The sequence below is a fragment of the Arsenicibacter sp. R0_47 genome (assembly GCF_057652235.1).
In genome coordinates this window covers 1-50,785 of sequence record NZ_JBYFCJ010000010.1, presented here as the reverse complement: position 1 = coordinate 50,785, position 50,785 = coordinate 1, and the positions used below count along the sequence as shown (strand labels likewise).

Here is a 50,785-nt window from a genome sequence, read left to right as displayed (position 1 = left end):
CTATGTACCGAAGAAGCACTAAGTTTTTACCCTTCGTGCCGCTTAGATTCTTACTGCCTTCGTGGTTCCCCCCTGCAAATCATAGTAATCCTGTCTGGAATAAAGGCAACCGGTTGACCACACCCGCCACGCGTTTGCCGAGCGGTATGACCGGTACACCCAGCATATCGGCATAGGTGTCGCCCAGGAAGAAACGCATTTCGCCCGCGGCGAGGTTCCAGCTCTCGGGAGTATTTACCTGTCTGGCAATGGCCTGCAACAATGCCTGCGTCAGGCCCTTACCGGCTTCCGACGCCTTGAACTGCCGCCGCGCAATAGCCCGGCCCAGCTGAAACGCCTCCCGCAGGTTTCGTGGCAGCAATTCATCCGATACGCCGTTGAGGTACCCCACCACGTTAACATGGTGCTGATAGGCCTCCTCCTCGTCGCGGCTCAGGCGAATCCCCATTTCCCGCAGACCGAGCAACACAACGTACGAAAATGCCAGATTCGTGCCCGCCATATCTTCCTGATTGATCGGCAGTCCCCAGGCCATGTCCCACTCCGGATGCTGCCGCGCATACCACCGCGAAGCAGCATGAATCAGGCGGACACGCAAGGTCCGGTCAACGGCTTCGGTGGTGCGCCAGTGTTTGGGGTCCATCACCGCAAAGAGCCATTCGCCGGTTTCCTGCAGGCGGCGAGCCGTATCGTGCCGGATGCGTTCGGTCAGCCACAGCACCTGCGCTCCATCGGCACCAAGGTAGCAATACGGCAGCGAAAAACAACCCAGAATCAGGGAAATAGCGCGGCTGTGCTGCGCAAAAACGGCCATTCCCTGCTTCATTTGCGCAGAGTCAGCCCAGTCGGGCAGCGGGCGATATTGGTCAAAAAAGGGCGTCAGTAAATCCCGAAAGGGCATTTCGCCGGTTTGCTTGCCCGTCGTCAGCCACGGCATCAGGGTCCTCAGGGCGGTTGGGCCTTGTTGCTGAATCAGCGCATCGATAATGGCATCAGCCGGCGGGTCGCCTTGCTGTCGGCAGGTGTGCAGCAACAGGTCGGGAAACGGTCGGGTAGTTTGTATCGGGTAAGCAGCCATAGCCGGTCAGGTCAGTATATACTCCCATAACGGTCTGTTCAGCCGATTGGTTTACAACTGAATCTGTAGCCCGTCGTAGCCAAGCCGGATAGAAGGCGGCAGTTCGTTTTCCACATCGCGGTGTGTACCCAGCTTGTGGCTGATGTGGGTAAAATACGTCCGTTCGGCGCGGATGCGTTCGGCCAGCGCCACGGCTTCGTCGAGGGTGAAATGCGAAATATGCGGCTGACGCTGCAAGGCGTCGAGCACCAGCACACGGGTACCGTATACTTTTTCCAGCTCTTCGTCCGAAATGTAGTTGAGGTCGGTCAGGTAGGTAAAGTCGCGCACGCGGAACCCGTAGACCGGCAGTTTGTGGTGCATGACATTGATGGGCGTAAACCGGACGCCGCGAATCTCAAACGGCTCATCATCAATCTCATGCGACTGAATATGGGGAACGCCGGGGTATTTGTGTTCGGCAAAAATATAGGCGAACTCGTTTTTGAGCTGCGCCAGTACCCGGTCACGGGCATAGATGGGAATTTCCTGATTCTGGCGGAAATTAAACGCCCGTACCTCGTCAAGGCCGGCGGTGTGGTCTTTATGCTCGTGGGTAAACACCACTGCATCGAGCCGTTTCAGCCCCATCCGCAGCATCTGCTGGCGGAAATCCGGTCCGGTATCCACCACGACACTCACATCATCGACCGCCAGATGGATCGAGGTGCGCAGTCGTTTATCACGGAAATCGGTCGAGCGACATACTTCACACTCGCAAGCGATTAACGGAACCCCCGAAGAAGTACCGGTGCCAAGGAGGGTAACAAGCATAGTTTTGAATGACTGAATGATTGAATGATCGAATAAGGCGTTTATTCAATCATTCAATCATTCGGGAATTCACTCATTATTTATCTGTGAGTTGGTTCACTACTTCGACCAGACGGTCAAAGTTCAGAGGCTTCACCAGCACATCGTTGAAGCCGGCCGTTTTGAATTCTTCTTCTGTGTAATTTTTAGCATTACCGGTAATGGCAACCACCGGAATAGCCGCTTTTTTCTCGTCGGCCAACGCTCTTACCCGGCGTACACACTCCATACCATCCATAATCGGCATGTTGATGTCTAACAACAGGATATTGAAATCTTCTTTTTCCAGAATCTGAAGCACTTGTTCTCCGTTTTTCACGGCAGTGATATCGTAGTTCTGGAACTCAAGAATTTTGCGGGCCAGGTTTTGGATAACGGAACTGTCTTCGGCTATCAGGACGCGCTTAGCTGACATAGTTGGAATTTGAATGTTTTTGGGCAGGTGAAATTAGCGATAAATCCGCAAATGCAAAAGAAACGCTGATTTTGGCGTTTTTGAACCAGTAAACGGTTCGATCAACAAACACCGGATCATCGTTCGGGCATCAGAAATTCATCCCGTTTTTTACCCTGTTTCACTCTTCATTTACCATCATTCATCGGAAAAGGTTCCGGCCTGCCCGCACGAGCCGCTAGTTTTGATCCGGCAACTATCGGCTGCATCACCATGAAATTACCTCTGCTGATCGGAACAACACTACTCATGACACTCCCGGCCATCGGGCAAACTATCCTCAAAGGACGGGTTACCGATGCCAAAGGACGGGCATTGCCGGGCGCCAACGTGTTCATCAAAGGCACCTACGACGGCGCCAATACTGACAGTACGGGCAACTTCCGCTTCCGGACCAGCCGCAAGGATACTGCCACGCTGGTAGTCTCGTTTATCGGTTACGAGCCGTTTACCGGAAAAATGACGCTCTCGGCGAATCAGCCCGATGTAGCAGTCCGGTTGCAGGAAGCCGCCAGTGAACTCAACACCGTCGTCATCACGGCCGGTGCGTTCGAGGCGTCCGACGAACGAAAAATGACCATGCTCAAACCCATGGATATCGTGACCACTGCCGGCGCCCAGGCCGATATTACGGCGACCATGAACCTGCTGCCGGGGGCTCAGCGCGTCGGCGAACAGGAAGGAATGTTTGTCCGTGGCGGGTCTAACCTCGAATCAAAGGTGGTTATCGACGGCATGATTGTGCAGAATCCGTATTTCAGCTCCCTGCCCGATGTCCAGTCGCGGGGGCGGTTTCAGCCGTTTATGTTTAAAGGAACCTCGTTCAGCACGGGCGGTTATTCGGCGCAGTATGGGCAGGCCCTGTCGTCGGTGCTGTTGCTGAATACCAACGACAAAAACACAAACAACGGCCTGAGCATCGGCCTCAACCTTATCAGTGCCAACGTCGGCATTGACCATGAAACAAAAAACGCATCCATTTCCGGGTCGTTGTATTACGGCAACCTGAAACCGCTGTTTGCGCTTATCCGCCAGAATATTGACTGGGTACGCGACCCCGAATTTGCCGGTTCGTCGCTGACCTACCGCCTGCGCCCCACTAAAAACGGGCTGCTGAAGGTGTATGGCATGTATTCGGCCAGCCGGCTGGCCATGAACTTCCGCGATCCATCGGTGGAAACCGGCCCCGCAGGCCCAGGCAAAACGGCCATCGACCAGACCAACCGCAACGCCTTTCTGACCAGCACCTATACCGACAGCTGGGACGAAGGCCGCTGGCTGCTCAACACCGGCCTTTCGTATAGCCGCAACAACGACCTTATGACCTTCAACGGCCTTGACTTCGGCCGGTCCGACAGCCGGACGCAGGGGCGTCTGGTGCTAACCCGGCTGCTGGCCCGCAATAGTTCCGTGCTGTTCGGCACTGAGGTACACCATATTGCGCTGACAAACGGGGTGATGGGAACCCGTTACCAGCTCAGCGACACCTACATGGCAGCCTTCGTTGAGTCTGAACTGTACCTGAGCCGCAAGCTGGCCGGCCGCATCGGGGTTCGCGGCGAGTATTCCTCGCTGCTCCGGGATGTTAATCTGGCCCCGCGCCTGTCGTTTGCCTATAAAACCGGGACATTCAGCCAGATTTCGCTGGCCGCGGGTCAGTTCTACCAGACACCCGACTACCGCTACCTGTACCTCAACAAGGACCTGACCTACGAGCGGGCCGATCACCTGATCCTGAACTATCAGCTGATCAGAAACCAGCGCACGTTCCGGATTGAAACGTTTTACAAAAACTACGCGGCGCTGGTCCGCGAGTTTACCGGTCAGGCATTCGATACCAACCCCTACCGGTTTCCGTGGGGACGTACCGACAACACCGGTAACGGCTACGCAAAGGGTTTCGACGTATTCTGGCGCGATCAGAAAACGGTGAAAGGACTCGATTACTGGGTGACGTACAGCTATGTCGATACCAAACGGCTGTTCAGTCAGTACAGCATGGCGACCACGCCGTCGTTTGTCTCAAACCACAACGCCAGTCTGGTAACCAAGCGGTATTTCAACAAATTACGGACAAACATGGGGCTGACCTACACCTTTACCAGCGGCCGGCCCTACTACAACCCGAACCGGAACAACGAACGCCCCGGCGACTATTTCAGCGACCGCACACCGGCCGTGCATAACCTCAGTTATTCGGCAAGTTATATCACGGCGGTCAAAGGCAACTTTCTGGTTCTTTATGCCACGGTCGATAACATCCTGAATACCAGAAACGTCTTTACATACCGCTATACACCTGACAACAAAACGCGCTATGCCGTCGGTCCGCAATCATACCGGAGCTTTTTCATCGGCGGCGTCATGATGCTGTCGAAAAAGGCAAAAGTTGACATTAACCAGCTGTAGTAAGCAATTGAGCGAATTAGTGAATGTGCGATTGAGCGAATAAACCACTGAAATACAGCAGTTTGTTCGCTGGCAAACTCTAATGCTGTTTGCTTACTTAGTACGATTTCTTTTAAACCAACTCAATCACCAGTAAAAGACAAACCAGATACATGAAAACGATCATCATTACCCTCACAGCCTTGTTATTAGGCGCTTCTTCACCGGTTTGGGCACAGTCTGAACAGTACACACAGGCGATGAAAGACGCGCTCAGCACCATGAAAGGCTATTCCGAAAAAACGTCGCCAGCCGACATGCTTGCGATGGCCAATCAGTTTGAACGCATTGCCGGTGTGGAGCAGAAAGAATGGCTCCCGCGCTATTACGCCGGTCTGATGTATGTATACCTGGGCTTTATGGGCAAGGATGCTGCCGAAAAGGACAAGTACCTCGATCAGGCCGATAAATACCTGAAAGAAGCGCAGGCGCTAGCCCCTAAAAACGATGAACTGGCCGTGCTGAAAGCGTATATTGCCCAGTCGCGGATGGTAGTTGATCCGATGAACCGCTGGCAGACCTACGGAGCAACCTTCCAGGAAGCCGTTGCCGAAGCCAAAGCACTGAATGCCGGTAACCCGCGCCCGTATGTGCTCGAAGGCCAGTCGCTGTTCTATACACCGGAGCAGTATGGCGGCGGGGCCAAAGTCGCCTGCCCGCTGCTTCAGAAAGCCGCCGAAAAATTTACTACCTTTAAACCTGCCAGCGAGCTGCACCCGAACTGGGGCAAAAACGAAATCAGCCCGATGCTGGCTAAATGCCAGTAAGCCGATAATGACTATGACCCGCGAACAACTGGAACAATCCATCCGGAACGCCGCCACCGACCGATCACGTCCGGTCCGGATGCGTGGTTCGAATCTGGCCAACTTTGATTTCAGCGGCCTGAATCTGACCGGGGCCGATTTCAGCTTCTCCAACCTGCAGAACGCTAATTTCAACGGGGCGATCCTGCATGAGGTAAACCTGAGTTTTGCCAACCTGCAAAATGCGTCCTTTGTCGATGCCGACCTGACGGGGGCTAACCTGAACTTTTCGGGTCTCGACGGGGCGGATCTCAGCGGGGCCAACCTGGAGGGTGTGTCCATGTCGTTCAGCGCGGCCAGTCCGCCGAAAATGCACAATCCGTTTGCGGGCGACGAACCCATTACGCTGACGACCCTGCTCCGGCAGCGCAGTGTTTTAGGCATTTTCATTACCATGATGCTGGGGGCCTTTATTCTGTACGGGATCAGCGCCATCGTTTATTTCACGGGCCTGATGACCAATCAGGCAGACCCCAATCTGGCCAGAATGAACCAGTGGGTGTTTACCCAGAACATGGTGTCGGGTATAACCATCTCCCTGCTGGCCAGTGGCCTGTCTCCGTGGCTCGACAGTCTGCATATGAAAGTATGGCAACGGCACCTGCTGCTTTCCGGCCTGGCAATTGGCTTCTGGATGATCGAGCAAATGTTTATGTTCCAGTTTGCCGGAGGACGTGAAGCCGTCAGCGCGCTGATTCCGCATATGGATAAATACCGGTCTACGATGGTTGAGCTGCCCTGGTATTTATATGCAACGGGGCCGCTGACGGTGGCCAACCTGCTGTACTACCTTCAGCGGCAGGGCCGGCAACTGACCCGCAAACTGTCGGAGCAGGAATACCGGCTGCTAAACATGGAAAAGCTGAAAACGCGGGCCGAACTGGATGCGCTCCAGGCCAAAATAAACCCGCATTTTCTGTACAATGCCCTTAACAGCATCGCCAGCCTGGTCCACGAAGACCCCGACAAAGCCGAGGAAATGACCCTGCTGCTGTCGAAACTATTCCGCTATACCACCGGCCGCGATGGTTCTCATTTCAATACGCTGTTCAATGAACTGGAAATGGTCAGGACCTACCTGAAGGTCGAACAGGTACGGTTCGGCGAACGGCTCCAGTTCAGCGTCGATTTGCAGGAAGCGAACCTCGGCGATGTACAGATTCCGCAGTTTCTGCTGCAGCCGCTGGTCGAAAATGCGGTCAAACATGGTATTTCGAAGCGGGCTGACTCGGGCCGGATCGACATCAAAATTTACGAACAACAGGGCTGGCTCCACCTCAGTGTCCACGACAACGGGCCGGACTTTTCCGAAGATATGAGCGGCGGCTACGGACTCCGCAGCATTCAGGACAAGCTCAAATTACTCTATGCCGACGATGCGAAGGTCGAGCTCCATAATCAGCCGTATAAACAGGTATTGCTTTCGATGCGGATGACGACCCTGAAACAGGTCGTGAGTAGTGATAGATTTAATTTTAAAGGTTCAACAGACGCACGCGCCTAACGTATGAATTTTCCGTTAACCACCCTCTTGATTGACGATGAAGCACTGGCCATCAGCCGCTTAAAACGTTTACTGAGTAAGTTTGATAATTGTTTCGACATCATCGGCGAGGCCGGCAATGGTGCCGAGGGCCTGTCGCTGGTCGAAGCTAAACGCCCTGATTTAATTTTTCTGGATATTGAGATGCCGCTGCTCAACGGCTTCGAGATGCTGTCCCGGCTAACGTACATGCCCATGGTCGTTTTCGCCACGGCCTACGACCAGTATGCCATCCGTGCGTTTGAGGAACACTCTGTGGATTACCTGTTAAAGCCTGTCGAAACCGAACGCCTCGAACGGACGGTCCAGAAAATCCGCTCCTTCATTGACCTTTCCCGCTCCTCAGCCGCCGACGATGACGTGCCACCCGCTCTGCATCCGGCCGATAACCTGATGCGGATGCTGGAGCAGATGCGGCCGAAAAAAGAAATTTATTCGATTTCGGTAAAAACGGGCGATAAAATCAAGCTCGTGCCGCTTTCGGAAATTGCCTTTTTCGAAGCCGAGGACAAATACGTATTTCTGTCTACGCTCGACGGCCAGAAATTCCTGACGAGCTATACCGTAACGACGCTGGCCGACAAGCTGCCGGAAACATTTGTTCGGGTCAGCCGCTCGACGCTGGTCAACAGCCACAAAATCAACGAAATCCACCGTCATTTCGACGGTAAGTTCCTGCTGGTTATGGCCGACAAAAAAGCGACCAAAGTCCAGACCGGCTCTACTTACGGTGATGCCATCCGGCGGTTGATGGAGATTTAACAGGCCGGATGCTGCCCAGCGTTTTGTGCCATGGCAAACTATGGTATTGTTGGTCCCTTTAGTCTTTCTACGGCAAAAAACAATATTAAGAATCAGTCTAAATAAATTGGAGAATTACGAATCGTGCCCTACTTTTGCACTGTTTATAATTATTCCAAATAAATGAAATCACTATACAACCTCGTTACACTTATCACGTTATGCCTGTTAACTGTTGTATCTGAGGCAGTTGCTCAACATCATGGAACGATCACTGGTATCGTCAAAACCAGCGATGGTAATCCGGCAGCTTTCGTAAACGTCGGGTTGAACGATACCCGCAAAGGCACCATCTCGGCCGAAGACGGCTCATTTACGCTCCGGACGATCACGCCCGGTACTTATACGCTACGTACGACATTTGTTGGCCTGAAGGAACAGGAAAAGACCGTGACTGTTAAAGCCGGTCAGACCGTAACCGTCGATTTCTTGCTGGACGAAAACACCGCTCAGCTCAGCGAGGTGGTCGTCAAAGGAACCAACCGCGCCGTTACGGCCGGTAAAGCAAACATCGCTACGCTCGACATGCCCCAGACAACGGGCGTCGTCAGTAGTGTCGTTATCGAAAACCAGCAGATTTCCCGCCTGGGCGATGCCCTCAAAAACGTCAGCGGTGTATCGTTGACGCAACAGCGGCAGGGCGTTGCGGAAACCTTCTCGGCCCGTGGCTACAGCATCAGCATTGCTGGTGCGGCAGGCAGCATCTTTAAAAACGGGGTGATTTCAAATACTGCGGGATTCCCGGAAGCCAGTACCCTCGAATCCGTAGAAGTGTTAAAAGGCAGTTCAGCGCTGTTGTATGGCAACGTATCCGGCGGTCTGGTGGTAAATATGGTGACCAAAAAACCAAAGTTCAACTGGGGCGGCGAGGTGTCGATGCGGGCCGGCAGCTTCGGCTTATACAAACCAATTTTTGATGTCTACGGACCGCTGAGCAAGAATCTGGCGTTTCGTGTGGTAGGCACCTATGAAAATGCGAGAAGCTACCGTGATGTGGTGAAGTCAGACCGTGTTTACGTCAACCCTTCCCTGCTTTATAAATTAGGTAAGAAAACAAGCATTCTGCTCGAAGGTGATTACCTGAAAGCCAACATCACACCTGACAATGGTGTCGGCTCGCTGAACGCTAACATGGATGCCATCATTCCGGATGTGCCCCGATCGCGGTTTATCAATACCAGCTGGGCCTATAACCGCATGGAGCAGGCCAGCGGTTCGATGAATATCCAGCACGATTTCAACAACCAGTGGAAGGTCAACGCCATTGTGTCGGCGCAGCAAACCGATATTACCATGTTCGGCGCCGGCGTACCCAACAACAACGTGGCAGCCAACGGCGACTGGAGCCGTGCGCTAAGCCGTACGCTGACATCGGAAAAAAACAAAACGGCGCAGATAAACATCAACGGCCGGTTCTCAACGGGCAGCATCGGTCACCAGTTGCTTATCGGGTCTGATCTGGTTGCGATCACGAGTGTCAGCAATGCGTTTACCATCACCAGCAATGGCGTCGGCGTAACGACCTACGACAAGATCAACATTCTCGATCCGGCCAAATATGAGCAGCGTACCGACATTCCGGACAGCCGCGCCATTACCCGCACGACCTCACCATCGTACCGTGCCGGTGTATACGTACAGGACCTGATTACGCTGACCGACCACATCAAAGTCTTTGCCGGTATCCGCTGGTCGTATCAGAAGACGCTGCAAACCAGCATCCTTGACCTGCGTACCGATGCCGCCACCCGCGGCGCAGCCCAGACTAAATATGACCGTGCGTTCTCGCCCAAGCTGGCGCTGATTTATCAGCCGACAAAAAACACGTCATTCTTCGGCAGCTACTCCAACAACTTTACCATCAACACCGGTGTCGATATTTACGGCCAGATCCTGAGCCCGTCGATTATCGACCAGTTTGAAGCAGGGGTTAAAAATGAATTTCTGGACGGACGCCTGCGGGCAAACTTCAGCATCTACAAAATTGTCAACAGCAACTTTGCGCAGATGGCGCTGACCAAAGCCGACGGTACGCCCAACACCGACACCAACGTGAAGGAACTGACCGGCCAGACAACCAGCGACGGCCTTGAAGTTGACATCAACGGCAATCTGTCGAAAAACTGGTTTTTTATCGCCGGCTATGGCTATAACTACATGCGTTATACCAACACATCGACCGCCAAAGGAGCACCGATCCTGGGTGAGCGCCTGACCAACAACCCCGCCCATACCGGTAATGCCACGATTTTCTATACGTTTGATCTGCCACAGCTGCGCGGCCTGAAACTGGGAGCATCAGCGTTTTACACGGGAGCCCGTTACGGAGGGAATAACAACACCGTTGGCCAGACACCGGAGTTCAGCCGGCTGATTCCGCTGACCGGCTTTGCCACCTTCGATCTGTCGGCCGGCTACAGCTACAAACACGTGTCGATTCTGGCGAAGGTATCCAATATTACCAATGAGCTGAACTACCTGATTCACGACCGGTACAGCATTATGCCGATTCCGCCGCGTCAGTTCACGACTACATTGACCTATAAATTCTGATTGCACATACCTTCCCTTGTCAACGCCCGCCGGTGAATCACCGGCGGGCGTTTTTTATGTGATCAGGAAACCACCTTCACCGTTACCACACCCGGTACAGAGCGCATCAGTTGCATCAGACCGGTTGGTTTTTCCTTGCCGGGCACAGCAACAGCCACGTGCCCTTTAACGCGCACGCCGTCGCCTTCCAGCTGCATCCCCATAATGCGGTAATCTTCGTCCGCCGGGATAGCATTGGTCAGGTCGCCGACAAAGCCGATGCGGTCAAACCCCAGAATCTGGTAAACATGATGTTGGTAACTCGTGTGGTGTTCCATAATTGTTGTTGTTTTGTTCGTGTAAAAAGTGAGATATACCTAACTAACACCTATACGACCGGACTTAATTCCAGTACGGCGTCAATAATTCGCGCCGGATCGGGTAACCGGTCAAAATATTCCGCTATGCTGTGGCAGGTAATGATCCGGTCCGGATTTACCACGTATATAGCCGGCAGAAAAACATCGTCTGAAATGCCGGAAATCCGGTCCCAGACGGGATCATCTTCCGAATGAAGGCCAAACCGCCGCGCGACCGAAAGCCGCGTATCCTGCGCAATCAGCAAATCCACAGGACCAGCCTGCCGGGCTACGATCTTTGCCCGCTCATCGGAAAAGACCAGCAGGTTAGCCCCGACCGCTTTCAGGCCATACGACAACCGGACCAGTGTTTCCAGGTATGGCCGGGCATAATGGCCCCAGTTCGGGCTGTAAAATGCAATGACCAGCGGCTGGTTATCGAGCAGATCGTCAATTGACGTAAAAAAGCCCGGCACTCCGGACGTGTCCCTGTCGTCGGTCCGGTTTACAAGGTTGAGATACGGTAGTTTATCACCGGTTACCAATGGCTTTAGCTTATGGGTTGCAGTGCGGTCTTTCAGCATGATTGTGCGAATTTCTTCCCCTTCGTTTTCAATTTCGTACAGCATGGTTCGGTCTGTTTGATACAGGTTATTGTTCGGTTAAAGACTTCCGTAGAGCGTTTGCAGGTAATAGCGCCGTAGTTCCCGGAAGTAAAAAATGTAGATAAATGCCACAATGCCGCCCGTAACGATCAGGGCCGTGTGTGGCCAGTAGAGGTACAACCCGATGGCAACCAGACTAAACCGGACCCATTCCAGGTAAAATACCCACCGGCGCTGTTCCAGAATACAACCGATATTTACCAGCGTCAGGGCCAGAAAGATGCCGGTAATAACCTTAGGCAGGGCCGGAACCTGATGCTCGAAGAGGCTCAGGCAGAACAGCACCACAATCGAAACAATGAGCTGGATAAGCACATAGCCCCGAAACCGTTGTGTACTGGCCCGCTGCTTGTGTTTCGACAAAAACCGGCGCTCGGCCAGCCCCCGGAGCGATTCATCGAAATCGGCCGGCCGGCCAAACACAACCTTTAGTTTGTTGAGCAAGCCATGCTGCCGCTGTACGGCATACCAGATTTCGATCAGAAAATGAAAATGCTGCCACAGAAAACTATGGCTGTTCAGGGGTTTCGTGAGGCCGAATACCGGTTGCTCGTCTTCTTCCTGAAACGTCCCGAAGAGCTTATCCCAAATGATAAACATATCGCCGTAATTCTTGTCCAGGTAGCGCGGGTTGATAGCGTGGTGGACGCGGTGGTGCGATGGAGTCACCAGAAAATATTCCAGAACCCCCAGTTTGCCGATCAGCTGCGTATGGGTAAAAAACGGATAAGCCCCGTGGACCAGCAGAATGGTAATGATCATGCCCGGCGGAAAACCGATTACCGGCAAAACCGCCCATATCGTTGTCCGGACAGCCGCCTGAAATACCGTGATGCGGGTTGCCGCCGTATAATTAAAATCCTCACTCTGGTGATGCACCACGTGTACGCCCCAGAACAGGTTAATTTCGTGGCCCAGCCGGTGATACCAGTACCACAGAAAGTCGGTAGCCAGCAGCAGCAGTATCCACAGCCAGACCGTCGGCTTAATGTCAAACAGGGCAAAATGATCGTGCAGGTACGCATAAACGCCGAAAAACAACGACGTTGTAAACAGATCGGTCAGCCGTTCGGCTACCCCGATGCTCAGATTCGCGATTGACCGGTCAAACTGAAACAGGTTTCTTCCCTGCCGCCGTGCGACCCAATATTCCACACCGATAAAAAACAAAAACAACGGTATGGCAAACGCTATGATATTGATCCCGTGCATAAGCAATAACAGCAATAGTCGATGCTGTAGATAGAGTTTTAGTATTTATAGTCTATTGATTTAATGGATTTATTGCAAATAAACGAAGTCCTCCGTATTAAAGTCAAGTATTAGGCCCGAAAATGATTCCTTAAAAAAATAAAAAAGCACCAGCGTAACGCCGGTGCCTGGGAAGCCGTAGGGTAAACAGTTATGCCGCCCGGTGCTGAACCGTCCGGCTGGTTGTCCGCAGTTTGCGCGTATTGCCTGCTTCATCAAAGACTTCAGCCGAGACCGCGCCGAGATGATAGGCCCGTTTGAGAATAAAATCAAACGGCAGGTTAAAGTAGCCGGATACTTCGGAGCGGAAGCTGTCAGGAAATTTGGTCAGCCGGAGTCCGAAGAAATTACGGATATCGGCTTCCGGCAGCAGGGTGGCCAGCGCCACGCGTTCGGCTTCGGCCAGCAGTTCCTGCCGCGACGCATACAGCTTTTCGAGGCCGATGGAAGCCGTCAGGATGGCCAGAAACAGGTTTTTATACATCCCTGTGAGTTCGGCCGGCAGCATAATCCAGCCCTGATCCCGAAAGAGACCCGAGAAGCCGGTAAGGCCCTCAACGCCGCGCAGTTCTCCTGCCATCATCGTATCTGGAAACTGCAACCGGTCGTCGGTTTTCTGCATGCGGTATACGACCGCCTCAACGGGAAGTTTCTGGAACAGCACATCAACCGGCAACACATGCGATTGATCCCACTGATCGGTCAGGCGGGCAAACATCGACTCATTATACACGAGTTTATCGGGCGTTCCGAGGCTTATCAGCATCCGGCGATAAGCGGCCAGAAAGTCGATAGCAAGTTGGTTTGGATGTTGTTTTGATCTAGCCATTAAGCAGTGCTGCACGTGCTCCGGCAGCCATTAGTTGTTGTTGATACTTAGGAATAAAGATACAAAAATTCCCTGAAACTACCAATCCACACTTTATACACAAAACCCTAATTTATAATTACTTATGTTCTCTTTTTGTGCGTACTATATTAAACATATTCATGATTTCCTTCTGGCTCCCGGCAGGTATCGGAAATGACCCGGCAAATTCTGATAAAAATAAGTGCCCATTCTCGATCCGATCCAGGTAAAACAGATTTATCAGATAAGACCGGGAAAGCCGGTAAAATTCATTTTCCGGAAAATACTGCGTCAGGTGACCCAGACTTGCGCTAATATGAAGATAAGATACCTGTGTAGTAACATACACTTTCGTATAGGAGCCATCCGCCTGCAAATAGACAATATCCGCCAGGTTAACCTTCTTATATCCTCCTTTATTTACAGGCAAAAACAGACTGCCAGATAAAAATATCGCTGTATCCTGCAAACCTGACTGCCAGTTTTGATATGCCATTTCTACCCGTCCCGTAAGCTCATTATGTAGAAAAGGCTTTAGTAAATAGGCAACAGGCTTTGTATCTCTAACCGCTTTAAACGTTTGAGGTTCAGAATGTGCAGTCAGATAGACTAAGGCCATTTTATGTTTAGCCAGCAGTTCTCTAGCCGTTGTAATCCCATCAGCCAGCGAATTTGCCAGACTAATATCAACCAAGGCTATATCGAAATGGTATTTACTAAGTGCAGACAGTGCCTCCTGATAATTACGGGCAGTTACAACTATATGGGCGGCCTCTTCTAATGTCTCCCGAATATCCATAGCAGTAACCAGATCATCTTCAATAAGCAAAATAGTTAGTGGTTTCAGTGACATATTAGAGTGGAAATTTCATAGTAAACATCAAACCTTTTGCAGCATTAGTATTATTTTCAGGCAGTATCGTAGCTGCTTTGTAAGAGACGAAGGTATACGCACCATATAATTGTTCAACCTGTGTCTTTATTAGTGTCATCCCAAAAGATCCAGATCTATCAGGCGGTTCATTTTCCTGCCATCCTTTACCATTATCTTTAACATCCAGGAATAAATAACCTTCGTTCACCGTAAAACGTATCTCAAAAACCGGATGGTCAACTTCAGGAAACGCATATTTACAAGCATTCGTGGTAAGCTCATTCAGAATAAGACCAACTGAAACGGCTTTATCGCCCTGCAAAAACATTGGTTCAATGCTATAGTGAACTACTATGTCATTGTAACCATACACTTTAAGTACACCATCCACAACTTCAGGTACAAACGTGCGGACATCAACCTCAACCAATTCTTCTTTATCATAAAGCTTTCGGTGTACGATTGCCATTGCCTGAATACGTAGCCGGCTCTCCTCTATAGCCTTCCGAACAGCTTCGTTTTTTAATCGTTTAGCTTGAAGGCTCAATAAACTGGAAATAAGCTGTAAATTATTTTTTACACGGTGATTTTGCTCTTTCAGCAGTGTTTCATTTCGTAAGCTCATACGGCGATTTCGGCGCCACATCCAAAAAAATATACTACTCATACCGGCAGCCATTATCAATAAAATCAATACAGCAGCCATAAACCGGCTTTGCACATGAAGCGTTTGTGCTTGTAGTTTTATTTCCCGTTGTTGTGTATTTAGTCTTGCCTCTTTTTTTCTGGTTTCATATTCAAGATGTAAACGAGATATAGCTCCTTCACGATCAGCAAGTAGTAATTTTCGTTCCAGGCCCTTCAGGCGCCGGAGCCTTACATTCGCTTTCTTCCATTCACCAATCTGCTCATAAAAAAGTATAAACTGGTTTTCGAGATGTATTTGGATAGCATATTCATTTAACTGATAAAATATGTATTGCTTTTCTGCCTTTGCTAAGGTTTGGTGTGCTTTACTGTACTTACCTGCATTGCGATAAGCAGCTGCCAGAAAAAGCATACACTCAACCTCATCCCCATAAAGTTCCTCAGAAGGAAAAATAGCGATGGCACTTTTCAGATAAGGAATAGCGCGAGGATCTTTAGCCTTACTGAAAAGTGTACCTAATAGTTGATTTGTTGCCGCAATACCCTTGCGGTCCTTAAGTTTATAACTAATACGCTCAAGTCTTTGGTAATACCCTAACGCTTTTAGATAATAGCCTTCTTGTTTATTCCCACTTTTCTCCCAAATGTACTCACTGATCTTACCAAGCATCGCGAAGGAACGTAGATACCCCTGTTCAGAACGTATTTTCTGATAAATTGACAGGGACTTTTCAGCAAATAAGGTAGCCTGTCGGATATCACCTTTCTGCAGTTCATTCTCGCTTAATCTGACATAAAGCCGGCCAAGCTCGAAGGAGAGACCGCGTCGCTCCTGAATTGCCAGCGACTTCATGAAATAGCGTTGAGACGTTTCCAGATCACCGGAGAAGGCATACGTTTTTCCATACAGGTAGTATGCTTCTGCTAATTGTAAGCTATCATGCTGTGCAACAGCCTTACGCTCTGCTTCCTGTGCACGCAATAGCCGGTTTTTCCGGAGAGGAAGATAGGTTGTGGATTGAGCAAGGCTAAACCACGGTGAAATTACCAGCAACAAGGCGATGAATCTGATACGATTCGTAATAAGTCGCATAGCATCCGTAGGTGTGAATAATTGATAAGATATAGAGAAGTATTCAATTCTACTCACAATGTTATTTGACTCGTAAGAAATAAGCAAGGGTTTGCAAGAAAAAAGGTTACCTCCAAAAGATCACCGTTGACGGATAATTAACCATTCACCACATTTGGTCACAGTTTCGCCATAAATAGCTATCGGGCAGTTTTGCTAAACTATATCCCGCTGCACGTCCACACCATTCCCAAACTTATACACAGAATGAACGTAAGCTCGCTAACTAACAAACATCATTCATGACTGATCGACTATTTTCACTGCCTCCGCAATCCAACCAACTAATAGCCGGAATGCGGAAAAGCGCTTTAATACTATTCGGCTAAGACATTTTAATCAAACTTTCACACTTATGCAAAACATTACTCAGATCAACAATATACTTTATTTCATTCTTCTGCTTGGTATGGTAAACTGTAGAGGCCCTCAAGGCGATACCGGTCCTCAGGGTGCGGTTGGCACGAAAGGTATACCAGGGGACGCTGGTAATCCCAACGTGGTATATACAGATTGGAAAACATATACATGGCAAGTAAAAAAAAATACCAATGATTCTTATGAGCTTTCTGTAAGCTCTACTGATAACCCTGTCTTTACAAGAAATGCAATTAGTTCTGCTGCTATTTTCACATACGTTAAATATCAGACATTTGCAGACTCAATACCTACCACCTACAAACTAGTCGAGCGTATAAGTAATAGCAAAGATATAAGTCATTATTTTAAAATTCCTGGAAGAAAAAATGCATCTTTTTTCGATTATGGCTTTTCATATATCGCTACAGGTGGAATTGATGAAAATTATTTTTCACCAACGATTCAAGTTAATACTTATACTCTTGGGCAAGCGATACCTGAATTACAGAATCAATCAGCAGATTACATTAGAAATCTAGTCAAAAATTTACCTCAATTCAGGCATGTCATCGTATATGGTGGAGTAAAAAATGGAAGATTAGCATCAATTAACTGGAGTAACTATGACGAAGTAAAACAGATACTTAGTCTAAAAAATTAACAATTAATCTCCTCATACCTCTTCTATCCTTTAGAGTATTTCACCTAATAATCACCACATATCATGACAAATTCATCATTTTATAAATTTGCTGTTTCGGCTCTTATTATTACCAGCATAATACTCGTTAATTCATGCAAAGGACCGGCAGGACCACAAGGTCCTGCCGGTATACAGGGTACAACTGGAGCTAAAGGTGATACGGGTCCCAGAGGCAATGCAAATGTTACCTATAGCGACTGGAAAACGCCGAACTGGGACGGTACGGTTTCAGGAATTGGGCTTAATAACAGCAACGTTTATCTTAGCACGGCTTCTACTACAAATTCATTACTTACCAAAGAAGCGATAAACTCAGCAGCAATTTATACCTATATAAAATATTACGAATTAGTAGCAGATCCCGGCAATTCACAGCAATACACACTTATAGAAAGGATAAGTCTTGTAAATTCAGTATCCAGTTATTTTAAAATCCCTGGCAGATCAACCAATAAGCGGGAAGACTTTGCTGTTGCTGTATTTAGTTATGATAATTACGCAGAAAATTATTTTTCACCACAATTAACAATTATTACCTCACCTTACGATTATACTAAAAACGCGTACGTACCCATTCCTGAAATTACAAATAAAGCAGTAACATTTTATAAAGATATTGTAAAATCTATTCCCCAATATCGTCAGGTAGTGGTTTTCGGAAATGTAAAAGGTGGACGTTATGCGACTATAGACTGGTCAGACTACCACACTATCAAAGAGCTATTTCAACTAAAAGATTAGCCCAACTTTCGTTTTAAATTATTTTTCTCTGACTACTAAAATCAGCCGTCATGCGAACTTTCTACCGATTTTATAAAGCATATTTTATGATCCTTTTTTGTGCGGTAACGGCTACCACCGGTATGGCACAGACCTGTCCGGCTCCCAATGGTCTTAGTATAGACTACATCGGTTCAACTTCAGTCAATGTATTTTTTTTTGGTGGAGAACTCGGAGCCAGTTATGAGATTCAGTATAAACCCATCAGCAGTACGGCTCCATACACATCCTATACGCTAGTAACAGCGACGGGCACCGGCGGGAAATCTTATTACATCACTGATCTTATCCCTAATACTATATATTCTTGGCAGGTTAGAACAATATGCCCCAACGGAACTACGTCTGCTTTCGTAAACTCTGGAAATAACTTCCAGACTAGCTGTGTTTTACCAAGTGGCCTTGGTGTAGATAATATTGGCTCAACCTCAGCGAATTTATATTTTTTTGGTGGTGAATCAGGCGCCAGCTATGAAATTCAGTATAAACCCATCAGCAGTACAGCTCCATACACATCTTATACCTTGGTAACAGCGACGGGCACCGGTGGGAAATCATACTATCTTACTGATTTAACGCCAAACACGATCTACACGTGGCGGGTCAGAACCATATGCACATCCGGAAGTCCATCAGCGTTTGTTAATCCAGGCAATAACTTCCAGACAACCTGTGCAACACCGGGAAGCCTCGGCACAGACAATGTCGGTTCTACGTCTGCCCGTTTATATTTCTATGGCGGAGAGCAGAATGCTACCTACGAGATTCAGTATAAACCCATAAGTAGTACCGCCCCGTTTACTTCCTACACGTTAGTTACCGCCGCCGGAACAGGCCAGAAAGTATACACCCCTACTGACCTCATCCCAAACACGATCTACACCTGGAAAGTACGTACCATCTGTGCTCCGGGGATTACGTCTGCATTCGTGACCGCAGGCAGTAATTTTCAGACGTTGTGCCGCATTCCAAGCTCCCCCGGTGTTGATCAGATCACCAACAATTCAGCACGGGTTTTCTGGTACAATGGTGAGACCGGCGCTGATTATGAGGTTCAATGGCGGATAAGAAACACAACAAGCTGGACATCCGCAACACTGGTCACCCCGCTTGGTGTTGCGGCACAAAAATCGTTCGTCATTAATGACATCCGGCCCGGTACCATTTATGAATGGCGCGTAAGGTCTATCTGCGCCCCTGGTATCACTTCTGACTTCATGGTCGACCCCAATAGTTTCCAGACACTTTGTGGTACACCAAACTCCCTCACGGCTGATCAGCTTACATCCACATCAGCCAGGCTTAATTGGTTTGGTGGTGAAGCAGGTGCAAGCTACGAAATAGATTACAGAGTATCCGGAGCAACCGCATGGACTACGATCCCGGTATCTGCCACACAAGGACCAGGCGAATTCAAGCGGCGTATTGTAACGGGCCTCAATGCCGGTACAGTCTACGAGTGGCGAGTCCGGACGGTTTGTACCGCAGGCATCTTTTCTGTTTATGCCGTACCAGGTTCTGTTTTTACCACTGTATGTAATCCTCCTGCACCACAGGGTGTTCAAAATCTCCAGGGGTCATCCGTCGAAGTAGTCTGGAACGCCGGTGAATCGGGGGCCAGCTACGAAGTGCAGTATCGTGGAGTAGGGACACTAGCCTGGACAACCGCGACATTGAGTAGCACGCTCCCTGCCAGTGAATCCAAGCGCCTGACTCTGAACGGCCTCACGCCCGGCGTTGTCTATGAGTGGCAAATCCGGACGGTCTGTCCTTCAGGCGTACCCTCAAGCTTTACGATGGCAACGCAACGTTTCCAGGTTCCGGTTCGAAATGTGTATGTAGGTGTCGGAGCCGGGCAAAGCAACAACACAGGTATCGGGAACGTTGGTCTTGGCACCATGGCTAGTTTTTCGGCAACAAACGCAAACAGCAATGTTGCTGTCGGAGATTCAGCCGGTCTCAGTAATCTTGGCAACAACAACACCTTTGTCGGTGCCCGCACAAGTGCTGTCCAACCTAACCTGACGAATGCAACCGCTATCGGCTTTAAAGCTAAGGTAGGGATTAGTAATGCCATTGTGTTAGGTGATACAACGCAGAATACGAAGGTAGGTATCGGCACGACGACCCCACTATTTCCACTTGATGTACGGGGCACCATTAACCTGCGGGATCGTGGCACGCTGAAATTCAGCCATCTAGTCAATCCGCAATTCCGCTCTGACGGAACAGACAAGTTTCTGACGGTCAACGAGGCAGGCGAGGTTGTATTATCCCGCTATAGGCTATCAATCACAGACCATAGCCAATGGGCCGACCGCGTCTTTGAGCCATCCTATCTGCTTAAACCCTTACCGGAAGTTGAGCAGTTTATCCGCTCTCACCAACACCTGCCGGGCATTCCATCTGCCAGAGATATCGTGAAGAACGGTATGGATGCCACGCACATGAACGCACTGCTGCTGGAAAAAATAGAAGAGTTAACACTGCATCTGATACAACTTCAGAAAGAAGTCAACAAGCTTAAAACCAAGAAATAAATAAGAGATTATTCCGGTGCGCCGCGCCCCAGGGCACCCATAACATTATCTTATCATGAAACACCTTTATTGGCTCCTGCGATTGGGATTACTTTTAGCTGGTATGGCAGCATGGCAGTACGCATTTGCTCAAACTTACTGTACGCCTACATCAACCTGTGGTTCAGGAGGAGACGGTCTGGTATCCGTACGTTTGGGTACAAATCAGTTAAGTCTGAATAACGGATGCCCTGCCAGCGGGGGCTACAACTCGTTTACCCTCGCGTCGGTCACCGTTACACCCGGAACGTCTTATCCGATCAGCGGTACATTCACAGGATCAAACTATGACCAGGATGTAAGTATCTGGATTGATGTTAACAAAGACGGTATTTTTACGACTGATGAACAGGTATATAAATTGTCTCAGCAAGTTCTTACCAGCTTTTCCGGTACAATAACCATTCCGGCTGGTATTTCGCCCGGAACATTACGTATGCGTATTCGCATCTGTGATTCGGGCGTTCCGGAGAACCCCTGTACAAATACGTCATACGGCGAAACGGAAGATTATATTTTGACAGCAGGCATACCTACTACCTATAGTCCATACACCAGTTTAATCGGGCCGTACAGTGCCCGGTTAAACTGGAACAATTTAGGTACAGCAACCAGCTATGACGTACAGTGGCGACCGGCAGGCGGTAATTACACGCTAATAAACGGTATTTCTTCTACGACATATGCACTGACCGGCCTGACTACAGCTACAACCTATGAATGGCAGATGCGGCCTGCTAATACAACAACCTGGATCGGAGGCCCTGTTACCTTTATAACGCAATATCCTTGCACCAACACACCTACTCTTTCAGAATACTCCATTACATCAAAGTCAGCAAATATTAGCTGGAGTTTTTATAATCAGGACTATCCCAACCAGACGTATGATCTTCAGATTCAAGTAACCGGAACAACATCATGGTCTACGTTAGCTACCAGTACAACCCTAACGTCCTACAATCTTACCAATCTAACACCGGGCACCAGTTATACGTACCGCGTGCGGGCCGCCTGCTCAGACTACACCACAAGAACATTTTTAACACTGCCTTGTGCAGCACCTACCAGCCAGCAAAGTGACTTCATTACATCTTCATCAGTCCGGTTGCAATGGTATGAAAATGACCCCGCCAGTAACCTCTATACTATACGATTCTGGAAAACATCGACCCCGTCATCAGTAAGCAGTATCACAGGGATCACTGGTGTTCAGTATACAAATTACTATTTTCTGACGGGCCTTACCAATAGCACCCAATATAGCTGGACACTGCAAAAGCAATGTACCGGTACCGTATCGGCACCCAACAGCCCAACCAGTACATTTACAACAGCCTGTAATATTCCCACAAATTTATCCAGCGGTTATATAGGCAGAAACTCAGCCAGGCTATCCTGGTATTCGAATGGACCTTTGGTTACCTATGACGTTCAAATCCGTGTAACAGGAGCTTCTGCCTGGAGCTTAATATCTGGTGTTAGTAGCAACACCACCAGTACATATACAGATTTATCTCTTAACAATTTATCCGTAAACACAGCTTATGAGTGGCAAGTACGTACTAACTGTGGTGGGGGGATCACGTCCGCATACACAGCTATACGATCCTTTACAACCACCTGTGCTACGCCATCTGCACCTAGTCTTGTTTATAATGGAGCAAGTTATGACAGAGCTGCTTTGTATTTATATACCAATAATCTGAATACACCGCATGAACTGCAATATCGACCCGTCGGTACTACGGCGTGGTCATCTGTAACAATAAATGTTGGTAATGCAGGATCAACATCCCCCGCCAGCTATACCCTTACTGACCTGGCTACGGGAACCACATACCAGGTACAGTTAAGGGCGCAGTGTGGGGTCGGTTCCACGTCACCGTTTTCATCGACCAGCTCATTCCAAACGTTAAATTGCCGCCCCGTTACCAATTTACAGGTAAACAACATTGCACTGAATTCGGCTCGGTTGAGTTGGTATGGCGACTATCAAAACCCGGCGGGGGCTATCTATGAGCTACAGTATCGACCTGTAAACACACCTGTCTGGACAACTGTCAGTAGCCTTAGTTTTGCCAATTACTATTCACCGGTCTATTCATTAACAGCGCTCACGTCCAATACAACCTATGAGTGGCAGGTAAGGGCGTTCTGCACATCGACAGGTAGTTCAACGTATACAACCGGATCAACGTTCCGGGTCGAATGTATTTCGCCAACCTATCTATCGCACAATGTCGGTTTCAATACAGCTCAGTTGAGCTGGAGCGGGCCATCCGGGGCGTCCTTTGAGGTACAGTGGCAACAGCAGGGTAGTAGTGAGTGGAATTCCGTGACAACGACTAATTATTATTATCAACTCACAAACATTTCGGGGGTATACAACTGGCGGGTGCGTTCAGTTTGTACACCAACAGAAAGTTCGACGTTTGCGGGGCCAATGAGTTTTACGACCATTTGTAATGCTCCATCTTATATTTCGGTGAATAATATCAGTTCTTACGCTGCTCAGGCAAACTGGCAAGCCATAACCGGCAACCCCGCTTATACCATTCGCTGGCGGCAACTCAATACAGCCAACTGGAATAACATAGACGACCTGACACGTAATAGCGAGTTTATCACCGGATTACTCAACGCGACAGCCTATGAAGTGCAGGCGGCCGCAAAATGTTCGGCTATACAAAGCTCGACATATACGACCTCATATACATTCATAACAGGTTGCAGTGCTCCTAATAGCCTAAATCAGACAGCAAGTTATGATTCGCCGACAACTGCCCGACAGCTGCAGTGGAGTGGCATAACAGGAACATCTTATGTAGTTGAATGGCAGCAACAGGGTATGTCTGTCTGGAATATTTCACCCGTTCTTAATCAATTCAGCTATCAGTCTTTTAACTATACCCTTTATGGTTTAACGCAGGGAGTAGGTTATAACTGGCGGGTAAAAACCGTTTGTGCCGATGGTTTATCGTCTGATTATTCTAACGGAGCCTCCTTTACCCTAACCTGCAACACTGCTCCACCGACAACCTACAACAGCACCCCCACATGGAGCAAAGCATATGTATACTGGAGCGGAAGCAGCCTCGTACCACCCTATGAACTCCGCTGGAGACCTGTAAGCGGCACAGTTTGGAATATGGCAACAGAGCTCACAAGCTCAAGCTTCAACATGGATAGCCTGACCGGGAATACAGCTTATGAGTGGCAGGTACGCGTACTTTGCCCTCTATCGGCAACTACTTCATTCGGTCCCTCACAAACTTTTGCTACCAGCTGTCAGCCAGCAACAAATCCATATGTTTGTGGCGTAAGCAATTCTATAGCAAAACTTAGTTGGTATGGTCCTGATGATGCTTCATTTGTCATTCAATGGCGCCAGAAAAATACGACAAACTGGAATATTATTAATAGCATCAACACAACGAGCTTTACCCTAACCGGTCTAAATACTGCAACAGCTTATGAATGGCAGGTACAGACAGTATGCGGAGCGATATCAAGTACAACCTTCAGTAATCCGGTTAGCTTTACGACCAGTTGCATCAGTCCAACATACCTTGATGCATACGCCCAGCAATGTAATTACGTAAGTCTATACTGGAATGGCTGCTCCGGAGGAATCAGCCGGTATGATCTCAGGTATCGGACCGCAGCTAATCCTGATAACTGGACTACACTGAGTAATCTTACAACCACAAGTCAATATATCTATTCACTCCAACCGAATACAACGTATATCTGGCAGGTACGGACCCGCTGTTCTGAGAATGAAAGCTCTCCTTTCTCACAAACAGCCACCTTTACAACACCTGCTTGTACTGGTGGGAATTGTGATCCGGCTACAAATTCCTATGAATATGGAATTACTTCAACGGCAGCCGGCCTGAGCTGGTCCGGAACAGGTCCATTTAACGTACAATACCGCCAAGGCTACACCAGCACCTGGTCATCGCTTACTGCCAATTATGGTACAATACTATCTAACTTAACCGCTGATACTCCATATGACTGGCGGGTGCAAAGTCTCTGCAGTGGCAATGGTACATCCGCCTTCAGTCAGATTGACTTTTTCCGGACTGTCTGTAATATCCCGTTCAATCCGCAGGTCAGTACCTATGGGCTCACGCCAACGTCGGCCAGATTAAGCTGGGATAATTTTGTCGGTACTTCTCAGTTTGAAATCCAGTGGAGACAACAGGGAGCTAGCGGTTGGAATACGATCAGTAATGTAATGACTGCTTCGTATAGCCTGACCGGACTCAATTCTAATACAGCCTACGAGTTCAGAGTTAAAACGCTTTGTAACGGGGGAGGAAGTTCTGCGTATTCACACGCTGTACCTTTCCAGACTGCCTGTAGTAAACCAACCAGTGCCTTGACAAGATCTATCACCAGGACAAGCGCTATATTTAGCTGGTATATAAGCACTAGCGGGTCACCGCAGATTGAATTACAGTATCGCGCATTTAATACCGACATATGGACAACCGTCATTACCGTCAGTACGTCGTATACGGCTACAGATCTGCTCCCCAATACGGCTTATGAGTGGCGGCTCAGAACACTATGCACGGGCAATCCCTCACCTTATCTGCCTGTACTGACGTTTCAGACCCCAGCAGACGTTGCTCCCCCCTGCCTGAGTATGGTTTCTATAAAAAATGGCAACTGGGATGACCCATCCGTTTGGTCATGCAACCGCATTCCAAACAATACAGATCTTGTTTTATTAAAACATACGGTAGTAATTCCTGAAAACCAGACCGCACGCGCGCTTCGTGTGACCTTTGACAATGGAGCAAGGCTCTTGTATCAAACTAATTCCCGTTTACTGATTCCTTAATAAATGGTTATGGACAATACCTACATCACCTGCGACAAAAAACGCATTGATTTGCCATCGATTGTTTTACTTGAAGGCGACTGGAATTATACCCGCATCCACCAACATGATCTCTCTATTCAAATGAGCTCATATACGCTGAAATGGTATGAACAGTTATTAACAGATTTTATCAGGGTGAGGAAAAACGTCATTATCAATCCAAACCATGTAGTGGATATCAAAAAGGATGCTGAAAATACGTCAAGACTACAGCTATTATTAAGTAATGGCCGTATCATAAACGTCGCCCGAAGACGGCAGACGATCACGAAACGAAGACTACAAACATTATCATAGATTAGCGTAGCATGAGACGCGTTTGCGGCGTCTCATTCATTCAACACCCTCACCAACGCAGATATCGAACTGATTCCCAGCGCCTGTGCCTCTTTTCGCCGCATCATCAGGGCATAGCTGTTGTTGAAGCCAAGGGGTGCCAGCCAGACGGCACCGAACCGCTTCCGGGTTTCGTTTTTCACAAACGCATAAACAGAATCCGGCTGCATCGGCAGAGCCTTGAGCTGTGCGGCGGGGGGTTGCAAAATCACCAACAGGCCGGTGCCGGTATATTCAGGGTAGAAATCGATGGAGCCGCTGCGGAGAGCATCGAAACAGATCTGGGTGCCGCCCAGACCGGTCTTCGCATCAACGCCCAGATCGGTGTGTCCTTCGATGAGTTGCCGGTAAATTTCGGCCAGAATATACTGTTCTGTAAATACCTTGGTGCCCATTACCACGCGGTTTGTCCGCGTACCGGCTTTGGGTTGCCGGTATAAGCCCGATTTTTTCAGAAACAGCTGCGCAATGTCGGCCGGTGCCTGGTGTTTATAATCGGCGAGGTAATTGAGGTAGGTCATGGCCGAATCGGTGAGTTTACCGGCCAGCAAATCCAGGGTCGGCTGTAAGGCCGGATAGCGGTCGAGCGCTGCCTGACGCACAACCGGGGCGGCATAATAGGGCGGAAATGCCTGTTTATCGTCGTTCAGGACCAGCAGGTCATAGGCTTTGATCCGGCCATCGGTCGAATACCCGCTGATGATGTCGACCTGCTCCCGCTGAATGGCTTCGTACATCAGATTCTGATCAATCAACCGGGGTCGCAGTTGCAACCCGTAGGTTTTCTGAAGGCCCGGATAGCCGTCGGCACGTCCGTAAAACTCGTGGGCAAAACCGGCAATGAGCTTGTCCGAATGGCCCGGCAGCATGGTAAACGCGGTCAGCAGCGGCAGCAGAACCACAAACGCCAGGACACTTACCCGCCCCCGCCGGCCGCTCAGCCGTTGCAGCCAGGCCAGCCCGTTGTCGAACAACACCGCCAGTAACGCCGCCGGAATCGCCCCCGCCAGCATCATGTTGACGTTGCTCAGAGCAATACCGCCGAAAATAAACTCCCCCAGCCCACCCGCTGCCACATAGGCCGCCAGGGTGGCCACGCCCACGTTGATGACCGCCGCCGTCCGTATACCGGCAAACATAACCGGTAAGGCCAGCGGCAGTTCAATTTTCAGGAGTATCTGCCGGTCGGTCATGCCTACACCACGGGCGGCCTCCTTGACCAGCGGACTAACGCCCTGGATACCGACAAAGGTGTTGCGGATGATGGGGAGCAAGGCATAGAGAAACAAGGCAACCAGTGCCGGCCCCATCCCGATGCCAAGGGTAGGAATTAAAAAGCCCAGCAACGCCAGGCTCGGAACGGTTTGCAGAACACCGGCAACGCCCAGCACCACTGAGGCTACCCGTTTGAATCGGGAAATAAGGATTCCCAGCGGAATACCAATGGCCATCGCCATCAGCAGCGAAAGCATGGTCAGGCCGATGTGCCGCAGTATTTGCTCAATAACTTTGTCTGACTGCTCGGCCAGAAAACGGAAAAAGTCTGTCATGCAGAAAACTGGTTAGCAACCGGCGTATAGTCAGGCAATACGCCGGTTGCTAACGCAGGTTAATGATGTCCGGATGGTCCGGGTTTGTTCTCTTTCCCTTTGGCCTCCAGTTCCTGCAATTTAGCTTTTCCGTAGGATAAGCGCGTAATGCCGACGTATAAAACCGGCACCACAAAGATGGCCAGCGTCGTTGCGGCGAGCATCCCGCCCAGTACCGTCCGGCCGATGGTTACCCGCGCAACGGCCCCCGCTCCTGTCGCAATTGCCAGCGGCATAACCCCCAGAATGAAGGCCAGCGAGGTCATCACGATCGGGCGCAACCGCAGTTTTACGGCCTCCAGCGTGGCTTCCAGCAGGTTCACCCCGCTGTCTACCCGCTCTTTGGCAAACTCTACGATCAGGATGGCGTTTTTCGCCGCCAGACCAATGAGGGTAATCAGACCGATCTGCGCATACACGTTGTTGGTCAGGCTCGGGAACAGCATCAGGAACAGAATGGCCCCGAAGGCGCCGATCGGCACTGACAGCAGCACCGAGAACGGCACCGACCAGCTTTCGTACAAGGCAGCGAGGAACAGGAAGACAAAACCGATCGACAGGGCGAAGATGTAAACCGAACTCGACCCTGACTGGATTTCTTCCCGGCTCAGGCCCGAGAAATCGTAGCCATAACCGGCAGGCAGCACCTTAGCCGCTACCTCTTCCAGGGCCGCAATGGCCTGACCGCTACTGTAGCCCGGCTTTGTACCGCCATTGATTTCGACCGACTTAAACAGGTTATAGTGCTGAATCAACGGCGCATTTTCAATGATCTTTGTGCTGATCACCGTACTCAGCGGCAGCATCTGCCCCGCCTGATTCCGGACGTAATATTTGCCAAGCTGATCAATATCGCTCCGGAACATGGTATCGGCCTGCGCCACAACCCTGAATTTCCGGCCGTAGACAATGAAGTCATTCACGTAGCGGCTACCGAGGAAGGTTTGCATGGTGCTGTAAATATCGCTGATATTCAGCCCCAGTTTCTTAGCCTTTTCGCGGTCAACCTCCACACGGTAGGCAGGAGTTTTGGCCGTAAAATAGGTAAAGGCGCGGTTGATTTCCGGCCGTTTGTTGGCTTCGGCAAGGAAGTTCTGTACGACTTTTTCAAACGTTTTGATGTCGTCGTTGCTTTCCCGCTGCTCGATCTCAAACGTGAAACCGGCTGTCTGTCCGAGGCCCGGAATCGGCGGCGGCGACACAACGACCACGTTGGCATCGCGGATCGGCGCAAACAGCTTCTGCAGCTTCACAATTACCGAATCGCTCCGCAAGCCCGGCTCTTTCCGCTGATCCCACGGTTTCAGCTGGAGAAATACCGTCCCTGAGTTCGATTTCGACGAGAAGGTAATGGCGTTCAGACCACCCAGGGCCGCAAAGTGGCCGGTAAACGGCTGGTCTTTCAGCGTCTTCATGATCGTGTTCAGCACTTCCAGACTTCGGGTCGTTGAAGCGCCTTCCGGGATTTCGTAGGTAATGAACAACCGGCCTTCGTCTTCGGTCGGGATAAAGCCGGATGGTTTCATCTGGAACAGCATCACCGTTCCGGCATACACTACTACCAGCATCACCAGCACGTAACGGGTACCTTTGATCCACTTCCGGACACTCTCCGAATAGCCGTGGCTCACCCGCTCAAACCAGTGGTTAAACTTGTAGAAAAACCGATTCAGCCCTTTCGAGTTTTCGTTTACATCCTGCGGACGCAGCATCAGCGAACACAGGGCCGGTGTCAGCGACAAGGCCACGAAGGCCGAAATCAGTACCGAAATCGCAATGGTAATCGCAAACTGCTGGTAAAGCCGCCCGACGATGCCAGGGATGAAACCCACCGGCACGAATACCGCCGCCAGAATCAGGGCGATGGCCACTACCGGCCCCGAAATATCGCGCATGGCCTTTATGGTCGCTTCTTTGGCCGAAATCCGCTCGGTGTCGATGTAATGCTGGACGGCCTCCACCACCACAATCGCATCATCGACCACGATACCGATCGCGAGCACGAATCCGAACATGGTCAGGGTATTAATCGTAAACCCAAACGGAATAAAAAAGGCAAATGTGCCCAGAATCGACACCGGAATCGCCAGAATCGGAATGAGCGTGGCCCGCCAGTTCTGCAGGAACAGGAACACCACAATCACCACCAGAAACAGCGCCTCGCCCAGTGTTTTGACTACTTCGTCAATCGACACCTGCACGACTGAAACCGACTCAAACGGCACGACATAATCCACATCCGCGGGGAAGGTCTGCTTGAGTTTATCCATCGCCGCATATACCCCTTCGGCGGTTGCGAGGGCGTTACTACCCGGCAACTGGTAAATGAGGAGGTACGAAGCACGCTTGCCGTCGACAAACGAGTTGCTGGTATAGGAGAATTTCCCGAGCTGAATCCGCGCTACGTCTTTCAGGTAAACAATTGACGAACTGCCTGTTGTGCTCCGGACAATGATATTCCGGAATTCTTCTTCCTTGCTCAACCGGCTGTTGGTAAACACCGTGTATTCAAACGCCTGTGACTGAGGCTGCGGCGGAGAACCTACCGAACCGGCCGCTACCTGCAGGTTTTGTTCCTGCAAGGCCGCCAGTACTTCCGAAGCGGTCATGCCCAGCTGCGCAAGTTTGTCGGGTTGCAGCCAGATCCGCATACTGAAATCATCGGCACGGCTGAAAATATCACCGACACCCTGTACCCGCAATAAGGCATCACGGATAAAGATGTTGGCGTAGTTATCCAGAAACGGCACACTGTGGGTACCCTTCGGTGAATAAATCGCCACCAGCATGAACAGACTCGGGTTCCGTTTCCGCACCGTTACCCCGAGACGGGTTACCTCTTCCGGCAGCTGCGGCTGGGCAATACCGACGCGGTTCTGTACGTCGAGGGCGGCAATGTTAATGTCGGTACCAACGTCGAAGTTTACGTTGAGGCTCAGGCGGCCGTCGTTGGTACTGTTACTTTGCAGGTAGGTCATACCCGGCGTACCGTTTACCTGCGTCTCGATGGGCGTTGCCACCGTTTGCTCCACCGTCTGGGCATCGGCACCGGTATAGTTGGCCGTTACCTGCACCACGGGGGGCGTAATATTCGGATACTGGCTGATGGCCAGGTTGAGAATCGACAGAATACCGATGGCAACGATCACAATGGACGCCACGATGGCCGTTACCGGTCGGTTAATAAAGGTATTGGCAATCATAATGGTTTCTGTTTTGTGGTATCACCTGCCGTTACAACGCGGATCGGTGCGCCGTCACGCAGTTTCTGGGTACCTTCGGTAACCACCTTATCGGTGTCCAGTAAGCCGTCTTTCACAATAACTTTATCGGCCAGCCGCGCGCCCAGCGTGATTTTCTTCTGCACGGCACGGCTGCTGTCGCCTACCACATAGACGAAATATTCGCTCATCTGCTCCACAACAGCTTTGTACGGAATGATCAGCTGCGGCCCCGGTGTCTGATTACGGATCCGGACGTTGACCGTCAGACCGGCTTTCAGGGTATACTCCGGATTCGGGAAAAACAGCCGTACGCGCAGGGTTCCGGTCTGCGGATCAACAGCACGGTCGATCAGACCCACTTTACCCGCATAGGGATACAGGCTGCCATCGGGCAAGACCAGCATCAGCGTCGAATCACCGCGGCCGCCGATCGTTTTCGGCATCCGGGTGAACCGCATAATCTGTGACTCATCCACGGCAATATCGGCCGCAATCGGGTTGTCCGACGAGATGGTATTCAGAATCGTTTGTCCGGGCGACACCGCCGTTCCCAGCTTTACCTGTGAGAAACCGATTGTACCGTCGAACGGCGCAAAGATGGTCGCATAACGCAGGTTGGTCGACACGCTGCGGACGTTGGCCTGCGCCGCCGCCACCTGCTGCTGGGCCGAAGCCAGGGTAGCATCTGCATTATCAACGAGTTGCCGCGCCACCGCATCCTGCTGCGCCAGCGTATGGTAGCGGTCGGCGTCCTTCTGCGCCCGGACCAGATTGGCTTTGGCCGCATTCAGGTTAGCCACTGCCTGATCCAGTCCCGCCTGATACTGCTGCTGGTCGATGGTATATAATTTCTGTCCTTTCCGGACCCGTTGGCCTTCTGTAAAAAAGATACCGGTGATATAACCCGCTACCTGCGGCCGGACTTCGACTTCGTTCACCGCCGTAATGGTAGCCGGTAATTCATCATAATAAGAGGCGGTCTGGCGACTGGCCGCATAGACCGACACGGGTGTCGGCGGCGGTGCCTGTTGCTGTTGCTGCTCTTTTTTATCGCCACATCCTGCAAGCCCCCAAAAGCCCGCCAGCGTAACGACGATCCAGGTTGTTGTTTGTTTCATGGATAATCCGGAAATGAGTGAAATACGGACCAGCGGTTATTGCCGGCCGGTCCCGGGTAAACTATTGAATATCACCAAGGGCACGCTGCACGTCCACTTTGCTGATGAGCGCCTGAAAGAGGGCATTGTAAAACGAAATCCGGGCCGAACGCAGGTCGGCTTCGGCAACGGTCACGTCGAGATAGGTACGAATCCCCGACCGGTACTGGAGATTAATAATCCGGTAGACATCCTCGGCCAGTTCCACGTTTTCGCGCAAGGCAATGTAATTGGCCAGATTGCCTTTATACGAAGCGAGCGCCTGCGCATATTCAGCATCAATGCTGCTGGCGAGGGCGATAAAATCCTGATCAATCCGCTGTACCTGAAGCCGGGCAATCTGCTGCTGCTGGATACGCTTCCCGCCCTGGAAAATCGGCAGCGCCAGGCTCAGACCAATATAGGAGTTCGGGAAACTGCGTGAATATAACTGGCCGAACTGTGCGTTCTGGTACAGGAGGTTGTAATACCCGAATGCCCCGACCGTCGGCAGGTACGACCAGCGGGTATAGAGCACGTTGGCTTCCTGTAGCTGCCGCTGCGTCTGCAACGCCTGATATTCGATACGGGTACGCGGGTTGACGGCACGGTTGGTGTCGACGATCACCTCATTGGCCAGTTGCAGTGTATCGTATGCCAGCACAAGCTTTGCCGCCGCCGGATAGCCCATCAGTTGCTTCAGGGTCTGGTATTTGGCCGATGCCTGTTCGAGGTACTGCTTACGCTGGGCACGGGTATTATTGAGTGAAATCGACGCCCGTTTGGCATCCGTTTTATCCACAATACCGCTTTCGTACTGATTTACAGCGTCTTTCAGGCTACGCTCAAGCCGGACAATATCCTGGTTGATGATCTCAGCCTGCCGCTGGCTCAGCAGTACATCATAAAAGGCCTTGCTGACACCGCTGATGACCTCAATCTTTGTCCGGGTATAGGCCTGCCTGCTTTGTTGCCGGTACGTGTCTGCTGTCCGGTTAGCCAGCAACACGTCGCGGTTAAAGATTGTCTGATTGGCTACGAGTTGCAGCGTTGAGGTATTCGCCACCCCGACCGTTACCGGAAGCCGTTCGCCCGACGTGGGATTGCTGAAGTTCGGAAACAACTGAACCGGCAGTTTCAGGTAGTGCTGAATGTTGTAATTGAACCCCACCTGCGGGAGCCAGTCGGCCAGTGCGCTGCGGATTGTCCGGTCGGTAATTGACTGGTCAATAGCAGATTGCTTTAGTAACGGCTGGTGGTTAATTGCATACTGAATACAATCATTCAGGGTTGCTTGCCGGAGGGTGTCCGGTGACGTTTGTGCCAAAACAGCTGTAGATAGCCATAGGCTCACTATAGCACTCAGGAGGCTGGTAAATATATGTTTCATAACGCCTTGCTGGCGGGCCATCCGTCATGTCACCAGACGTATAGTCAACCAAGTGTACTAAAATGGATAAACTTATTGGTTAACTCCATTTTTTCGAAAGATGTTCCTTAACGAAAAATATTTACCCCATTCGTATACTTAAGCCATTCAGAGAGCAGGCAGGTAAATAAGGAACGTAGCGCCGGCTTGTGGCTCGCCGACCGCTTTTATCTGGCCTTTATGATTTTCAACTACTTTTTTACAAAGTGCCAGTCCTACGCCGGTGCCGGGGTATTTGTCGCGGCCATGCAGGCGATGAAACAGCTGAAAAATCCGGTCGCTTTGTTTCGGCTCAAAGCCGATGCCGTTGTCTTTGAACTCAATACAGACATACTGTCCGGTATGGCCGTTCATCCAGGCTTGCTGTTCTGTTTCCAGCAACGGGCGGCTGCCGATGGAAATTTCCGGTTTTTCGCCGGCCTTTTTAAACTTAAGCGAATTGCTGATCAGATTCTGAAACAGCTGGCTCATCTGGTGGGGAATGCCATCAATCACCGGAAGCGTTCCGACGTGTACGGTCGCCTCGTGTTGTTGTGTCGACCACTCCAGATCATTCAGAACCTGCGCCAACAGCTGATCCAGCGCAACCCGCTCGCTCTGACCGGCGTGCGTGGTAATGCGGGAATAGGATAGTAAATCGCGGATCAGGTTCTGCATCCGGCCGGCGGCTGACTCCATCCGTAGCAACATATCAGCCCCTTCTTCGCCCAGCGCCTGGCCGTACTGCTCCCGAAGCAGGTTGCCGAAGGCCTGAATTTTCCGGAGCGGTTCCTGCAAATCGTGGGAAGCGGCGTAGGCAAACTGTTCGAGGTTATCATTCGACAGCCGCAGCGCCTGATTCAGCTCTTCCAGATGCTGGTTCTGCGTCTGCTCGTGGGTCAGCTGCTCCTGCAGATTTGCCTCATATAACCGTAGTTTATCCTCGTTTTTCACCCGGTGCAGCAGTTCCCGGCGCAGCATCAGAAAGACAATACCAATCAGAAACAGGGAAGCAAGCGCCGACACGATGATCAGGCGCTGTGTATTGGCGTGGGTGGACAGAGCAAGGGCTTTCCGTTCCACAATCAGCTGACGTTCAATACCGACAAGCGCGGCCACTGCGGGACGGACCTGATTCAGAATAGCGCGTCCCTGCGTTAGCATGGCTTCAGTCTCTACCGGTGTAACATTTCCCTGCCGGGCTTTCGCTACCAGCTGCTGGTTAATCGCGAGCCGTTGTAACATCAATGGCCGTAATGCCTGTAATTTCCGGTGCTGTATGGAGCCAGGAGGCATCATCTGTTCCAGACTATCGAGCCGATATGGTAACTCTTTACGGATTTGTTCAAATGAAGTAAAATAGGCTATATTTCCCGTAGTCGCATAGTTACGGGCCTCAATCTGCCCATCCCGTGACAAAGAAAAGATACCCTCGATCTGTGATATCACTTCATAAGTGTGTAATACCCATTCATCGTCCTTCTGCTGCCGTTGATTGGACTCCCAGGATAACCAGGTAATTGACGTGAGCAAAACGACTACCAGCGCAAAAGCCGATATCAACAAACTGTTGATTCGTGTAATTTTCATAACTACCGGGTAGAGAACCTTGGAACGGCAGTAATATACGAAGAAAAACAGCGTCCGGACTTTGCTTACTACACACTATTTACAGAGAGGTAACAAATAAGGGCCATTATTTAGCCAGAGGGATCAGCCTAAAAAATCACGGACAAAATCATTAACCGGCCGCAGGCGGAAGTCATCGGGCGTACCGGCCTGGATAATTTCTCCTTTGTCCATCAACACAATCTGATCGGCAATGTCAAAGGCTTCCTGCACATCATGGGTGACAAGAACGACGGTTGTTTGCCGGAGTTCGTCCAGTTCGAAGAGTTCGCGCCGGATATGGCGCCGTGTGTAAGGGTCGAGTGCGCCGAAGGGCTCATCCATCAGCACGACCGGGGGACGAACAGCCAGTGCCCTTGCCAGGCCAACCCGTTGCCGCTGTCCGCCACTTAATTCATCCGGATATCGGTGGAGTAATGATTCCGGCAGCCGCAGGGTGTGTATCAGTTCCTGTATGCGCTCACGGATCTGAGCGGCCGGCCAATCTAACAGGTTCGGGACAACCGCGATATTATCGGCGACAGTATAGTGCGGAAATAAGCCCGACTCCTGCACAACATACCCAATGTTGCGGCGGAGAGTCGGGCCATCCTGCTGTCTGACATTAACCCCATTAATAGCAATTTCACCGCCGGAAGGCTCAATCAGGCGGTTTATCATTTTCAGCGTAGTTGTTTTTCCGCAACCACTCGTCCCTAATAAAACCAGATTTTCTCCGTTAGCTACCGCAAACGATACATCGTGAACAGCGGTTTGTGCACCGAACTGTTTACTTAAGTGGCGAACTTGGATCATACCGGCTAAGGTACAAACCGTTTTCGTTAATTTGAACGATCGTTTATATCATGTTCCGCATGCGGATTAATGGTATCAGCCCAGTCGCTGATATTCGAAAAAAGCTGTTCTACCATACCGTAGGCACCTTCGATATTTTCTGCTTTAATCGCAATGGGTTCAAAGTACCGGTCAGTATCCGGGCAGACCCAATCAAATTTAAACAGGTAGTTTTCGACACCATGCCGACGGCATAGTTCGTCAAATTCCTGCCTGAAATCAACCAGCGCTTTTTGCGTGGCTGATGATGGTAATTCATGAGGTTGATATCCGTACAGCATAGTGTACTTTTTTTCTGTTTTGTGCCATTAAGACCTGCATTTCTGGTGTAGGTAACGCTTGCAATCACGTTTTTTTACTAATTTTTCCGGAGGTAACGAAAAGACCGCTGATTATCAGCTATTCGTTAACTCTTTTTTCTCAATTTTATTATTAACCAACTGTCCTGCCTTTTTCTCAACATGAATAAGCACTTTAGTCTGCTAGTTCTTATTCGTCAATAAACGGAAAATTATTAGAATTGTCCTTTTCCACTGATCATCTGAAAATGAAACCTTATCTACTGGCTGTCTTTCTCGTCATAAGCGTTTATGGAATCGCTCAACCAACGCAAACCGTCCGTGGCCGTATTCTCGATAAAGAATCTAAGTATCCCCTTGCCGGGGCAACTGTTCTCATTACCGACGGTAGCCGCCAGCAACAGGGTGCCGTGGCCGATAGTCTTGGCCGTTACCGCATTACGGGCGTACCGGTCGGCCGGCGCACGGTCAGGATCTCCCTTGTCGGTTATAAGGATGCGCTGCTGAACAACATTATCGTCGATGCCGGCCGCGAAACCATTCTCGACATTGAGCTCGACGAAGCGATCAACGAACTGGCTACCGTCACCGTAAAAGCACAGCGCACCGGCGATGCCCGCAATGAGATGGCCATTGTTTCGGCCCGTCAGTTTACCGTCGACGAAGCCGACCGGTATGCCGGCAGCCGCGGCGAACCGGCCCGGATGGCCTCTAATTTTGCCGGTGTGCAGGGCGCTGATGACTCCCGCAATGACATCGTAATCCGCGGCAACTCCCCAAGCGGCGTTTTGTGGCGCATTGAGGGCATTTCTATTCCCAACCCCAACCACTTTGCTATTCCAGGCACCACGGGCGGACCCGTAAGCATCATCCGTAATAACACCCTCGCCAATTCTGATTTTTTCACCGGCGCGTTTCCGGCCGAGTATGGCAACGGCATTGCCGGGGTATTCGACCTTAAACTACGGAACGGGAATAACGAAAAACACCAGCGCTCGCTGCAATTCGGGTTTCTCGGCACCGAAGGGTTGCTGGAAGGTCCTTTGTCCAAAAAATCCGGCGCTTCGTACCTCATCACGTACCGCTACGCCAATCTTTGGCTGTTCAGCAAAGCCGGTATTGATATTGGTACACAGGCGGTACCGTCGTATCAGGACGCATCGTTCCGGTTACACTTCCCGTTAAAAACCAAAACCGGTAAGGATGCGGGCCGGCTGGCGTTCTGGGGCTTTGGCGGCACGAGTACCATCGATATTCTGATCAGCAACCAGGAGGTTTCCGACCGGAACATTTTCGGTCAGAACGACCGCGACCAGTACTACACCTCAAACATGTTTGTGACCGGCATTACCTACGATAAAGCACTGAGCCGCAGAACGTTCGTCAAGGCAACGCTGGCGGCATCGGGCAACGTACAGGACGCTAACCACGACTACCTGTTTATCCGGAACGGTACCGATGGCAGACCACTGGTGCAGAACAACCGGTATGTCATTGACCGGAAAGTACCGATTCTCGACTACCTATTCCGGGAGAATAAGGTCTCTGCCTCGCTGGCCATTAACCATAAAATCAACCCGCGTAATATCCTGAAAGCGGGCCTTAATGCCGATCAGTATTTTTTCAGTTTCCACGACAGCACCCGCGTGGTGGTTACCCAGCCAAACACTACGCCGCAGATTCAGCCGTGGCGTACCCGATGGAATACCGGAACCTCAGCGATACTGCTGCAGCCGTATATCCAGTGGCGTTCGAATCTGACCGAAAAACTGACGCTAAGCGCCGGCCTGACCAGCACGTATTTCTCGCTGAACAACAACAGCTTTTCACCGGTTGAGCCACGGATCGGACTGGTTCAGGAACTGCCGAACCGACAGAAAATCAGCCTTGCGGCTGGTCTTCACAGCCAGATACAGCCGGCCTATACCTATTTTTACAAGTCGATCCCGCTGTGGTCTTCGTCGACAACCGGCCCGCTACTGGCTCTCAATAAGGGGATGGGCCTGACCAAAAGCTGGCATTATGTTGCGGCGTATGACCGGTTGCTGGGCCGTAACATGCGGATGAAACTGGAGGCTTATTACCAGCACCTGTTTAATGTACCTGTTGAAAAAATCCGGAGTTCGTTTTCGATCCTGAATACCGGTGCGGCCTTTTCCCGGATTTTCCCCGGTGAGCTGAGTAATACCGGAACCGGCCGGAACTATGGTGCCGAACTAACGCTTGAGAAGTTTTTCAGCGACGGCTATTATTTTCTGGTAACCGGTTCGCTGTTTGATGCGAAATACAAGGGATCCGACGGCGTGCTGCGCAATACCGATTTCAACGGCCGGTATGCCTTTAATGCTTTAGTCGCGAAGGAATTTATTCTCAGCCGGAATGCAAAGCGGCGTAACAGCCTGAATGTAGGTGCGAAATATACGGCTGTGGGCGGGCGCTGGTACGGTCCTGTCGATCAGCAGGCTTCACAGGCAGCGCAGGAGATCGTCTATGCCGATGCCCCCCGAAACACCCTTCAGTTTGCCCCATACCGCCGCTTCGACGTAAAACTGGACTATAAAAACAACCGCCGGAAAGTAACCCATACGATTGCCGTCGATCTGGTCAATGTATTAGGCATTCAGAACGTACTGACCCTCAGCTACGCGCCGCAGCCCGACGGATCCTTTATCAAACAGGAATACCAGCTCGGTTTCCTGCCGGTATTCTACTACAAAATCGACTTTTAATTAATGGGTAATGATTAATGTATAATGGACAATGACTAATGTATGTATGCTGGTGATTGGCAGACACGCAGCTGCTACCCATATCATTGTTCATTATACATTGTCCATTAATCAACTACCTGAACACCTTTCCAGAAAGCGACGCGGTCACGGATTTGTCCGGCGGCCGGCTTAGGGTCCGGATAAAACCAGGCCGCATCGGGATTGGTTTTTCCGTCGATCGTAAGCGTATAGTATGAGGCCACCCCTTTCCACGGGCAGGTCGTATGCGTACGGCTTGAGGTCAGATAGTTACTATTGACAGAGTCAGCCGGAAAATAATGATTCCCTTCCACAACAACGGTGTCGCTGCTTTCGGCGAGCACGGTATTATTCCAGATTGCTTTCATAGCTAAGGTAAGGTTGTAATACTTTTAAAAGGATTTTTTTGCACTTTCCTAATTAACAAAAATCCGGGAAGAAAGTCAAAAAAGACTAGTACTGAAATTACACGCCTCTCATGTATGTCTGCCTTTACTGAAAATTTTTATTTTTTCTAACAATTCCTCCGGCAAACAGTTACTCCTCTGTGTCCAATGAAGATTCTGTCAATCTTTATTTTATTACCGGATACCCGGAAGACGCAGCCGGACTTATAATTACGCAACAGGAGACGCAGCCGGACTTATAATTACGCAACAGGAGACGCAAGATATTGCGTCTCTACGAACAGACATTCACGAAACGTTATGAAAATACAGGCAGGGTGCGAGCTGCGGTTTACGGCCGAAGTCGACGTTCCCATTATTCTTATGCTACGCCCGCGCTCGGGCGATGCACAGTGGATCGTCAGTGATCAGTACCTGATCGATCCCGTTGTTCCCGTCACCGAATTCACTGACACATACGGTAATCTCTGCCAGCGGCTGGTCGTTCCGGCCGGGCCGTTTACGGTCAGCACCTCAACGCAGGCCGAAACGGCTGATGATATTGACGTGGCCGTCGGCGGACCCTATACACCCGTTCAGGAGTTGCCAACTGACGTCCTGGGCTTTCTGCTTGCCAGCCGCTACTGCCCGTCTGACCAGCCGGCCATCGCCAGGCAGGCAGCGGCTATTGTCGAAGGGCTATTGCCGGGATACAATCAGGCGGAGGCCATCCGGAAATGGATTCACGAACAGATTACCTATCAATACGGTACCAGCAACGCCCAGACATCAGCACTCGAAACGCTGGAAAACCGCATTGGTGTCTGCCGCGACTTTACGCACCTGGGCATTGCCCTTTGCCGGAGTCTGAATATTCCGGCGCGCATGGTCGTCGGGTACCTGCATGAGCTTGATCCCATGGACCTGCATGCCTGGTTTGAGGCATTTGTCAATGGCCGCTGGTATACGTTCGACGCGACGCAGGCCGTTCCGAAAGGCAACCGCATCAGCGTGGCCTATGGCCGCGACGCCGCCGACGTTGCTTTCGTCACACAGTTCGGACCGATGACATTAGATAATATGGAAGTCTGGGTAAAGCCAGCCGACACTGACACACCAACCTAAGAAGCATATTCCCTAATCTACGCACGGGCATTGGTGTTTTTGTGGCTGACTTTGCAGAAATTGCTGTAAATTTTATCGTCAACACATGAATCGTTACTTCCTGACACTCATGAGCTGCCTGGCAGCCCTGAGCACCTTTGCCCAAACTACTTTTATACGGGATACGTACCAGAAATTTGAGTACCAGATTCCGATGCGCGACGGCACTAAACTGCACACGGCCGTCTATGTCCCGAAAGATGCGTCGGCGACCAATACCTACCCGTTTCTGATGCAGCGCACCTGCTACAGCGTCGCTCCCTACGGCCCCGATCAGTATCCGCAACGCCTCGGCCCGTCGCCAACCCTGATGCGCGACAAATACATCTTTGTCTATCAGGATGTTCGTGGCCGCTGGATGTCGGAAGGCACCTGGACCAACATGACACCCAACATTCCGGATCCGGCACCGGTTCCGGCGAAAAAAGGCAGCAAAAAAGCACCTACGCCAGCAACAACAGCCGGTTCACCGGACGAAAGCTCTGATACGTTTGATACCATTGAGTGGCTGCTCAAAAACGTGAAATTTAATAACGGCCGCGTCGGTCAATGGGGTATCTCCTATCCTGGCTTCTACACCGTGGCCGGAGCCGTTGACGCGCACCCTGCCCTGAAAGCGTCTTCACCCCAGGCACCGGTCTCTGACTTTTTCTTTGACGATTTCCACCACAACGGCGCGTTTATCCAGTCGTATATCTTCACGTATCCGGTTTTTGGTCTGCAACATCCGAAGCCAACCACGGAGGCATGGTATAACAATGCGTTTATCCAAACCGGCACCAAAGACGGCTATCAGTGGCAGTATGATCTGGGGCCACTCAAAAACGCGGATAAATATTACAAAGACAACTTCTACTGGCAGGAAACCGTAGAGCACCCGAACTACGACGAATTCTGGCAGAAACGCAGCATCCTGCCCCACCTCAAAAATGTTAAACATGCCGTAATGACGGTCGGTGGCTGGTTCGATGCCGAAGATTTGTATGGGCCGCTGAACGTCTACAAAACCATCGAAAAGAATAACCCGAATACGTATAATACCCTGGTAATGGGACCGTTCGGTCACGGTCGCTGGTCGGCCGAAACCGGTCATACCCTGCACAGCAACGTGTATTTCGGCGACAGCATCGCTACCTTCTACCAGCGCAATATCGAAGCGAAATTCTTTAACCACTTCCTGAAAGGCGCGGGCGACGGCAAAACCGGTTTACCGGACGCCTACCTGTTTGATACGGGTAAAAAAGAGTGGAAAACCTTTGATAAATGGCCGGCTAAAGAGGCGCAGAACCTGACGTTCTACCTGTCCTCAACCGGTAAACTGGCTAACAGCGCAGGCAATGCCTTTTCAGAGTTTATCAGCGATCCGATGAAGCCCGTACCCAGCAGCGAAAACTACGCCGAAATGATGGGCTTTACGCCGTTCAACTACATGTCGGAAGATCAGCGATTTGCGGCCCGCCGGCCCGATGTACTGGTTTTCCAGACCGAACCATTGACCGAAGACATGACACTCGGCGGTGAGATTGCGGCTAAATTAAAGGTCAGTACCACCGGCACCGACGCCGACTGGGTGGTAAAACTGATCGACGTGTATCCGGCCGACGAACCGGACCATGCCTACATGCCAAACAAAACCGTTCACCTGAGCAACTACCAGCAAATGGTGCGTTCGGAGGTGATGCGGGGCCGTTTCCGGAACTCGTTTGAGAAGCCGGAGCCGTTTGAGCCCGGCAAAGTGACCGACGTAAATTTCCGGGTGCAGGATGTCCTGCATACCTTCAAAAAAGGCCATCGCATTATGATTCAGGTGCAGAGTACGTGGTTCCCGCTCATCGACCGCAACCCGCAAAAATTCGTGCCGAACATTTTTAAGGCCGATGAAGCAGACTTTCAGAAAGCCACCCACCGCGTGTATGACAGTTCAGCTGTTGAGGTGCAGGTATTAAAATGAATGAATAATGAAGCGGATCATCGAAAATAAACACCCGCTGGCTATCCGGTGGTTTCACTGGGTCAACTTCCCGTTGCTGGGCATCATGATCTGGAGCGGGCTGCTGATTTACTGGGCCTGGCACCCCTATAAAATTCAGGTGGGCGACTGGGTACTGGTCAAATTTTTTCCTGACTGGCTGTTTATTGCCCTGAAACTCCGGCGGCGGCTGGCCGAAGGCATGGCCTGGCACTTTGTATTCATGTGGCTCTTTATGCTGAACGGGCTGTTTTATGTGGGCTATACGTGGCTTTCGGGCGAATGGCGCTACCTGATGCCCGACCGCCACTCGTTCAGGGAGGCGTGGGAGGTGGTGCTGCATGATCTGGGAATCCGTAAGCTTCCCCCGCTGCAAACGAAATACAATGCCGCTCAGAAAATTGCCTACTCGGGCGTAATTCTGATGGGGCTGGGGTCACTGCTTACCGGTCTGGCCATTTACAAGCCCATTCAGTTTGCGTGGGTAACGTGGCTGTTTGGCGGGTATACGTCCGCGCGGGTCATTCACTTTGCGCTGACGATGGGGTATCTTCTTTTTTTTGTTGTACACATTCTACAGGTCATCCGCGCCGGCTGGAACAATTTCCGGAGTATGGTGGCAGGTTTTGATGTAATTGATTATGGAAACGCCGGAAAATCAGAACGAACAGACGCCTGACCTGCCTCCACGCGAAGAACTGACTACGGAGCAGCAGATCCGGCGGCGCACCATCAAGGCATTTGCCCTGTTCGGTGCAGCCAGCCTGGTGCCGTTCGGCGTCTGGAAATGGATTCAGCGAGAACCGAAAGTCAACGGCCTGCCCAAAACGTTCCGGGCGGTGCTGGGGGGTAACGAAGCCATTGCCAGCCTGTTTCTGAGCCACAGCCACCTGGCCCCTACTTTTCCGCTGGATGAGGCTGCCAAAAAGGTACGGGTCAACGGGTCGGATGGGATGAAAGGTGATTTTGATCCGGCCACCTGGTCGCTCAAAATCGAGCAAACCGCTACGGGAGAAGCCAACCGGAGCTTTACGCTCTTGATGGAAGACATCAGGTCATTGCCGAAAGTAGAGCAGGTGATTGAGTTTAAGTGCGTCGAGGGATGGAGCCAGATCCAGCACTGGGGCGGCGCTCGCTTCGTTGACTTTGTCGAAAAATACGGGGTCGGGACCCGCAGCGGCCATCCGGCTCAATCGGCAGAAGACTGGTATCAGTATGTCGGGCTGGAAACGCCCAACGGCGGCTATTATGTGGGGCTGGACATTGAAAGTGCCCTGCACCCCCAGACACTACTGGCCTACGAAATGAACGGACAGCCCCTTACCGGTCCGCACGGCGCTCCGTTGCGGCTGCTGATTCCGGTAAAATATGGTGTAAAAAACCTGAAACGCATCGGTCGTATCTTTTTTACCGATCAGCGCCCCCGCGACTTCTGGCATGAACGCGGCTACGATTATTTCGTGGGTTTATAAAAAAGTGGTGGCACGACTTTGAGTCATGCCACCACTACAAGTATCCAGCATTCAGCCTATCCGGCTTACTTACCGGCTACCATTTTCAGGTCCAGTGTAAACTTATCATCAATGATTTTGTCAGCAGCCGTACCGATGATGGCAGCGCGGTATTTAATGTCATAATCAACGCGGTTGATTTCTACCTTAGCAGAAGCTTCAGCCGTGTTACCCGATACCGTTACAACGGCAGGGAACGTTACCGGTTTTGTGATGCCTTTAATCGTCAGATCGCCCGATACCGTATAATTTGGTGCACCGGCAGCAGCACCGGCAATCGGCGCAACTTTTGTGATTTTAAAAGCAGAGGTCGGGTTCTTTTCGGTCGAGAAGAAATCATCTGATTTCAGGTGACCAACCAGACGGCCATTCATACCTTCGTTCGTAATGTCGGTGTCTTTGATCGACGTCATGTCAGCCACGAAGCTGCCGCCGGTCAGTTTGCTGCCATCCAGGATCAGCTCACCTTTCGAAAAATTAACCGTACCGCTGTGCTCTCCGCCTACTTTTTTCGCATTCCAGCCGATGCTGCTTTTCGACACGTCAACGGTGTACGTGGTGGCTTTTCTGGCTTTTTTTACGATGCCGGCAGGGGTTGTTGTTGCTGCTGAAGCAGATGTTCCGGCCAACAGGATAGCGGCCGCGAAAGCAAGGGCAAGTTGTTTCATTTTCATTGTGATTGGTTGATTTTTGTGTATTACAGGGTTTTATGTAATGCGTTGTCAGCCGATTTTTACAGATGTCATGGTCAGGGAGCCGCCAACGGCACGGTCGTTGAAAAACGAGACCGCATCATTTTTGTCCTGCAGGCCAAGCGTATACATCAGCGGGTAATAATGATCCGGCGTCGGGATGGCCAGTTTCGCGGCCTGTCCCATCGACTCATACTGAATCAGCGGTTTGTGGGTGCCTTCGGTAATGTGCTTTTTAAACAGGGTATTCATCTCGTGCGCCCAGTCGAAGCCGTATTCCGGTTCGTTCAGCTTATTCCAGGCCACCATCCGCAGGTTATGCACCATGTTTCCGCTACCGATGATCAGTACGCCTTTTTTCCGGAGCGCGGCCAGTTCTTTCGCCAGATCATAATGATACTGAGCCGGCTTATAAAAATCGATACTAAGCTGTAAGACAGGGATATTAGCCTGCGGATACATGTGGCGTACAATCGTCCAGGTACCGTGGTCGAGACCCCATTCGTGGTCTAACCCGACAGGTGTTGATTTAATCAGCTGCTGCGTCTCAAGGGCCAGCGCCGGACTGCCGGGAGCCGGATACTGCACCGCAAAGAGTTCCTGCGGAAAGCCGCCGAAATCGTGGATCGTTTTAGGGTGCTCCATCGCCGTCACGTGGGTACCCCGTGTCAGCCAGTGCGCCGAGACAACCAATACCGCCGTTGGTGCCGGAATTTCCTTGCCAAGCTGCGCCCAGTATTGGCTGAATGCATTATGTTCAATACCGTTCATCGGTGATCCGTGGCCGATAAACAATACAGGCATCGTCTCCGTCTTGTCAAACGGATCTGTAATATTTTTTAGTGATTGCAGGTTCATAGCTACTCCTCCGGTGGTTATCAGGCCAAAGGCCCGTAAAAATTCGCTTCTGTTCATAAACCATGGGAATAACAGCACAATTAACGGGATAATTTCCAAATCCAGTTGTTAACAGCTTGTTAATGGTTCTTAACAGAATGTGAACGGAAGAAATAGCGGCTTCCGGAGTGGGGTCAGCGCGACTGACTGAGCGGAACCGGCATACGTTCCAGCATATCAGCCACACAGGTCCGGATACCGTTGAGGGAAAACGGCTTGGCCAGAAAACCGTCTACCCTTAGCTCATTGGCCAGACGGTCGCCGTGTTTATGGCTTGAGAATAAAATAATGGGAATGTCTTTTGTTGCCGGATCGTTTTTCAGCGTCCGGATTACCTCACTGCTGTCTGAACTATGCATGTAATAGTCCATCAGGATTAAGTCTGGTTTGAGATGCCGGACTTCAGCTACGACGTCCTGCAAACGCGACTGCGTAATGACATCATACTGTTTCCGCAATACTCTGGGTACTAACTCCCGCATATCGGCATCATCATCGTATACTAAGACAGACTGGCGCAAACTCATAATCAGGCTTGACATTCAGGTTAGGCAACAGGTGCAGAAAGTGACAGAAAAAGTTCGCGGTAGGTCCGGAAGGCCGTCAGTGCGCCGTCCACAACGTCATCTTCGTGGCCGCTGGCCAGCTCCGGTAAAAAGCCTCTGAATGTCTGCCACCGGCTTCCGGTTTCAGGGCCATACCCTTCGTAAAAAACGGAATGCTGTGCGGCCTCCGGCAGATTATGGTTTTTTTTGAGCGCATTACTGATAAACCGGCTTCCAAGTGTTGACCCCTCGGCCACATACGTCGCCCCTAACAGCTGATAAGGTGTCCACGACCGGAAGAAATCCATATCGATTTCCGGCAATTCGTCGTCTATCGCTTTAATATCTGTCAGCAAGTGCGGGGTTTTCCGGCGTTGCACAGGCTCATAGCCGGCAAAAAAGCCGGCATGCTCCCGGATAGCTGCCTCCAGCGGGGCATGAAAGGCAACATTAACCGCCAGCAGCAGCTTATAGTCAGTCAGCGTCAGCTCACCGGACATAATGCGGGGGCCCAGCAGAAGTGCCTCCGTCATTTCGTGCAGCGATTTTGTTTCCTCTTTTAATCTTGCTAAAACAGACATAACAGTTCGTAATTAAGCGCGGCCCGGATGCGGGTTGACGCGGTTTTCATTCACCCAGAAGTCCAGTACCCGCTGCATAGTCTGACTCAGCGCCCGGTACCCTCCTGGTTTAATGACATAGGCATTTACCCCCAGTTCATAGGCCCGGCGTATATCGGAGGGACTTTCTGAAGTACTATACACCACAATAGACAGGTATTTTGTCCGTTTATGGGCTCTTAATTGCTGTAATACCTCGAATCCGTTCAGTCCGGGCAGGTTCAGATCAACCATTACCAATTTAGGCAGAAAGGTTAACTGCCCCTCAAACGGACCTTGCTCAAGCAAATAATTCAGGGCCTCCCCGCCGGTCTGGAACAGCTGAAAGGTATACGGTTGCTCTATTTTCTTCAATAGCCGGGCAAAGATGCTGATTTCATCCTTGTTGTCTTCAATATAAAGTACATCCAGCATGGTCTTCTTCTGTTAATACCTCCCTTTTGTTAAACCAGTTTAGGGAATGACACGTAAAAAGTAGTCTTCCGGTTAGGCTCGCTTTCAAACCAGACTTTTCCGTTGTGCCGGCCCAGAATCCGTTTCAGGATGGCCAGTCCGACACCGCTACCTTCAAAATCCTGCGCATTTTCCAGCCGTTTAAACAGCTCGAACATTCTGCCTGCCTGCCGCATGTCAATTCCGATGCCGTTATCTTCGACCGAATAGGTCACTTCACGGTCATGCGCTATACCATCAACAATTACGACGGCCGGTTGTTTATCCCGCGTGTATTTTACAGCGTTCGACAGCAAATTACTGAAGATCTGTAATACCATGGTCTGGTCACCATAGATAGGCGGGGTATTTTTAATAATAAACTGCAGGGAGCGCCCTTTCTCAGTAGCTATAATTTCTTCCCGCAGCATAGTCAGCATCGATCCCATGTCTACTTCCTGCGCATTTAGCTCGGTACGGCCCATGCGGGAATAGTGCAGAATGTTCCGGATCAGGGACGTCATCCGGTCGGAAGCAGCAATAATTTTGTTCAGCAGATCCTGTACGTCATCGTTCAGTTCGTCGCTGTATTCTTCCAGTATAATTTCCGAATAGCTTTTTACCGACGAAAGCGGTGTCCTTAAATCATGCGACACTGTGTAACTGAAAGCGTCCAGCTCTTCGTAAGCCACCCGGAGCTGTTCATTCAGAATCCGGATCTGATTGGCCTTCTGGTTAATAATCTGCAGAATATCCTCCCGCAGCTTCAATGCTGTAGCAATTTCGACCTCCCGCCAGGGCTCCGACTGATTCCTGACCTCCTGTGTCCATTTTTCAAAGCTTTTCCGCGGGCTGATCCGTGCTTCGCCCGATGCATCGACAGTCACCGGCTTATCGGGGTTCCCTGCCCAGTCAACCTGCGTAATGCGCTCCGGCTTAAACCACAAAATGTATTCATCCAGCTCCCGTGACAATTCGATTACCAGCAGCCCTGACGCCACCTCCCGGTAAGCCTCCGCTTCAGCAAACATATTCGGTAACTGGCTGGTCTGGAACATGGTGTCATTTGTCGCAGCTTTTACCCAGTCCGCTATCCGCTTCACCTGTTCATGAGAAGGCGTCTGCCCCAGCGAATGGATTTCTCCGCTTACAGACAGCGCAACACCGATGGCAGAATTAATATCTAGCGCCGTAACGGCATGGTTCAGCAACCCTTTTTTAATGTCCCAGTCGCGCAGCATTTGCTCCTGCAACACCTGCTCCTGATTCCGGATCTGACGCCAGTAGGCCATGTCATCCTCGTTTTTCCGGAATTCAAGCGACGCTGACAGCAACTGGGCAATAAATTTGGCCGACATCCGCGTCGGGTAGTCGATAAAACGCGGCGAGTAATGGTGACAGGCAATGAGTCCCCACAGTTCGCCCCGGTACATGAGCGAAATCGACATAGACGACTGTACGCCCATGTTTTTCAGGTACTCAATATGAATCGGAGATACAGCCCGCAGCACCGAATGCGTCAGGTCGAAGGGGCGTTTCCGGTCGGCATATAACACCGGATAAATCGGTACACTTACCTGATTAACGTCGGTGATACAGCGGACAAGGTTGATTTTGTAGAGTTCGCGGGCCTGCCGCGGAATGTCGGAAGCCGGATAGTGAAGTCCCAGAAACGGCTCCAGATCGTCTTCTTTTTCTTCAGCGACTACGTGCCCGTGCCAGTCCTCACTAAAGCGGTAGATCATAACGCGGTCATAGCCGGTCAGGTCTTTTACTTTCCGGGCCGCGCTGCTCAGCAGTTCATTCATCGTACGGCTCGCCTGAACATCAGCAAGGGCCTGAGCCACCCGCTGCTGTAGCAGAAAACCGTTCGACTGATCATCGGTGGGCTCAAATTCGAGCACTAACGCGCCGTCATGTACGTGCAGGATAACATTGGTCGGCTCGTTATTGATCTCCAGCCGGTACGGATTCAGCGAATCCGGTTGCCGGTTGCGCAGCGCAACATTAATCAACTCCAGCAGATTGGCCCCATTCACATCGGTGTTGGCCAGCAATGCATCCACCCGCTTTCCGATCAGTTCCTCAACCGGTACGCCCGATAAAATATGGGTATTTTCACTGGCCTGTACTATAACGAAATCATCCGGCCGGATTACAACAAGAAAACCATGGGCCTGGATGCGGCCGGGCATATGAATGGGCTCCCGCTCGCAGTTAGTCAGGTCGACCTGAAAAAGCGGAGATTGATCATCAGAAAGCGACAAAACGTTAATCGTTTGAATGCGTATATTAACAAATATATAACAGTCGGCAAAACATAGGTCAAGATGAACCTAAACTGTTATCGTGCGGGACAAAAAAGTTACTGAACGCCTCCCGGTAAACGTCATCTGCCCGGACCGTGCCAACGGTCTACACCGTTTTTACAGCATCATACCAATAATTCCGGATAGCCCGCAGACAGTCTTGCCAGTGAATATAACTGTCAGGCTTACCGATGAACGAAGATGCTCCCTGACGGTACGATTCCAGTACATCCATGTCGTCGTCAGACGATGTCAGCATCACCACCGGCGTCAGCCGCCATTTCGGGTGATTGCGCAGAAAATCAAGCAGATGCCAGCCATCAGTACGGTCGGGCATGTGAATATCCAGTAGAATAAGCTTCGGGTAGGCCCCATAAGCAATATTTTCCGGCTTTTCCAGATACGTCTTTGCGCTCTCTACAGACTGGATGTAGACTACATTCGCTTCCGGAAATACCTTTTTCATGGCCCGGTCTGCGACCTCGATCACCGCTGAATTGTCGTCGATAAACAAGACCGGAAATCCACGTGTTGTTCTATGCATGCTGTCTTTTTGGGTAACGCTTTCCTAAAGAAAAGCGTTTATGTGGGCAATAAGTATCTAAAATTAGCAAAAGTTAAGTTAAAATAACACACATTTACTTTTTAGTAAACTGCAAATCCGGATTACCGTTGCCCCTGAGTTGTTTTTACTAAAAAGAATCAGTAAAGTTGTTTCGAACTCGCTTTTGTAAAAAACACGATGGTATGAAACAATTCGTATTGATGCTGGCAGTAGCGCTGATGGGTCTGAGCATGGCGCCTGCCAAAAAAATCCGCTTATTCAACGGTAAGGATCTGACCGGCTGGAAAGTATACGGGACCGAAAAATGGTATGTCGACAACGGTGAACTAATCTGCGAAAGCGGCCCTGATAAAGGCTACGGCTACCTGGCGACCGAAGCATTTTACAAAAACTTTGACCTTTCTGTTCAGTTCAAGCAGGAAGCCAACGGCAACAGCGGCGTTTTTTTCCGCTCAACGATTGAGGGCACCAAAATCAGCGGCTGGCAGGTGGAAGTCGCTCCGCCCAACCATGACACCGGTGGCATCTACGAATCATACGGCCGCGGCTGGCTCGTTCAGATTCCGGACGAAAAAGAAACGATCCTGAAGGCCGGCGAGTGGAACACCATGCGTATCCGCGTAGAAGGTGATCACGTACAGACATGGCTCAACGGCAAACCAATGGTTGATATGACCGACGCCAAAATCGGTGCCGCCAACGGTTCTGTTGCCCTGCAAATTCACGACGGTGGCGGCATCAAAGTCCGCTGGCGCAAACTGGAACTGAAAGAAATTTAAGACTCCGCGCTCCCCGTACCATGAGTCATCCCGAATTTTGGGTTTGACAAAAAAGTGAAAACCTCCTGAACTTTGTGGTCGCCAAACTACAAGACA

At 50.6% G+C, this 50,785-nt stretch carries 40 protein-coding genes; 16 read left to right on the top strand and 24 right to left on the bottom strand.

Going from position 1 to position 50,785, the window contains the following annotated elements; translation table 11 throughout:
• Window positions 1-79: 79 nt before the first annotated feature.
• The 3 genes from AC23NW_RS17945 to AC23NW_RS17935 form a co-directional block, all read right to left on the bottom strand.
• Window positions 80-1,078, bottom strand: a complete 999-nt coding sequence (locus AC23NW_RS17945) for an oxygenase MpaB family protein (protein WP_487451023.1) — start codon at window positions 1,076-1,078, stop codon at window positions 80-82.
• A 51-nt stretch (window positions 1,079-1,129) separates the two neighbouring features.
• On the bottom strand, window positions 1,130-1,891 hold the full coding sequence (locus AC23NW_RS17940; protein ID WP_487451021.1) for an MBL fold metallo-hydrolase: 762 nt from the start codon (window positions 1,889-1,891) through the stop codon (window positions 1,130-1,132).
• 76 nt (window positions 1,892-1,967) lie between these two features.
• Window positions 1,968-2,345: a response regulator gene (locus tag AC23NW_RS17935; RefSeq protein WP_293840993.1), complete on the bottom strand. Its 378-nt coding sequence runs from the start codon at window positions 2,343-2,345 to the stop codon at window positions 1,968-1,970.
• Window positions 2,346-2,597: 252 nt separating this feature from the next.
• Between AC23NW_RS17935 and AC23NW_RS17930 the strand changes: the two genes are divergently transcribed.
• The 5 genes from AC23NW_RS17930 to AC23NW_RS17910 all read left to right on the top strand — a co-directional run bounded on the left by AC23NW_RS17930 (window position 2,598) and on the right by AC23NW_RS17910 (window position 10,535).
• On the top strand, window positions 2,598-4,793 hold the full coding sequence (locus tag AC23NW_RS17930; protein ID WP_487451019.1) for a TonB-dependent receptor: 2,196 nt from the start codon (window positions 2,598-2,600) through the stop codon (window positions 4,791-4,793).
• Window positions 4,794-4,945: 152 nt separating this feature from the next.
• A complete protein-coding gene (locus AC23NW_RS17925) occupies window positions 4,946-5,599 on the top strand; it encodes a hypothetical protein (RefSeq protein WP_487451018.1) in 654 nt (217 codons plus the stop codon).
• Window positions 5,600-5,612: 13 nt separating this feature from the next.
• Entirely contained in the window at window positions 5,613-7,142 is a 1,530-nt protein-coding gene (locus AC23NW_RS17920) for a histidine kinase (RefSeq protein ID WP_487451017.1), read from the top strand.
• 3 nt (window positions 7,143-7,145) lie between these two features.
• Complete coding sequence (locus AC23NW_RS17915; RefSeq protein ID WP_293841001.1) at window positions 7,146-7,943, top strand: LytR/AlgR family response regulator transcription factor; 798 nt, start codon at window positions 7,146-7,148, stop codon at window positions 7,941-7,943.
• Between the two features lie 162 nt (window positions 7,944-8,105).
• On the top strand, window positions 8,106-10,535 hold the full coding sequence (locus AC23NW_RS17910; RefSeq protein ID WP_487451015.1) for a TonB-dependent siderophore receptor: 2,430 nt from the start codon (window positions 8,106-8,108) through the stop codon (window positions 10,533-10,535).
• 62 nt (window positions 10,536-10,597) lie between these two features.
• Here the strand turns inward: AC23NW_RS17910 and AC23NW_RS17905 are convergent, their stop codons facing one another.
• The 6 genes from AC23NW_RS17905 to AC23NW_RS17880 form a co-directional block, all read right to left on the bottom strand.
• Entirely contained in the window at window positions 10,598-10,852 is a 255-nt protein-coding gene (locus AC23NW_RS17905; protein ID WP_293841007.1) for an ACT domain-containing protein, read from the bottom strand.
• 50 nt (window positions 10,853-10,902) lie between these two features.
• Complete coding sequence (locus AC23NW_RS17900; protein WP_487451014.1) at window positions 10,903-11,502, bottom strand: peroxiredoxin family protein; 600 nt, start codon at window positions 11,500-11,502, stop codon at window positions 10,903-10,905.
• Between the two features lie 33 nt (window positions 11,503-11,535).
• On the bottom strand, window positions 11,536-12,750 hold the full coding sequence (locus tag AC23NW_RS17895; RefSeq protein ID WP_487451012.1) for a sterol desaturase family protein: 1,215 nt from the start codon (window positions 12,748-12,750) through the stop codon (window positions 11,536-11,538).
• A gap of 190 nt (window positions 12,751-12,940) precedes the next feature.
• The gene (locus tag AC23NW_RS17890; RefSeq protein ID WP_293841015.1) at window positions 12,941-13,618 is read right to left on the bottom strand and encodes a hypothetical protein; all 678 of its coding nucleotides are present in this window, start codon (window positions 13,616-13,618) and stop codon (window positions 12,941-12,943) included.
• Between the two features lie 118 nt (window positions 13,619-13,736).
• A complete protein-coding gene (locus tag AC23NW_RS17885) occupies window positions 13,737-14,492 on the bottom strand; it encodes a response regulator transcription factor (protein ID WP_487451011.1) in 756 nt (251 codons plus the stop codon).
• A gap of 1 nt (window position 14,493) precedes the next feature.
• Window positions 14,494-16,254 (bottom strand): tetratricopeptide repeat-containing sensor histidine kinase, encoded by a 1,761-nt coding sequence (locus tag AC23NW_RS17880; RefSeq protein WP_487451009.1) that lies wholly within the window; start codon window positions 16,252-16,254, stop codon window positions 14,494-14,496.
• Window positions 16,255-16,648: 394 nt separating this feature from the next.
• On the opposite strand from AC23NW_RS17880, the gene AC23NW_RS17875 reads away from it, so the two are divergent.
• The 5 genes from AC23NW_RS17875 to AC23NW_RS17855 all read left to right on the top strand — a co-directional run bounded on the left by AC23NW_RS17875 (window position 16,649) and on the right by AC23NW_RS17855 (window position 25,912).
• Window positions 16,649-17,314, top strand: a complete 666-nt coding sequence (locus AC23NW_RS17875; RefSeq protein WP_487451007.1) for a collagen-like triple helix repeat-containing protein — start codon at window positions 16,649-16,651, stop codon at window positions 17,312-17,314.
• A gap of 63 nt (window positions 17,315-17,377) precedes the next feature.
• Window positions 17,378-18,097, top strand: coding sequence for a collagen-like triple helix repeat-containing protein (locus tag AC23NW_RS17870; RefSeq protein ID WP_487451006.1), 720 nt, complete (start codon window positions 17,378-17,380; stop codon window positions 18,095-18,097).
• A gap of 563 nt (window positions 18,098-18,660) precedes the next feature.
• Entirely contained in the window at window positions 18,661-20,676 is a 2,016-nt protein-coding gene (locus AC23NW_RS17865) for a fibronectin type III domain-containing protein (RefSeq protein ID WP_487451005.1), read from the top strand.
• A gap of 55 nt (window positions 20,677-20,731) precedes the next feature.
• On the top strand, window positions 20,732-25,573 hold the full coding sequence (locus AC23NW_RS17860; protein ID WP_487451004.1) for a fibronectin type III domain-containing protein: 4,842 nt from the start codon (window positions 20,732-20,734) through the stop codon (window positions 25,571-25,573).
• A 9-nt stretch (window positions 25,574-25,582) separates the two neighbouring features.
• Window positions 25,583-25,912: a LytTR family transcriptional regulator DNA-binding domain-containing protein gene (locus AC23NW_RS17855; RefSeq protein ID WP_487451003.1), complete on the top strand. Its 330-nt coding sequence runs from the start codon at window positions 25,583-25,585 to the stop codon at window positions 25,910-25,912.
• Window positions 25,913-25,944: 32 nt separating this feature from the next.
• Here the strand turns inward: AC23NW_RS17855 and AC23NW_RS17850 are convergent, their stop codons facing one another.
• From AC23NW_RS17850 to AC23NW_RS17820, 7 genes are all read right to left on the bottom strand, one after another.
• A complete protein-coding gene (locus AC23NW_RS17850; protein WP_487451002.1) occupies window positions 25,945-27,501 on the bottom strand; it encodes an ABC transporter permease/substrate-binding protein in 1,557 nt (518 codons plus the stop codon).
• A 59-nt stretch (window positions 27,502-27,560) separates the two neighbouring features.
• Window positions 27,561-30,743: an efflux RND transporter permease subunit gene (locus tag AC23NW_RS17845; RefSeq protein ID WP_487451001.1), complete on the bottom strand. Its 3,183-nt coding sequence runs from the start codon at window positions 30,741-30,743 to the stop codon at window positions 27,561-27,563.
• A complete protein-coding gene (locus AC23NW_RS17840; protein ID WP_487450999.1) occupies window positions 30,740-31,882 on the bottom strand; it encodes an efflux RND transporter periplasmic adaptor subunit in 1,143 nt (380 codons plus the stop codon). The genes AC23NW_RS17845 and AC23NW_RS17840 overlap by 4 nt, the downstream gene beginning before the upstream one ends.
• A gap of 61 nt (window positions 31,883-31,943) precedes the next feature.
• A complete protein-coding gene (locus AC23NW_RS17835; RefSeq protein WP_487450998.1) occupies window positions 31,944-33,290 on the bottom strand; it encodes a TolC family protein in 1,347 nt (448 codons plus the stop codon).
• Window positions 33,291-33,437: 147 nt separating this feature from the next.
• On the bottom strand, window positions 33,438-34,898 hold the full coding sequence (locus AC23NW_RS17830; protein ID WP_487450996.1) for a sensor histidine kinase: 1,461 nt from the start codon (window positions 34,896-34,898) through the stop codon (window positions 33,438-33,440).
• Between the two features lie 123 nt (window positions 34,899-35,021).
• A complete protein-coding gene (locus AC23NW_RS17825; RefSeq protein WP_487450994.1) occupies window positions 35,022-35,732 on the bottom strand; it encodes an ATP-binding cassette domain-containing protein in 711 nt (236 codons plus the stop codon).
• A gap of 26 nt (window positions 35,733-35,758) precedes the next feature.
• Window positions 35,759-36,052, bottom strand: coding sequence for a hypothetical protein (locus AC23NW_RS17820; protein WP_487450993.1), 294 nt, complete (start codon window positions 36,050-36,052; stop codon window positions 35,759-35,761).
• A 266-nt stretch (window positions 36,053-36,318) separates the two neighbouring features.
• Here AC23NW_RS17820 and AC23NW_RS17815 point away from each other — a divergent pair, with 266 nt between their 5' ends.
• The gene (locus AC23NW_RS17815; protein WP_487450991.1) at window positions 36,319-38,799 is read left to right on the top strand and encodes a carboxypeptidase regulatory-like domain-containing protein; all 2,481 of its coding nucleotides are present in this window, start codon (window positions 36,319-36,321) and stop codon (window positions 38,797-38,799) included.
• A gap of 107 nt (window positions 38,800-38,906) precedes the next feature.
• Here the strand turns inward: AC23NW_RS17815 and AC23NW_RS17810 are convergent, their stop codons facing one another.
• Window positions 38,907-39,188, bottom strand: coding sequence for a DUF427 domain-containing protein (locus tag AC23NW_RS17810; RefSeq protein ID WP_293834804.1), 282 nt, complete (start codon window positions 39,186-39,188; stop codon window positions 38,907-38,909).
• A 339-nt stretch (window positions 39,189-39,527) separates the two neighbouring features.
• On the opposite strand from AC23NW_RS17810, the gene AC23NW_RS17805 reads away from it, so the two are divergent.
• From AC23NW_RS17805 to AC23NW_RS17790, 4 genes are all read left to right on the top strand, one after another.
• On the top strand, window positions 39,528-40,331 hold the full coding sequence (locus AC23NW_RS17805; protein WP_487450989.1) for a transglutaminase domain-containing protein: 804 nt from the start codon (window positions 39,528-39,530) through the stop codon (window positions 40,329-40,331).
• A gap of 109 nt (window positions 40,332-40,440) precedes the next feature.
• On the top strand, window positions 40,441-42,321 hold the full coding sequence (locus AC23NW_RS17800; RefSeq protein ID WP_487451166.1) for a CocE/NonD family hydrolase: 1,881 nt from the start codon (window positions 40,441-40,443) through the stop codon (window positions 42,319-42,321).
• A gap of 7 nt (window positions 42,322-42,328) precedes the next feature.
• The gene (locus AC23NW_RS17795; RefSeq protein ID WP_487450987.1) at window positions 42,329-43,018 is read left to right on the top strand and encodes a cytochrome b/b6 domain-containing protein; all 690 of its coding nucleotides are present in this window, start codon (window positions 42,329-42,331) and stop codon (window positions 43,016-43,018) included.
• Entirely contained in the window at window positions 42,981-43,811 is an 831-nt protein-coding gene (locus AC23NW_RS17790; protein WP_487450986.1) for a molybdopterin-dependent oxidoreductase, read from the top strand. The genes AC23NW_RS17795 and AC23NW_RS17790 overlap by 38 nt, the downstream gene beginning before the upstream one ends.
• 65 nt (window positions 43,812-43,876) lie before the next feature.
• Here AC23NW_RS17790 and AC23NW_RS17785 read toward each other — a convergent pair whose 3' ends face one another.
• From AC23NW_RS17785 to AC23NW_RS17755, 7 genes are all read right to left on the bottom strand, one after another.
• Window positions 43,877-44,518, bottom strand: a complete 642-nt coding sequence (locus tag AC23NW_RS17785; RefSeq protein ID WP_293834799.1) for a YceI family protein — start codon at window positions 44,516-44,518, stop codon at window positions 43,877-43,879.
• A 54-nt stretch (window positions 44,519-44,572) separates the two neighbouring features.
• Window positions 44,573-45,400: a 4,5-DOPA-extradiol-dioxygenase gene (ygiD, locus tag AC23NW_RS17780; RefSeq protein ID WP_487451165.1), complete on the bottom strand. Its 828-nt coding sequence runs from the start codon at window positions 45,398-45,400 to the stop codon at window positions 44,573-44,575.
• 173 nt (window positions 45,401-45,573) lie between these two features.
• Complete coding sequence (locus AC23NW_RS17775; RefSeq protein ID WP_293834797.1) at window positions 45,574-45,981, bottom strand: response regulator; 408 nt, start codon at window positions 45,979-45,981, stop codon at window positions 45,574-45,576.
• A 5-nt stretch (window positions 45,982-45,986) separates the two neighbouring features.
• Entirely contained in the window at window positions 45,987-46,565 is a 579-nt protein-coding gene (locus tag AC23NW_RS17770; RefSeq protein WP_487450985.1) for a biliverdin-producing heme oxygenase, read from the bottom strand.
• A gap of 12 nt (window positions 46,566-46,577) precedes the next feature.
• Window positions 46,578-47,018, bottom strand: coding sequence for a response regulator (locus tag AC23NW_RS17765; RefSeq protein ID WP_293834794.1), 441 nt, complete (start codon window positions 47,016-47,018; stop codon window positions 46,578-46,580).
• 29 nt (window positions 47,019-47,047) lie between these two features.
• On the bottom strand, window positions 47,048-49,303 hold the full coding sequence (locus tag AC23NW_RS17760) for an ATP-binding protein (RefSeq protein ID WP_487450984.1): 2,256 nt from the start codon (window positions 49,301-49,303) through the stop codon (window positions 47,048-47,050).
• 148 nt (window positions 49,304-49,451) lie between these two features.
• Window positions 49,452-49,889, bottom strand: a complete 438-nt coding sequence (locus tag AC23NW_RS17755; RefSeq protein ID WP_487450983.1) for a response regulator — start codon at window positions 49,887-49,889, stop codon at window positions 49,452-49,454.
• A 203-nt stretch (window positions 49,890-50,092) separates the two neighbouring features.
• On the opposite strand from AC23NW_RS17755, the gene AC23NW_RS17750 reads away from it, so the two are divergent.
• A complete protein-coding gene (locus AC23NW_RS17750) occupies window positions 50,093-50,689 on the top strand; it encodes a 3-keto-disaccharide hydrolase (protein ID WP_293834790.1) in 597 nt (198 codons plus the stop codon).
• Window positions 50,690-50,785: the final 96 nt, after the last annotated feature.

What these genes read in the sequence shown, in the direction of transcription:
- AC23NW_RS17945 (WP_487451023.1), bottom strand. Translation starts at nt 1,078, where the DNA reads ATGGCTGCTTACCCGATACAAACTACCCGACCGTTTCCCGACCTGTTG.
- AC23NW_RS17940 (WP_487451021.1), bottom strand. Translation starts at nt 1,891, where the DNA reads ATGCTTGTTACCCTCCTTGGCACCGGTACTTCTTCGGGGGTTCCGTTA.
- AC23NW_RS17935 (WP_293840993.1), bottom strand. Translation starts at nt 2,345, where the DNA reads ATGTCAGCTAAGCGCGTCCTGATAGCCGAAGACAGTTCCGTTATCCAA.
- AC23NW_RS17930 (WP_487451019.1), top strand. Translation starts at nt 2,598, where the DNA reads ATGAAATTACCTCTGCTGATCGGAACAACACTACTCATGACACTCCCG.
- AC23NW_RS17925 (WP_487451018.1), top strand. Translation starts at nt 4,946, where the DNA reads ATGAAAACGATCATCATTACCCTCACAGCCTTGTTATTAGGCGCTTCT.
- AC23NW_RS17920 (WP_487451017.1), top strand. Translation starts at nt 5,613, where the DNA reads ATGACCCGCGAACAACTGGAACAATCCATCCGGAACGCCGCCACCGAC.
- AC23NW_RS17915 (WP_293841001.1), top strand. Translation starts at nt 7,146, where the DNA reads ATGAATTTTCCGTTAACCACCCTCTTGATTGACGATGAAGCACTGGCC.
- AC23NW_RS17910 (WP_487451015.1), top strand. Translation starts at nt 8,106, where the DNA reads ATGAAATCACTATACAACCTCGTTACACTTATCACGTTATGCCTGTTA.
- AC23NW_RS17905 (WP_293841007.1), bottom strand. Translation starts at nt 10,852, where the DNA reads ATGGAACACCACACGAGTTACCAACATCATGTTTACCAGATTCTGGGG.
- AC23NW_RS17900 (WP_487451014.1), bottom strand. Translation starts at nt 11,502, where the DNA reads ATGCTGTACGAAATTGAAAACGAAGGGGAAGAAATTCGCACAATCATG.
- AC23NW_RS17895 (WP_487451012.1), bottom strand. Translation starts at nt 12,750, where the DNA reads ATGCACGGGATCAATATCATAGCGTTTGCCATACCGTTGTTTTTGTTT.
- AC23NW_RS17890 (WP_293841015.1), bottom strand. Translation starts at nt 13,618, where the DNA reads ATGGCTAGATCAAAACAACATCCAAACCAACTTGCTATCGACTTTCTG.
- AC23NW_RS17885 (WP_487451011.1), bottom strand. Translation starts at nt 14,492, where the DNA reads ATGTCACTGAAACCACTAACTATTTTGCTTATTGAAGATGATCTGGTT.
- AC23NW_RS17880 (WP_487451009.1), bottom strand. Translation starts at nt 16,254, where the DNA reads ATGCGACTTATTACGAATCGTATCAGATTCATCGCCTTGTTGCTGGTA.
- AC23NW_RS17875 (WP_487451007.1), top strand. Translation starts at nt 16,649, where the DNA reads ATGCAAAACATTACTCAGATCAACAATATACTTTATTTCATTCTTCTG.
- AC23NW_RS17870 (WP_487451006.1), top strand. Translation starts at nt 17,378, where the DNA reads ATGACAAATTCATCATTTTATAAATTTGCTGTTTCGGCTCTTATTATT.
- AC23NW_RS17860 (WP_487451004.1), top strand. Translation starts at nt 20,732, where the DNA reads ATGAAACACCTTTATTGGCTCCTGCGATTGGGATTACTTTTAGCTGGT.
- AC23NW_RS17855 (WP_487451003.1), top strand. Translation starts at nt 25,583, where the DNA reads ATGGACAATACCTACATCACCTGCGACAAAAAACGCATTGATTTGCCA.
- AC23NW_RS17850 (WP_487451002.1), bottom strand. Translation starts at nt 27,501, where the DNA reads ATGACAGACTTTTTCCGTTTTCTGGCCGAGCAGTCAGACAAAGTTATT.
- AC23NW_RS17845 (WP_487451001.1), bottom strand. Translation starts at nt 30,743, where the DNA reads ATGATTGCCAATACCTTTATTAACCGACCGGTAACGGCCATCGTGGCG.
- AC23NW_RS17840 (WP_487450999.1), bottom strand. Translation starts at nt 31,882, where the DNA reads ATGAAACAAACAACAACCTGGATCGTCGTTACGCTGGCGGGCTTTTGG.
- AC23NW_RS17835 (WP_487450998.1), bottom strand. Translation starts at nt 33,290, where the DNA reads ATGAAACATATATTTACCAGCCTCCTGAGTGCTATAGTGAGCCTATGG.
- AC23NW_RS17830 (WP_487450996.1), bottom strand. Translation starts at nt 34,898, where the DNA reads ATGAAAATTACACGAATCAACAGTTTGTTGATATCGGCTTTTGCGCTG.
- AC23NW_RS17825 (WP_487450994.1), bottom strand. Translation starts at nt 35,732, where the DNA reads ATGATCCAAGTTCGCCACTTAAGTAAACAGTTCGGTGCACAAACCGCT.
- AC23NW_RS17820 (WP_487450993.1), bottom strand. Translation starts at nt 36,052, where the DNA reads ATGCTGTACGGATATCAACCTCATGAATTACCATCATCAGCCACGCAA.
- AC23NW_RS17815 (WP_487450991.1), top strand. Translation starts at nt 36,319, where the DNA reads ATGAAACCTTATCTACTGGCTGTCTTTCTCGTCATAAGCGTTTATGGA.
- AC23NW_RS17810 (WP_293834804.1), bottom strand. Translation starts at nt 39,188, where the DNA reads ATGAAAGCAATCTGGAATAATACCGTGCTCGCCGAAAGCAGCGACACC.
- AC23NW_RS17805 (WP_487450989.1), top strand. Translation starts at nt 39,528, where the DNA reads ATGAAAATACAGGCAGGGTGCGAGCTGCGGTTTACGGCCGAAGTCGAC.
- AC23NW_RS17800 (WP_487451166.1), top strand. Translation starts at nt 40,441, where the DNA reads ATGAGCTGCCTGGCAGCCCTGAGCACCTTTGCCCAAACTACTTTTATA.
- AC23NW_RS17795 (WP_487450987.1), top strand. Translation starts at nt 42,329, where the DNA reads ATGAAGCGGATCATCGAAAATAAACACCCGCTGGCTATCCGGTGGTTT.
- AC23NW_RS17790 (WP_487450986.1), top strand. Translation starts at nt 42,981, where the DNA reads ATGGAAACGCCGGAAAATCAGAACGAACAGACGCCTGACCTGCCTCCA.
- AC23NW_RS17785 (WP_293834799.1), bottom strand. Translation starts at nt 44,518, where the DNA reads ATGAAACAACTTGCCCTTGCTTTCGCGGCCGCTATCCTGTTGGCCGGA.
- ygiD (WP_487451165.1), bottom strand. Translation starts at nt 45,400, where the DNA reads ATGAACCTGCAATCACTAAAAAATATTACAGATCCGTTTGACAAGACG.
- AC23NW_RS17775 (WP_293834797.1), bottom strand. Translation starts at nt 45,981, where the DNA reads ATGTCAAGCCTGATTATGAGTTTGCGCCAGTCTGTCTTAGTATACGAT.
- AC23NW_RS17770 (WP_487450985.1), bottom strand. Translation starts at nt 46,565, where the DNA reads ATGTCTGTTTTAGCAAGATTAAAAGAGGAAACAAAATCGCTGCACGAA.
- AC23NW_RS17765 (WP_293834794.1), bottom strand. Translation starts at nt 47,018, where the DNA reads ATGCTGGATGTACTTTATATTGAAGACAACAAGGATGAAATCAGCATC.
- AC23NW_RS17755 (WP_487450983.1), bottom strand. Translation starts at nt 49,889, where the DNA reads ATGCATAGAACAACACGTGGATTTCCGGTCTTGTTTATCGACGACAAT.
- AC23NW_RS17750 (WP_293834790.1), top strand. Translation starts at nt 50,093, where the DNA reads ATGAAACAATTCGTATTGATGCTGGCAGTAGCGCTGATGGGTCTGAGC.